The sequence below is a fragment of the Kineococcus halophytocola genome (genome assembly GCF_041276425.1).
GTDB classification, from domain to species: domain Bacteria; phylum Actinomycetota; class Actinomycetes; order Actinomycetales; family Kineococcaceae; genus Kineococcus; species Kineococcus halophytocola.
In genome coordinates this window covers 112,988-153,920 of sequence record NZ_JBGFTU010000011.1, presented here as the reverse complement: position 1 = coordinate 153,920, position 40,933 = coordinate 112,988, and the positions used below count along the sequence as shown (strand labels likewise).

Annotated in this window: 43 protein-coding genes and 1 riboswitch (1 of these 44 only partly in view); of the genes, 28 read left to right on the top strand and 15 right to left on the bottom strand. The window is 76.0% G+C overall.

Features of this window, described 5'->3' with window-relative positions; genetic code table 11:
• Positions 1 to 97: 97 nt before the first annotated feature.
• From AB2L27_RS11605 to larE, 4 genes are all read right to left on the bottom strand, one after another.
• A complete protein-coding gene (locus AB2L27_RS11605) occupies positions 98 to 1,159 on the bottom strand; it encodes a LacI family DNA-binding transcriptional regulator (protein ID WP_370441626.1) in 1,062 nt (353 codons plus the stop codon).
• Between the two features lie 88 nt (positions 1,160 to 1,247).
• On the bottom strand, positions 1,248 to 2,483 hold the full coding sequence (larC, locus tag AB2L27_RS11600) for a nickel pincer cofactor biosynthesis protein LarC (RefSeq protein WP_370441625.1): 1,236 nt from the start codon (positions 2,481 to 2,483) through the stop codon (positions 1,248 to 1,250).
• Positions 2,480 to 3,160 (bottom strand): nickel pincer cofactor biosynthesis protein LarB, encoded by a 681-nt coding sequence (gene larB, locus AB2L27_RS11595; protein WP_370441624.1) that lies wholly within the window; start codon positions 3,158 to 3,160, stop codon positions 2,480 to 2,482. The genes larC and larB overlap by 4 nt, the downstream gene beginning before the upstream one ends.
• Entirely contained in the window at positions 3,153 to 3,989 is an 837-nt protein-coding gene (larE, locus tag AB2L27_RS11590; RefSeq protein ID WP_370441623.1) for an ATP-dependent sacrificial sulfur transferase LarE, read from the bottom strand. The genes larB and larE overlap by 8 nt, the downstream gene beginning before the upstream one ends.
• Before the next feature lie 103 nt (positions 3,990 to 4,092).
• Here larE and AB2L27_RS11585 point away from each other — a divergent pair, with 103 nt between their 5' ends.
• Positions 4,093 to 5,148: a LacI family DNA-binding transcriptional regulator gene (locus tag AB2L27_RS11585; protein WP_370441622.1), complete on the top strand. Its 1,056-nt coding sequence runs from the start codon at positions 4,093 to 4,095 to the stop codon at positions 5,146 to 5,148.
• Here AB2L27_RS11585 and AB2L27_RS11580 read toward each other — a convergent pair.
• Positions 5,108 to 6,487 carry a mannitol dehydrogenase family protein gene (locus AB2L27_RS11580; protein ID WP_370441621.1) on the bottom strand — a complete coding sequence of 460 codons (1,380 nt, stop codon included), beginning with the start codon at positions 6,485 to 6,487 and terminating at the stop codon, positions 5,108 to 5,110. The genes AB2L27_RS11585 and AB2L27_RS11580 overlap by 41 nt on opposite strands.
• A complete protein-coding gene (uxaC, locus tag AB2L27_RS11575) occupies positions 6,484 to 7,893 on the bottom strand; it encodes a glucuronate isomerase (RefSeq protein WP_370441620.1) in 1,410 nt (469 codons plus the stop codon). Before uxaC ends, AB2L27_RS11580 begins: the two co-directional genes overlap by 4 nt.
• 109 nt (positions 7,894 to 8,002) lie before the next feature.
• Between uxaC and AB2L27_RS11570 the strand changes: the two genes are divergently transcribed.
• The 3 genes from AB2L27_RS11570 to AB2L27_RS11560 are packed head-to-tail and all read left to right on the top strand — an operon-like array spanning position 8,003 to position 11,473.
• A complete protein-coding gene (locus AB2L27_RS11570) occupies positions 8,003 to 9,388 on the top strand; it encodes a lactate racemase domain-containing protein (protein WP_370441619.1) in 1,386 nt (461 codons plus the stop codon).
• A gap of 49 nt (positions 9,389 to 9,437) precedes the next feature.
• Entirely contained in the window at positions 9,438 to 10,613 is a 1,176-nt protein-coding gene (locus tag AB2L27_RS11565; protein ID WP_370441618.1) for a Gfo/Idh/MocA family protein, read from the top strand.
• The gene (locus AB2L27_RS11560; RefSeq protein ID WP_370441617.1) at positions 10,613 to 11,473 is read left to right on the top strand and encodes a sugar phosphate isomerase/epimerase family protein; all 861 of its coding nucleotides are present in this window, start codon (positions 10,613 to 10,615) and stop codon (positions 11,471 to 11,473) included. The genes AB2L27_RS11565 and AB2L27_RS11560 overlap by 1 nt, the downstream gene beginning before the upstream one ends.
• A 43-nt stretch (positions 11,474 to 11,516) precedes the next feature.
• Here the strand turns inward: AB2L27_RS11560 and AB2L27_RS11555 are convergent, their stop codons facing one another.
• Complete coding sequence (locus tag AB2L27_RS11555; protein WP_370441616.1) at positions 11,517 to 11,945, bottom strand: organic hydroperoxide resistance protein; 429 nt, start codon at positions 11,943 to 11,945, stop codon at positions 11,517 to 11,519.
• A gap of 51 nt (positions 11,946 to 11,996) precedes the next feature.
• Here AB2L27_RS11555 and AB2L27_RS11550 point away from each other — a divergent pair, with 51 nt between their 5' ends.
• Both AB2L27_RS11550 and AB2L27_RS11545 read left to right on the top strand, forming a co-directional pair.
• Entirely contained in the window at positions 11,997 to 12,629 is a 633-nt protein-coding gene (locus AB2L27_RS11550; RefSeq protein ID WP_370441615.1) for a TetR-like C-terminal domain-containing protein, read from the top strand.
• 82 nt (positions 12,630 to 12,711) lie between these two features.
• Positions 12,712 to 13,428 carry a VIT1/CCC1 transporter family protein gene (locus AB2L27_RS11545; protein WP_370441614.1) on the top strand — a complete coding sequence of 239 codons (717 nt, stop codon included), beginning with the start codon at positions 12,712 to 12,714 and terminating at the stop codon, positions 13,426 to 13,428.
• A gap of 12 nt (positions 13,429 to 13,440) precedes the next feature.
• Here AB2L27_RS11545 and AB2L27_RS11540 read toward each other — a convergent pair whose 3' ends face one another.
• Complete coding sequence (locus AB2L27_RS11540) at positions 13,441 to 13,944, bottom strand: DUF2231 domain-containing protein (protein ID WP_370441613.1); 504 nt, start codon at positions 13,942 to 13,944, stop codon at positions 13,441 to 13,443.
• Between the two features lie 155 nt (positions 13,945 to 14,099).
• On the opposite strand from AB2L27_RS11540, the gene AB2L27_RS11535 reads away from it, so the two are divergent.
• Together AB2L27_RS11535 and AB2L27_RS11530 are read left to right on the top strand one after the other, a co-directional pair.
• Positions 14,100 to 14,489 (top strand): BlaI/MecI/CopY family transcriptional regulator, encoded by a 390-nt coding sequence (locus tag AB2L27_RS11535; RefSeq protein ID WP_370441612.1) that lies wholly within the window; start codon positions 14,100 to 14,102, stop codon positions 14,487 to 14,489.
• Positions 14,490 to 14,494: 5 nt separating this feature from the next.
• A complete protein-coding gene (locus AB2L27_RS11530) occupies positions 14,495 to 15,565 on the top strand; it encodes a M56 family metallopeptidase (RefSeq protein WP_370441611.1) in 1,071 nt (356 codons plus the stop codon).
• 113 nt (positions 15,566 to 15,678) lie between these two features.
• Here AB2L27_RS11530 and AB2L27_RS11525 read toward each other — a convergent pair whose 3' ends face one another.
• Positions 15,679 to 16,032, bottom strand: a complete 354-nt coding sequence (locus tag AB2L27_RS11525; protein WP_370441610.1) for a VOC family protein — start codon at positions 16,030 to 16,032, stop codon at positions 15,679 to 15,681.
• 186 nt (positions 16,033 to 16,218) lie between these two features.
• Between AB2L27_RS11525 and AB2L27_RS11520 the strand changes: the two genes are divergently transcribed.
• The 3 genes from AB2L27_RS11520 to AB2L27_RS11510 all read left to right on the top strand — a co-directional run bounded on the left by AB2L27_RS11520 (position 16,219) and on the right by AB2L27_RS11510 (position 17,348).
• Complete coding sequence (locus AB2L27_RS11520; protein ID WP_370441609.1) at positions 16,219 to 16,428, top strand: hypothetical protein; 210 nt, start codon at positions 16,219 to 16,221, stop codon at positions 16,426 to 16,428.
• A 189-nt stretch (positions 16,429 to 16,617) separates the two neighbouring features.
• Complete coding sequence (locus AB2L27_RS11515; RefSeq protein ID WP_370441608.1) at positions 16,618 to 16,935, top strand: type II toxin-antitoxin system Phd/YefM family antitoxin; 318 nt, start codon at positions 16,618 to 16,620, stop codon at positions 16,933 to 16,935.
• The gene (locus AB2L27_RS11510; RefSeq protein ID WP_370441607.1) at positions 16,932 to 17,348 is read left to right on the top strand and encodes a PIN domain-containing protein; all 417 of its coding nucleotides are present in this window, start codon (positions 16,932 to 16,934) and stop codon (positions 17,346 to 17,348) included. Before AB2L27_RS11515 ends, AB2L27_RS11510 begins: the two co-directional genes overlap by 4 nt.
• A gap of 95 nt (positions 17,349 to 17,443) precedes the next feature.
• Here AB2L27_RS11510 and AB2L27_RS11505 read toward each other — a convergent pair whose 3' ends face one another.
• Together AB2L27_RS11505 and AB2L27_RS11500 are read right to left on the bottom strand one after the other, a co-directional pair.
• Positions 17,444 to 19,117, bottom strand: a complete 1,674-nt coding sequence (locus AB2L27_RS11505) for a thiamine pyrophosphate-dependent enzyme (protein WP_370441606.1) — start codon at positions 19,115 to 19,117, stop codon at positions 17,444 to 17,446.
• A 126-nt stretch (positions 19,118 to 19,243) separates the two neighbouring features.
• Positions 19,244 to 20,146: a LysR family transcriptional regulator gene (locus AB2L27_RS11500; RefSeq protein ID WP_370441605.1), complete on the bottom strand. Its 903-nt coding sequence runs from the start codon at positions 20,144 to 20,146 to the stop codon at positions 19,244 to 19,246.
• 70 nt (positions 20,147 to 20,216) lie between these two features.
• Between AB2L27_RS11500 and AB2L27_RS11495 the strand changes: the two genes are divergently transcribed.
• The 3 genes from AB2L27_RS11495 to AB2L27_RS11485 are packed head-to-tail and all read left to right on the top strand — an operon-like array spanning position 20,217 to position 22,776.
• Positions 20,217 to 21,419 (top strand): thiolase family protein, encoded by a 1,203-nt coding sequence (locus tag AB2L27_RS11495; RefSeq protein ID WP_370441604.1) that lies wholly within the window; start codon positions 20,217 to 20,219, stop codon positions 21,417 to 21,419.
• Positions 21,416 to 22,096, top strand: a complete 681-nt coding sequence (locus AB2L27_RS11490; protein WP_370441603.1) for a 3-oxoacid CoA-transferase subunit A — start codon at positions 21,416 to 21,418, stop codon at positions 22,094 to 22,096. Before AB2L27_RS11495 ends, AB2L27_RS11490 begins: the two co-directional genes overlap by 4 nt.
• The gene (locus AB2L27_RS11485; protein ID WP_370441602.1) at positions 22,093 to 22,776 is read left to right on the top strand and encodes a 3-oxoacid CoA-transferase subunit B; all 684 of its coding nucleotides are present in this window, start codon (positions 22,093 to 22,095) and stop codon (positions 22,774 to 22,776) included. The genes AB2L27_RS11490 and AB2L27_RS11485 overlap by 4 nt, the downstream gene beginning before the upstream one ends.
• A 1-nt stretch (position 22,777) precedes the next feature.
• Here the strand turns inward: AB2L27_RS11485 and AB2L27_RS11480 are convergent, their stop codons facing one another.
• A complete protein-coding gene (locus AB2L27_RS11480) occupies positions 22,778 to 23,449 on the bottom strand; it encodes a TetR/AcrR family transcriptional regulator (protein ID WP_370441601.1) in 672 nt (223 codons plus the stop codon).
• Between the two features lie 95 nt (positions 23,450 to 23,544).
• On the opposite strand from AB2L27_RS11480, the gene AB2L27_RS11475 reads away from it, so the two are divergent.
• The 3 genes from AB2L27_RS11475 to AB2L27_RS11465 are packed head-to-tail and all read left to right on the top strand — an operon-like array spanning position 23,545 to position 27,304.
• Entirely contained in the window at positions 23,545 to 24,906 is a 1,362-nt protein-coding gene (locus tag AB2L27_RS11475; RefSeq protein ID WP_370441600.1) for a flavin monoamine oxidase family protein, read from the top strand.
• A complete protein-coding gene (locus tag AB2L27_RS11470; protein ID WP_370441599.1) occupies positions 24,903 to 25,784 on the top strand; it encodes a universal stress protein in 882 nt (293 codons plus the stop codon). The genes AB2L27_RS11475 and AB2L27_RS11470 overlap by 4 nt, the downstream gene beginning before the upstream one ends.
• A complete protein-coding gene (locus tag AB2L27_RS11465) occupies positions 25,781 to 27,304 on the top strand; it encodes an APC family permease (RefSeq protein ID WP_370441598.1) in 1,524 nt (507 codons plus the stop codon). Before AB2L27_RS11470 ends, AB2L27_RS11465 begins: the two co-directional genes overlap by 4 nt.
• A 74-nt stretch (positions 27,305 to 27,378) precedes the next feature.
• Here the strand turns inward: AB2L27_RS11465 and trxA are convergent, their stop codons facing one another.
• Positions 27,379 to 27,810 carry a thioredoxin gene (gene trxA, locus AB2L27_RS11460; RefSeq protein ID WP_370441597.1) on the bottom strand — a complete coding sequence of 144 codons (432 nt, stop codon included), beginning with the start codon at positions 27,808 to 27,810 and terminating at the stop codon, positions 27,379 to 27,381.
• Between the two features lie 55 nt (positions 27,811 to 27,865).
• On the opposite strand from trxA, the gene AB2L27_RS11455 reads away from it, so the two are divergent.
• Both AB2L27_RS11455 and eda read left to right on the top strand, forming a co-directional pair.
• Positions 27,866 to 28,615: an LmeA family phospholipid-binding protein gene (locus tag AB2L27_RS11455; protein ID WP_370441596.1), complete on the top strand. Its 750-nt coding sequence runs from the start codon at positions 27,866 to 27,868 to the stop codon at positions 28,613 to 28,615.
• A gap of 42 nt (positions 28,616 to 28,657) precedes the next feature.
• The gene (gene eda / locus AB2L27_RS11450) at positions 28,658 to 29,323 is read left to right on the top strand and encodes a bifunctional 4-hydroxy-2-oxoglutarate aldolase/2-dehydro-3-deoxy-phosphogluconate aldolase (RefSeq protein WP_370441595.1); all 666 of its coding nucleotides are present in this window, start codon (positions 28,658 to 28,660) and stop codon (positions 29,321 to 29,323) included.
• Between the two features lie 50 nt (positions 29,324 to 29,373).
• Here eda and AB2L27_RS11445 read toward each other — a convergent pair whose 3' ends face one another.
• Positions 29,374 to 30,453, bottom strand: a complete 1,080-nt coding sequence (locus tag AB2L27_RS11445) for an acyl-CoA dehydrogenase (protein ID WP_370441594.1) — start codon at positions 30,451 to 30,453, stop codon at positions 29,374 to 29,376.
• Between the two features lie 61 nt (positions 30,454 to 30,514).
• On the opposite strand from AB2L27_RS11445, the gene AB2L27_RS11440 reads away from it, so the two are divergent.
• Together AB2L27_RS11440 and AB2L27_RS11435 are read left to right on the top strand one after the other, a co-directional pair.
• Entirely contained in the window at positions 30,515 to 32,512 is a 1,998-nt protein-coding gene (locus AB2L27_RS11440; protein WP_370441593.1) for an ABC transporter substrate-binding protein, read from the top strand.
• On the top strand, positions 32,509 to 33,315 hold the full coding sequence (locus AB2L27_RS11435; RefSeq protein WP_370441592.1) for an ABC transporter permease: 807 nt from the start codon (positions 32,509 to 32,511) through the stop codon (positions 33,313 to 33,315). The genes AB2L27_RS11440 and AB2L27_RS11435 overlap by 4 nt, the downstream gene beginning before the upstream one ends.
• Positions 33,316 to 33,343: 28 nt before the next feature.
• Here the strand turns inward: AB2L27_RS11435 and AB2L27_RS11430 are convergent, their stop codons facing one another.
• The gene (locus AB2L27_RS11430; RefSeq protein WP_370441591.1) at positions 33,344 to 33,799 is read right to left on the bottom strand and encodes a DUF4383 domain-containing protein; all 456 of its coding nucleotides are present in this window, start codon (positions 33,797 to 33,799) and stop codon (positions 33,344 to 33,346) included.
• A 48-nt stretch (positions 33,800 to 33,847) separates the two neighbouring features.
• Positions 33,848 to 33,948: riboswitch (TPP riboswitch) on the top strand.
• Between AB2L27_RS11430 and thiM the strand changes: the two genes are divergently transcribed.
• The 7 genes from thiM to pta form a co-directional block, all read left to right on the top strand.
• Positions 33,941 to 34,780, top strand: coding sequence for a hydroxyethylthiazole kinase (gene thiM, locus AB2L27_RS11425; RefSeq protein ID WP_370441590.1), 840 nt, complete (start codon positions 33,941 to 33,943; stop codon positions 34,778 to 34,780). It overlaps the preceding riboswitch by 8 nt.
• The gene (thiE, locus tag AB2L27_RS11420; protein ID WP_370441589.1) at positions 34,777 to 35,403 is read left to right on the top strand and encodes a thiamine phosphate synthase; all 627 of its coding nucleotides are present in this window, start codon (positions 34,777 to 34,779) and stop codon (positions 35,401 to 35,403) included. Before thiM ends, thiE begins: the two co-directional genes overlap by 4 nt.
• Complete coding sequence (gene thiD, locus AB2L27_RS11415) at positions 35,400 to 36,215, top strand: bifunctional hydroxymethylpyrimidine kinase/phosphomethylpyrimidine kinase (protein WP_370441588.1); 816 nt, start codon at positions 35,400 to 35,402, stop codon at positions 36,213 to 36,215. The genes thiE and thiD overlap by 4 nt, the downstream gene beginning before the upstream one ends.
• Entirely contained in the window at positions 36,212 to 36,910 is a 699-nt protein-coding gene (locus AB2L27_RS11410; protein ID WP_370441587.1) for a TenA family protein, read from the top strand. Before thiD ends, AB2L27_RS11410 begins: the two co-directional genes overlap by 4 nt.
• Positions 36,911 to 36,943: 33 nt before the next feature.
• Complete coding sequence (locus AB2L27_RS11405) at positions 36,944 to 39,184, top strand: serine hydrolase (RefSeq protein ID WP_370441586.1); 2,241 nt, start codon at positions 36,944 to 36,946, stop codon at positions 39,182 to 39,184.
• 40 nt (positions 39,185 to 39,224) lie between these two features.
• The gene (locus tag AB2L27_RS11400) at positions 39,225 to 40,475 is read left to right on the top strand and encodes an acetate/propionate family kinase (RefSeq protein ID WP_370441585.1); all 1,251 of its coding nucleotides are present in this window, start codon (positions 39,225 to 39,227) and stop codon (positions 40,473 to 40,475) included.
• 50 nt (positions 40,476 to 40,525) lie between these two features.
• Positions 40,526 to 40,933, top strand: the 5' portion of a protein-coding gene (gene pta, locus AB2L27_RS11395; RefSeq protein ID WP_370441584.1) for a phosphate acetyltransferase. Its footprint extends 1,704 nt past the window's final position; the window shows 408 of its 2,112 coding nt (coding positions 1–408); its start codon is at positions 40,526 to 40,528; its stop codon lies beyond the right edge, outside the window.

The following is a 40,933-nucleotide window of genomic DNA, read 5'->3' as shown; positions in this document are numbered from 1 at the left end:
GGGGTCGGGGGTCGGGGCGGCGGGTTCGTCGCCCGGTTCCGCGCCCGGCCGGGGCGTCCGGCCGTGCGGTGGGGGTGGTCGGTGGGAGGTGCGGGGGTCAGGTCCGGGGGGCGGCGGTGGAGGAGCGCACGACCAGTTCCGGGTGCCACCCGGTGGCGTCGGCCGCCACCGCCCGGTCCTCGATGCGGGCGACCAGCCGCTCGACCGCGGTGTGGACGTCGGTGTCGAAGTCCTGGCGGATGGTGGTCAACGGCGGGGTGAAGAACGCGGCCGAGGGCACGTCGTCGAAGCCGACGACGCTGAGGTCGCCGGGGACGTCCCGGCCCGCCTCCAGCTGGGCCCGGACCACGCCCAGCGCCATCTCGTCGTTGGCGGCGAAGACCGCGGTGACCTCGGGACGGCCCAGCACCGCGCGTCCGGCGGCGTACCCGGAGGCGGCCGTCCAGTCCCCCTGCAGCGGCGGGGGAACCTCGCGGCCGGTCTCGTGCAGCGCCTGGCGCCACCCGCGTTCGCGGTCGCGGGCGGCCCACCACGTCTGCGGTCCCCGCACGTGGTGCACCGTGCGGTGACCCAGGTCCAGCAGGTGCCGGGTGGCCAGGGCCGCGGCCGCGGCCCAGTCCTGGGTGGCGATCTCCACGTCCGTCCCCGACGCGGTCGTCAGGCGCCCGAGGCTGACCACGGGCACCTGCGACGTCAGCCGGAGCTGGGGCTGGTCGTCCACCGGTTCGGACAGGAGGATCCCGTCCACGCCTTGGGACAGCAGGGAACCGATGGCCGCGTCGACGCTGCCGGTCTCGCCCTGGGTGGTGGCGGCGAGGCTGACGGAGTAGCCCAGGTCGCGGGCGGCCCGTTCCAGGCCCACCAGCATCTGGGCCGGCCCGTACAGGGCCGAACCGAGCCACACCACGCCCAGGCGCCGGGTCCGCCCGCTGGTGAGGGCGCGGGCGGCGCTGTTGGGCCGGTAGCCGAGCTGCTCGGCGGCCCGCAGGACGCGTTCGCGGACCTCGGCGGAGACGTACGGCTCGTCGTTGAAGACCCGCGAGACCGTCTTCTGCGACACCCCGGCCAGCCGGGCCACCGTGCTCCCGGCGGGACGTCCGGAGGGGGGCAGCGTCGGAGGCACGGTGGTCACGGGGACCAGCATGGCGTTGCTCGTCACCTGCCCGCCTCCTTCGGTCTCCGCGGCGACAGCGCCGGGGTCTGACTGCGCTGTCAGAAAGGAGTGTCTACGTAGTCACAGGGGTCTGTCAACGTCCCTGAGCTTCCCCTCGGCGGGGACCGGCGGGCGGTGCCTGGCCCACCACCCAGCCGGCGGCGGCCGCCGCCGCGTGGGCCGCGGCCAGGACGCGGCGCTCGGGCCGGCCGAGCTCGGCCGCCAGCCGCGCCACGTCCTCGAACTCCGGCATCACCTGCTGCACGACCCCGTGCAGCAGACCCACCTTGACCGGTACCGCCGTCCCCTCCACGCGCACGTCGACCCAGTCGCGCTCCAGGGTCAGCCGCGTGCACTCGGTGCGCCGCACCCCCAGCGTCGACGTCGAGGCGACCACGAGCTCCTCCAGCTCCCCGGCCCGCCCGGGCGGGGACAGCACCGTCAGCACGTGGGCCGGGCGGCCCTTCTTGCCGAGCACCGGGACCAGCCACGCGTCGAAGGCCCCCGCGGCCAGGACCCGGGCCAGGACCCCCGGCCACAACCGCGGGTCCAGGTCGTCCACCGTCGCCTCCAGCTGGCAGGCCCGCGAGCGCCCCGCCCCCGCCGGTTCCCCCAGCACGACCCGGGTCACGTTCGGGCGCCCCGGCACGTCCCGCGTCCCGGCCCCCGACCCCCACGCCGCCACCGTCAGCTCGGGCAGGTCCTCGTCGGTCGTCGCGAGCGCCGCGAGGAGCGCCATCCCCGTCGGCGTCGTCAGCTCGCCCTCGCCGCCGGCGCGCACCCGGCGCCCGCGCGAGAGCGCCACCACCGCCGGCACCGGCACGGGGATCGCCCCGTGCGCGGCGCGGACCGTGCCCGACCCCAGCGCGACCGCGCCGGCGCTCGCGGACGTCACGCCGAGGTCGTGCAGCGCCGCGCACACCCCGACGACGTCGGCGACGGAGTCCAGCGCGCCGACCTCGTGGAAGTGGACGTCGTCCGCGGGCACGCCGTGCACGGCCCCCTCGGCGGTGGCCAGGGCCGCGAACACGGCGAGGGCGTCGCGGCGCACCGGGTCCGGCAGGTCGGCCGCGCCGAGCAGCGCCCGCACCGTCGTCCAGGTGCGGTGCGGCGGGTCCTCCTCGTGCAGGTCCACGTGGGCCTTCGTCGCGGCCAGCCCGGCCCGGCGCACGCGTTCGGTGCGCACGGACACCGCGTCGCCGACGACCGCGTGGACGGCCGCGCGGACGGCGTCGAGGTCGGCGCCGGCGTCCAGCAGCGCGCCGAGCAGCATGTCCCCGGCCACCCCGGCCGAGGCGTCGATCCAGGCGTGGGTCCGGGCGCGGGTCACGAGTCCCCCTGCGGTGCGGCGATCTGGGCGGCGAGGTGACCCGCGCCGTAGCCGTTGTCGATGTTCACGACGCTCACCCCCGGCGCGCAGGCGTTGAGCATCGTCAGCAGCGCGGCGATGCCGCCGAACGCCGCGCCGTAGCCCACCGACGTCGGCACCCCCACGACCGGCGCGGACGTCAGGCCCGCCACGACGCTCGGCAGCGCCCCGTCCATCCCGGCCGCCACGACGACGACGCGGGCCCGGCGCAGCAGGTCGACCCGCGCCAGGACCCGGTGCAGCCCGGCCACCCCGACGTCGACGACGAGGTCGCTGGCCCGGCCCAGGTAGCGCGCCGTCAGGTGCGCCTCGCGCGCCACCGGCAGGTCCGAGGTCCCCGCCGCCAGCACGACGACGAGCCCGCCGGTCGGCTCCGGCGGCGTCGGCGGCCAGGCCAGCAGCCCGCTGGCGGGGTCGTGGGCGGCGTCCGGCAGCGCCGCCAGGACCGCCGCGGCGTGCTCGGCGCCGGCGCGGGTGAACAAGGTCGTCACGTCCGGGCGCCCGCGCACGGCCGCGGCGATGCGCCCGACCTGCTCGGGCGTCTTGCCGGCGCAGAACACCGCCTCGGGGTAGCCGCGGCGCGCGGTCCGGTCCAGGTCGAGCTCGGCCACCCCCTGCAACGGGTCGGGATCACCCACGCGCCAGCACCTCCAGGGTGAACGCGCCGGACTGCACCCCGGCCAGGTCCAGCACGGCCCAGCGGAACCCGGCCGCCCGCACGGCGGTCCGCACCTGCTCGCGCAGCGGGTCCGAGGCCACCCGCACGAGGTCGGCCGCGGGCACCTCCAGCCGGGCGATGTCGCCGTGGTGGCGCACCCGCAGGTCGCCCAGGCCCAGGTCGTGCAGCGCCGCCTCGGCGGCCTCGACCTGGGCGAGCTTGGCCGGGGTGACCTCCTCGTGGTGGGGGATGCGCGAGGCCAGGCAGGGCGCGGCGGGCTTGTCCGCGCACGGCAGGTCCCAGGCGCGGGCCAGGGCGCGCACGGCCGCCTTGTCCAGCCCGGCGTCGGCCAGCGGGCGCAGCACCCGGTGCTGCGTGGCGGCCCGCGAGCCGGGGCGGTCCGGGCGGCGGGCGTCGTCGGCGTTCTCCCCGTAGGCGACCGCGTCGAGGCCGTGGGCGGTCACGACGTCCTCACCGATGCGGGTGAACAGCTCGTCCTTGCAGTGGAAGCAGCGGTCCGGGCCGTTGGCGCGGTAGGCGGGGTTGTCGCCCTCGTGGGTCTCGACCTCGACCAGCGCGGCCCCGACGACCGCCGCGACCCGGTGCGCCGCAGCGCGTTCGGCGGCCGGCAGGCTGGGGGAGACGCCGAGCACCGCGACGACGCGGGCGGCGCCCAGGGTGCGCACGGCGGCGGCCAGCACGACCGCGGAGTCGACCCCGCCGGAGAAGGCGACGCCGAGCCGGCCCACCCCCTCGAAGGCCCGCGCCAGCGCGGCGGGGACGGTGCTCTCCGGTGGGGCCGGCCTCACGGTTCCTCCTGGTTCACGCCTCGATCCTGCGGTGCGGCCCCCACCCGAGCACCACCACCCCCCGCGCGGCCAGCCGTTGCCAGCAGTTGGCTAGCGTCCGGGCATGGCGGGCGAGGGGGCGGAGGTGACGATCTACGACGTCGCCGCCGCCGCCGGGGTCTCGGCCTCCACCGTCTCGCGGGCCCTGACCAAACCCGGCCGGGTCAGCTGGCGGACCGCCGAGCACGTGCGCCGGGTCGCCACCGAGCTGGGTTACCGGTCCTCGCGGATGCAGGTCCCGCTCTCGACCCGGGGGTCCGGCGTCCTGGCCCTGGTCGTGGCCGACATCGGCAACCCGGTGTTCGTCGGCGTGGTCCGGGGGGCCGAGCGGGCCGCGGTCGCCCACGACCTGACGCTGGCCGTGGTGGAGACGCAGGAGTCCGAACGCGCCGAGGCGCAGGCCCTGGCCCGGCTGGAGGCCACCGTCGACGGTTTCGTGCTGGCCTCCTCGCGCCTGAGCGACCAGGAGATCCGGGCCGTCGCCAAGCGCAAACCCGTGGTCGTCCTCAACCGGTCGGTCCGGTCGGTGACGTCCGTCGTCAGCGACAACGCCCGCGCCGTGAAGAAGGCCGCCGAGCACCTCGTCGAACGGGGCCACACCTCGATCACCTACCTCGCCGGGCCGGAGGCCTCCCACGCCGACGGGACCCGCTGGCGGGGGTTGCAGGAGGCCGGGGTGGAGCTGGACCTGCGGATCGGGCGGGTGGGCCCGAACCTGCCGACGCTGCGGGGCGGGGCGGCGGCGGCGCAGGCGTGGGCCCGGCGGCCCTCGACGGCCGTGATCGCCTACAACGACCTCATGGCCATCGGTTTCCTGCGCGCGGTCACCGCCGGCGGCCGGCGGGTGCCCGAGGACGTGAGCGTCGTGGGGTTCGACGACATCGTCGACGCCGACCTCGTCCGCCCGGGCCTGACGACGATCGCCGCGCCCCTGGTCGACATGGGGTCGGCGGGGGTGGCCCACCTGGCGGCGGGCCGCCCCCGCGAGGGCGCCGACGCCGGGCCGGTCCGCCTGCCGGCCTGGCTGGTGGTGCGGGGGTCGACGGGCCCGGCGCCCACGGCCCGGACGGGGGTGCGGGTCAGGCGTTCCCGGGGGCCAGGTCCCGCAGCCGGGAGCTGACGAGGTCGACGAGGTCGCCGTCGTCCCCGAGGCCGGGGTCCAGCAGCGACAGCACGTCCCGCACGGGGTCCGCGGACGTCGCGGCGGCCACCGCAGGCTCCGCGGCCGGGTCGTCCACGGGCGTGCCCTCCCCGCGCAGGTGCCCGATCCAGGCCGCCACGGCCGTCGCGCACCCCCGCGGCAGCCGGTCCGCGGCCCGTTCGGCCCGCAGCGCGGGCACGACGCGCAGCGGCAGCTTCAGCGACCCGCCCGCCGCGATCTGGGCCAGCAGGTGCCGCACGCCGGGGTTGGCGTAGCGGTCCAGGAGCGCCTCGCGGTACCCGCGCAGGTCCCCGTCCGGGAACGGCAGGTGCCGGCACGCCTCGTCCCAGAACTCCTCCACCCAGGACCGGCACCGCGGGTCGGCGACGGCGTCGGCGATGGTGCGGTGCCCCAGCAGGCCCCCGGCGTAGGCCAGCAGCGAGTGGGACCCGTTGAGCAGCCACAGCTTGCGCTGCTCGTGCGCGGTGACGTCCTCGACGAACACCGCGCCCGCGCTCTCCCAGTCCGGGCGGCCCGCCGCGAACTCCCCGGCCACGACCCACTCCGAGAACGGTTCGGTGGGCACGGGGGACTCGTCGTGCCGGCCGGTGAGTTCCGCGACCCTCTCGACGACCTCCTCGGTCGTGGCCGGGGTGATCCGGTCGACCATCGAGGAGGCGAACTCGACGTTCTCCTGGACCCACCCGCGCACCCCGGGGTCGAGGAGGTCGGCGAACCGGGTCACGACGGCGGCGGTCACCGCGCCGTTGTGGGCGAGGTTGTCGCAGGACAGGACGGTGATCGGCCCCGCGCCGGCGGCCCGCCGGGCGGCGAGCCCGGCGGCCAGCCGCCCCGGGACGGTCGTCACGGGTGCGGTGGGGTCGGCGCGCAGCGCGTCGGCGTCGGCGCGCACCTCGGGGCGGTCCACGTCGAGCCCGCCGTCGGGGCCCAGCAGGTACGCGGCCTCGGTCACGGTGAGGGTCACGACGGCGACCTCGCTGCGGCGCAGCAGGTCCAGGAACTGCTCGTGGTCGGTGGCGGCGTAGGCCCGCGACAGCGACGTCACGACCTCGGGGTGGTCGCCGTCGGCCCCGCGAACCAGCAGCGTGTACAGCCCGTCCTGCCGGTTCAGCCTCTCGGCGGCGTCGGGCCGGCGGCCGGTGAAGGCCGCGATGCCCCACTGCGCGGCGTCGCCGGCGTGCGCGGTGTACCAGGCCTGGTGGGCCCGGTGGAAGTTCCCCAGCCCGAGGTGGACGATCCGGACGGGGGGTGCCGGGGTCTGCCGGCGCAGCGGCTCGATCGGCGGGGTGCTGCTCACAGCCGGAACGCCTTCCTCGGGTTGACGGTCACGATGTCGACGATGGTCTCGGTCGCCTCGTCCTCGGCCAGCCGGCCGTCGGCGACGAGCGTGGACAGGTACGCCGCGTCCAGGCGGCGGGCCATGTCGTGCCGGGCCGGGATCGAGCAGAACGCGCGGGTGTCGTCGATGAACCCCGACGTCTTGCCGAAACCGGCCGTCTCGGTCACCGCCGACCGGTGCCGGGTGGTGGCCTCGGGGGCGTCGAGGAACCACCAGGGCGCGCCCACCCAGACCGAGGGGTAGAAACCGGCCAGCGGGGCGATCTCGCGCGACAGGGTCGTCTCGTCGAGGGTGAACAGGACGAGCTGGAAACCTGGGTCGGTGCCGAAGTCCTGCAGCAGCGGCTGCAGGGCGCGGGTGAACTCCCCCGGCAGCGGGATGTCGGCCCCCACGTCGGCCCCGAACGCGCGCTGCGTCGGGCCGTGGTGGCTGCGGGCCACCCCCGGGTGCAGCGTCATCACCAGACCGTCCTCGGCGGACATCCGCGCCATCTCCCACACCAGGTGCCGGCGCAGCGCGGTCGCCTCCGCCGGCGGCAGGTCCCCCCGGCGGGCCCGGGCGTAGCACCCCGCGGCCTCGGCGGCCGGCAGGCGCTCGGCGCGGACGTCGGCGTGGCTGTGGTCGGCCGAGACGGCGCCGTGGGCGCGGAAGTGCCCGCGCCGCTGCCGCATCGCGTCGATGAACCCGTCGAGGTCGCCGGTGTCGGTGCCGGAGACCTCGGCGAGCCGGTCGGCGTGCCCCACCCAGCCCTGCGCCCCGACCTCCAGGTAGCGGTCGGGGCGGAACGTCGGCAGGACGCGCCCGGTCCACGTCGGGTCCGCGGCCAGGAACGCGTGCTCGGCGAGGTCGTCGCAGGGGTCGTCGGTCGTGGCCAGGACCTCCACGCCGAACCGCTCGAACAGCGCGCGGGGCCGGAACTGCGGCGTCTGCAGGGTCGCGGCGATCTGGTCGTAGATCTCGTCGGCCGTCTCGGCGCCGGGGCGGACGGTGATGCCGAACAGGTCGGCGAACTGCACCTGCAGCCAGTACCGCACGGGGGTCCCGCGGTAGACCGACCAGTGCTCGCACAACGTGCGGAACGCCGCGCGGGAGGCCTCCGGCGACAGCGGCCCCTGCCCCACGCCGAGGTGGGCCAGGTCGACGCCGTGGGCGTGCAGCAGCCGGGTGGCGTAGTGGTCGGGCGTCAGCAGCAGCGAGGTCGGGTCCTGGAACGGGGTGTCGCGCGCCAGCCAGCCCGCCGGCACGTGCCCGTGGGGGGAGATGACCGGCAGGTCCGCCACCACCGCGTGCAACCGCCGGGCCACGGCGCGCCGGGTCGGGTCGGGGGGCAGGAGCCGGTCGGAATCCAGCGGCAGCGACGTCATGGGCCCCACCGGACCCGAGCCCGGCCGCCGGGGGCCAGCAGTTGCCGTCAGTTGCCGCCGAACCCCGGTCCGCCTCGACTTCCCGTCGCCGGCGCACCACAGTCGGCGCATGGCAGCAGGCGAGGACGGCGCGTTCGGGACGGACCCCGGGGACCCCGGCAGGGCCGCCCGCCTCGGTGGCCCGGGGGAGCGGCTCGACCCCGAGGACGTGCGGCGCTTCGTCGTCGAGCAGGTCCGCGGGGTGGACCTGGACGGCGCCCGCGTGTGCGTCGTCGTGCCCGACGCCACCCGCAGCTGCCCGCTGCCGCTGCTGCTGCGCGCCGTCCACGAGGGGTTCGCCGGCCGGCCGCGCCGCGTCGACGTGGTCATCGCCCTGGGGACGCACCAGGGCATGGACGAGGGGCAGCTCGCCCGCCACCTCGGGTACGGGGCCGGGGAGCTGGCGGCGACCTACCCGGGCTGGACCGTGGTCAACCACGAGTCCGGGGACCCCGGGACCTTCACCTCCCTGGGCACGATCCCGGCCGCCCGGCTGGCCGAGCTCACCGGCGGCCTGCTGCCCGGCCCGGACGTCGACGTGCGGATCAACCGCCTGGTCGCCGAGGCCGACGTCGCCCTCGTCGTCGGGCCGGTGTTCCCGCACGAGGTCGTCGGGTTCTCCGGGGGCAACAAGTACTTCTTCCCCGGGGTCTCCGGGCAGGAGGTCATCGACGTCTCGCACTGGGTGGGGGCCCTCATCACCAGCGCGGCGATGATCGGCGCCCGCGGGGTGACGCCCGTGCGCGCGCTCATCAACGAGGCCGCCTCGATGGTGCCGGCCACGCGCCTGGCCCTGTGCCTGGTCGTCGCCTCGGGCACGGACGTGCTGCACGCCGCGGCCTTCGGGACGCCCGAGGACGCGTGGGCGGCCTGCGCGGAGGTGTCGGCGCAGACCCACGTCACGTACCTGGACCGGCCCTGGCGCCGGGTGCTGTCAGTGATCCCGGAGAAGTACGAGGACATCTGGACCGCGGCCAAGGGGTTCTACAAGCTTGAACCCGTCGTCGCCGACGGCGGGGAACTGGTCCTGTACGCCCCGCACATCACCCAGGTCTCGGTCATGCACCCGCACATCACGCGGATCGGTTACCACAACCGCGACTACTTCACCGGGCAGTGGGAACGGTTCCGCGACCAGCCGTGGGGGGACCTGGCGCACTCCACCCACCTGCGCGGTCAGGGCACGTGGGACCCCGAGCACGGCGAACGCAACCGGGTCACCGTGACGCTGGCCACCGGCATCCCGCGCGAGGTCGTGGAGAGCGTGAACCTGCGCTACCTCGACCCCGCGACGATCGACGTCGCCGCCTGGGCCGCCGACCCGGACACCTTCGTCGAACCGCACGCCGGGGAGGTCCTGTACCGGTTGCGGGACGGGGCCCCCGCCGGCGCGGTCGCCGCCGCGCCCGGTGAGGCCGACGGCCGGGAACCCTCACCCGAGGGCGCCGACGAGTGAACGGCCCCGACCGGGCCCCAGACCACCCGAACACCCAGGAGAGGAAACCATGAGCAGCACTGTGCGGCTCGGTGTCATCGGCCTCGGCACGCAGGGCGGGACCTACGCCCGCTTCGTGTCCGAGGGCCGGGTCCCGGGCATGACGCTGGGCGCCGTCGCGGACACGGACCCGGCCGGGGCCGAGCGCGCCGCGGCGGAGTTCGGTGACGTGCCCTTCTTCACCGACCACCTCGCGATGCTCGACAGCGGCACCGTGGACGCCGTCGTGACGTGCGTCCCGCACTACCAGCACCCGCAGATGGGGGTCGACGCCATCGAGCGCGGGATCCACGTCCTCGTGGAGAAACCGGCCGGGGTGCACTCGGCGCAGGTGAAGCGGCTCAACGCCGTCGCCGCGGCGCACCCCGACGTGACGTTCGGGGTGATGTTCAACCAGCGCAGCAACCCGCTGTACCGGCGCCTGAAGGAGATCGTCGAGGCCGGCGAGATCGGCCGCATCATCCGCTCGAACTGGATCATCACGACGTGGTGGCGGCCGCAGGGGTACTACGAGCAGAGCGCCTGGCGGGCCACGTGGGGCGGTGAGGGCGGTGGCGTCCTGGTCAACCAGGCCCCCCACCAGCTCGACCTGTGGCAGTGGATCTGCGGGGTCCCGCGGACGGTGTTCGCCAAGGTCGCCTACGGCCTGCAGCGCGACATCGCCGTCGAGGACGAGGTGACCGTGCTCGCCGACTTCGGCGGCGGGTCGACGGGGGTGTTCGTCACCGCCGTGCACGACCTCGTCGGCACCGACCGCCTGGAGATCCAGGGCGACGCCGGCAAGATCGTCGTGGAGGGCAGCAAGGTCGCCACCGTCACCCGGTTCTCCAAGCCCGAGCGGGAGATCAGCGCCGGGATGGGGGCCGAGCAGGTCTCCCAGCTGTTCCGCGGTCAGCTGGACACCGCCGAGCTGTACACCACCGAGACGATCGAGTTCCCCTCCGCCTGGGGTGAGCAGCACGTCGCCGTCCTGGCGAACTTCGCGGCGGCGGTCCGGGGCGAGGAGGAACTCATCGCCCCCGGGGCCGAGGGCCTGCTCGGCGTGCGGCTGGCCAACGCCGTGCACCTGTCGAGCTGGACCGGTCAGGAGGTCGGTCTCGACTTCGACGACGAGCAGTACCTCGAACTGCTCAACCAGCGCATCGCCGACGAGGCGCTGTTCCCGCAGCGGCAGGGGGACGAGTGATGGCCCGCATCGGTGTGCAGGCGATGATGCTGCGCGAGAGCGTGGCCGAGCACGGGGCGTTCGAGACGCTCCGCCGGGTGCGCGAGATCGGGTACCGCGCCGTGGAGGTCTCCCAGATCCCCATGACCGGGGAGAACGTCGCGGAACTGGCGCGGGCCCGGGACGAGCTGGGGGTGGAGTTCGCGGCGCTGTCCGCCAACCTCACCGGGGGCCCGGGGGCCCCGAACGACGCGCTGGAGGGCGACTTCGACAAGATCGTCGCCGACTGCGACCGGCTCGGGGCGCAGATGGTCCGGATCGGCATGCTGCCGTTCGAGGCGATGACGCAGCTGGACCGGGTGCTGGACTTCTGCGACCGCACGAACGAGGTGGCGCTGCGGTTGCGCGAGCACGGGATCCGGCTCTACTACCACAACCACCACATCGAGTTCACGAAGTTCGACGGCCGGTTCATGCTCGACGTCATCGCCGAGCGCGCCCCGGACGTGGGCCTCGAACTCGACGTGCACTGGTTGCAGCGCGGGGGCGTGAACCCCGTGGCGGTCATCGGGCAGTACGCCGGCCGGGTGCGGATGGTCCACCTCAAGGACTACCGGATCGGCCGGCTGGACCCCTCGGCGTTCGAGGCGCTGCAGCGCGGGGACCGCGAGGGTTTCCAGCGGGCGTTCTCCGACGTCGTGCAGTTCGCCGAGGTCGGCGAGGGCAACCTCGACTTCGGCGCGATCGTCCCGGCCGCTCTCGAGGCCGGAGCGGAACACCTGCTGGTGGAGCAGGACCAGCTCTACGGGCGCACGGTGTGGGAGGCGTTGCGGACGTCCCACGACAACCTCGTCGCGATGGGGTTCGGCGACCTGTTCTGAGCTCGTCGCGGGACGTCCGGCGCCGCGGGGTCCGTCCTCGTCGTCAGTCCTCGTCGCTGACGAGGCGGACGTCCTGCCGGACGTTGCCGCGGGTGGCGCGGCTGTAGGGGCAGGTCTGGTGCGCGGCGTCGAGCAGGCCGCGCGCCACCTGCTCGTCCACGCCGGGCAGCTGGGCCTCGATCGTGACGGCGAGGTCGATCCCCTGGGACAGGCCGCCGGTGACGCCGACGGTCACGGACACGGCCGAGTCGGTGACGTCGACCTTCTGCGCGCGGGCGATGGCCTTCAGGGCGCTGTGGAAGCAGGCGGCGTACCCGGCGGCGAACAGCTGCTCGGGGTTGGTGCCGGGGCCGTCGTCACCGCCCATGCCCCGGGGGATCGACAGGCTGAGGTCGACGCGGTCGTCGGAGGAGCTGACACGTCCGTCGCGCCCGCCCCAGGCCGTCGCGGTGGCTTCGTACAGGGTCGACATGCTGGTCCCTTCCATTCGTGTACCGGTCTGGTACACGAATAGGATGCACCCGTGACCCACGAGCCAGCCACCCGGCCCGCCCGGGGCCGCCCCCGGGACCGGGGGATCGACACCCGCGTCCTGGCCGCGGCCGTGGCCGAGCTGGCCGAGAAGGGCGTGGCGGGGTTCAGCACCCGGGGGGTCGCCGCACGCGCCGGGGTGGACCGGCGCGGCGTGCACGCCCGCTGGGCCGTGCCCGAGGACCTCGTGGTCGACGCCCTCGCCACCCTCACGGCCAACCTCAACCCCCCGCTGACCGGAACGCTGCGCAGCGACCTCGACGCCCTGGTGCCGGACATCGCCCGGGCGCTGTCGGGGGACCGGCGCCGGGTCCTGCAGCGGTGCCTGGACGAGGTCGCCGACGCGCCCGCCGTCACCGAGCGGTTCCGCCGCGACCACGTCGACCGGTGCGCCGCGGTCCTGGAGGACGCGTTCCACCGCGCCGCGGCGCGCGGGGAACTCGCCCCCGCCACGACGCCCGCGCAGGCCACCGAGGTCCTCATGGGCTCCCTGCTCCTGCGGGCCCTGACCGTCGGTGACGAGGCCGTGCGGGGGCAGGCCCTGCACGAGGTGGTCGAGCACGTCCTCGCCCTCACCTCGGTCCCGGCCGGCCGGCCGGAGGACGACCACCGGCGGCGCCGCTGACGCCGCCGGTGGCCGTCCCCGTGGCGCCCCGGCGGCCGGCGTGCTGGAATCCCCCTGCCCGCGAGTTCCCAGGAGGGGTGTCGTGTCCGGACCGGCCCACACCGGTGAGCCCGCTCTCCACCAGAGCGGGGTCGCCGCGCGCCTGAACTGGTTGCGGGCCGGGGTGCTGGGGGCCAACGACGGGATCGTGTCGGTCGCGGGGCTGGTCGTGGGGGTGGCCGGTGCCACGACGGACCGGACGGTGCTCTGGACGGCCGGGGTCGCCGGGCTGGTCGCGGGGGCGTTGTCGATGGCGGCCGGTGAGTACGTGTCGGTGTCGACCCAGCGCGACACCCAGCAGGCGTTGCTGGCCACCGAGCGCCGGGAGCTGGAGGAGATGCCCGAGGAGGAACTGGCGGAGCTGGCCGGGCTGTACGTCCGCAAGGGGCTCTCGCCCGGCCTCGCGGCCCGGGTCGCCCGGGAACTCACCGAGCACGACGGTCTGCGGGCCCACGCCGACGTGGAACTGGGGATCGACCCCGACGAGGTCGTCAGTCCCTGGCAGGCGGCGTTCGCCTCGGCCGCCGCGTTCACCCTCGGGGCGCTCGTCCCGCTGCTCGCCGTCCTGCTGACGCCCGTGGCGGCCCGCGTCCCGGCGTGCTTCGCCGCGGTCGTGCTGGCCCTGGCGCTGACCGGCGCCTCCAGCGCGCACCTGGGCGGGGCCGCACGCCCCCGGGCGGTCGCCCGCACGATCGCCGGCGGGGCCGTGGCGATGGCGGTCACCTACGGCGTGGGTGCCCTCGTCGGCACGCGGGTCTGACCCCGGCCGGGCTCACCGCGCCCGGGTCGTGGCGGACACCTGGTCCTGCCAGACCGCCCGGGCCCCCGAGTCGCCGACCCGGTAGACCTGCACGCCCGAGGCGACGGCGGCCACGACCGCCAGGACGGCGAGGACCCCCAGGCCCTTCACCGGCCGCCGGGCGTCCGGCCGCCGGGCGTCCGGCCGCCGGGGGCCCGGTTCCGCGCGCCGTCGCGCCCACCACAGGGCGACGGCGAGGAGCGTCATCGGCAGGGAGAACCACAGGAGCTGGTCGCCGAGCTCGGCGTGGACGCCCGGGTCCCCGACGCGGTGCTCCAGCGCCTCGCCGCTGCCGGTCGCCACCGGGCACAAGGCGGTGCCGACGACGGCGACGAGCGCGTTCAGCCCGCCGTAGCGGGCTCCCCACCGCGGGCGGACGGCGACGGCGACGGTGCCCAGCACGGCCAGGGGGAGCAGGACGACGACGGCGTGGACGACGAGGGGGTGCAGGGGCAGGCCGCTGATCGTGTCGAGCATGGGACGTCCTCTCGCGGGGGGCCGTGCCGGAGGTGGGTGGTGGTCCACACTGGTGCCCGGACGCGGCCCGCCGCTGGACCGGCAGCGGGCGACGGTGGGTACCTGGCTACTACTGAGGCGATAGTAGCTGCTGGGTCCGGACGGAGGGGTGGATCGTGGCGAGGCGGTCTCGCGGACTCCTGGAGGAGCAGACCCTGGCGGTCGTGCGCGCCGCTGCGGGGCCGGTGTCGGTGGCCGACGTCGTCGAGCTCCTCGAGGGTGCCCCGGCCTACACCACCGTCATGACGACCCTGGCGCGGTTGTGCACCAAGGGGGTGCTGGTCCGGGAACCGCGCGGGCGGGGTTTCGCCTACGCACCGGCGACGAGCCCGGAGGAGACGCCCGCGGCGCGGACCGCCCGCAGCATGCGCCGGTTGCTCGACGCCGAAGGCCGGCGCACGGACGTCCTGGCCCGCTTCGTCGCCGAGCTCGACCCCGCCGACGAGGAGTACCTCCTGTCCGTCCTGCGCCGGCCCCCGGCCGACCCTCCCCGGCCGGGGAGCTGAGCGCCGTGCTCCACGTCCCCGACGCCCTCGACGTCCTGGTGCCCTCGGCGCTGGCCGGGACCGTGCTGCTGCGCGCGGGGGCGGCGCGGGCGGCGGTCACCGCCTGCCCGGCCCGGGCCGTCCGGCTGCTCGGCACCGCCGCCGCGGCGGCGACCCTCGCGGCGGCCACGGCGGTGGTGGCCGTGGTGGTCGTCCTCCTGGCCCGGCTGCCGGTCGTCTCCGCGTGGGGCCGCTGGTCCACCGCGGCCCTGCCCGAACCGCGGGTGTCGTGGGTGTGGTCGGTCCCGGTGGCGCTGGCGCTGCTCGCGACGTCCGTGGCGCTGGTGCGCCACGTCGTCCTGGCGCTGCGGCAGTTGTGGGCGGCGGACACCCTCGGCCGGGCGTTGGGGGCCTCCCGGACCTCGCCCGGGTGGGTCGTCGTGGAGGACCCGAGACCGGACGCCTTCGCGCTCCCGGCGTTCCCGCTGCCGCGCCGCCTGCGCGCCCGGGGGTCGGCCACGGCCCGGGCCGGGTCCACCGGTCGTGTCGTCGTGTCCCACGGGATGCTGCGGGCCCTGACCCCCGACCAGCAGCGGGTCCTGCTCGAGCACGAACGGTCGCACCTGGAACACCGTCACCACCTATGGGTCCAGCTGGGCGAACTCGTCGCGGTGGTGAACCCCCTCCTGAGCGGGGTGCCCGGGTGGGTCCGGGACGCCGCCGAACGCCAGGCCGACCTCGACGCCGCCGAACGGGTCGGGGACCGGACCCTGACGGCGCAGGCCATCGCCGCGGCGGCGCTCGCCAGGTCCCGGACACCGCCCGCACCGGCCCGGGGACGACCCGGACTGCACGCCACCGGTGGGGACGTCGCCCGGCGGGTGGAGTTCCTGCTCCGGACGGGGACGCGGGGTCCCTCCGGCCGGGGGAGCGTCGTCGTGCTGTGGGCGGTGGTCGGGCTCTCGCTGCTCACCGGAGCCGGGACGCTCTACAGCCTCGGTGATCGCCTGCAGCAGGCCCGGGTGGAGAGCGTGACGCAGGTCTCGGACACCACCGCCGACGGGGGGACCACGGCACCGGGACCCGCCGGTCGGTGACCGCCGCCGTCCGGGGGACCCGACCCCGGCCGCCCGACCGGGACGGGGACGCCACCCGGCTCACCGACCGACGTCGCGCCGCGCCCCGGTCCGGCGGGGTGAGACCGGGGCGGTCAGGCCGGCGGGGCGTAGAACTGCAGGTCGTTGCCCTCGCTGTCCTTGAACGGGGCGATCCGGCCCCACGGGTGCTCGCTGACGCCCCCGGTGAACTCCACGCCCTGACCCTGCAACCGCGAGACCTCCTCGTCGAGGGAGGAGTCGGGGGTGAAGGAGATGACCGCGCCGCCGTCGGCGTGCTTCCCCGTGTCCTCCCGCGCGTTCAGCCCGATGGTCAGGCCGCCGGCCTCGACCTCGCTCCAGTCCTGCGACGTCATCCGCACCTCCAGGCCGAGGGTCGTGCCGTAGAACTGCACCGCCCTGTCCATGTCGTCCACGGGAACCCACACCGTCGCCACACCGTTCGCCACGTCGACCTCCGAGACAGCTCCGGGCCCGGTGCCCGGTCGCACGTCCAGTCTCGGCGCGGTGGCCCGGACCGCACCCCGGAACGCGACGCGGCCCGCCCGGACGACCCGTCCCGGAACCGCCGACGAGGCCGACGCTGCGCGCAGCGTGCCCGTGCGCGGCGGGAGCTGCGCTGAGAAGGTCGGGTGGTGGACGACTACACGGCGTGGAAGGTGTGCGCCCCCGCGGGGCTGCTGCTCGTGGGGGCCGGGGTGTGCGTGGTCACCGACGCCGCCGTCCGGCGGGCGCGACGACGGCCCTGGGTCGTGCCGGGGACGGTCGGGCTGGTGACGCTCAACGCCGGGCTCAGCGTGTTCGGCGAGGCCGTGAAGCGGCGCGCGCTGCACGACGCCCGCTGATCCCGGTCGGGCCGCGGTGTCCGGGGCCTGCGTGATCCTGCCCTCGTCGCACGCCGGGGCGGTCGCGGCGGACGGTCGCGAGGGGCGGGGCACCGTCGTGCGGGTGCACCTGTCGGCGGTTCCGGCGGGGTGACGGGTCGCGCGGAACGACCCTGGGCGAACCGTAGCGAGCTCGCTACAGTGGAGGGTGTGAAGACCGTTCCCGTGCGTGACCTGCGCAACCAGTACGGCCGCATCCTTGAGGAGGTCGCCGGCGGCGAAACGTTCACCATCACCAGTGCGGGTGTCCCCGTCGCCACCATCAGCCCTCACGTCCCGGCCCGCGTCCCGGGTCCCCGCGAGGGTGTCCCCCTGGCCGACCTGCTCACCCTGCCGCCGATCCTCACTCCCGAGCAGGCCGCGGAACTCAAGGCCGACCTCGCCGAGGCCGACGGGGAGGCTGAGGACCCGTGGGAGCGGTACGACCGTCTCGAGGCCGACCGGGACGGTGCGGGCGAGGACCGTTGACGCACCTGCTCGACACCAACGCCGTCATCGACCTGTTCACCCTGCCCACCGGCACGCCCACCAACGTGCCGGACGACGCGGTCACCCACGTCAGCGTCATCACCCACCTGGAGATGGACTTCGGGGTGGCCTCGGCGGCGCACCGGCAGGACCCGGCCCGGCTGCTCCGGATGACCGGCAGCCTGCAACGGCTGCTGACCACCTGGGTGCCGGTCCCCGTCGACGACGTCGTCGCGGGCGCGTTCCTCGAGGTGGCCAGAGCCGCCCTCGCCGCCGGTCAGAACCCGCGCAGACGGACGAACGACCTGGTGATCGCGGCCACCGCCAGGGCCCGCGGCTGGACCCTGGTCACCGGTGACAGGACCCTCCTCCGGGCTGTCGACACCGTGGTGCCGGTCGTCGCGCTGCGGTGAGAGGGCGACGCCGTCGTCACCGCCGGACGATCGCCGGTACCGCCGCTCTGCTGACCGCCGTCGGTGCCGGAGGCGCGGACCCGGTGGAGTCGCGGTCAGTAGGCGCGGGTCCGCTGCTCGACGAGGAGGTGGACGAGGGCGAACACGTGGTCCTCGTCGATCGCGCGCAGCGCGGCGGCCAGGGCCCCGGGGACGTCCTCGTCGCGCTCGGCGCGGACCCCGAAACCCCCGAACGCCTGCGCCACCAGCGCGAAGTCGGGGTTCTTCAGCTGGGTGCCGCTGACCCGGCCGGGGTAGTGCCGTTCCTGGTGGGTGCGGATGGTGCCGTACTCGGCGTTGTCGACGACCACGACGAGCGGGGTCGCGCCGTACTGCGCAGCGGTGGCGAGTTCCTGGCCGTTCATGAGGAACTCCCCGTCACCGGCGACGGTGACGACCCGACGACCGGGGTGCGCCAGGGAGGCGACGACGGCCGAGGGGATCGAGTAGCCCATCGACCCGTTGCGGGCGCTGAGCATCGAGGCGTACTCCATCGTCGGGAAGTACCGGTGGGCCCAGTTCGTGTGCTCACCGGCGCCGAACGTCACCACGGCGTCGCGCGGCAGCGTCGGCACGAGGTTGGCCATGAACGTGTCCATGCGGGCCGGGCCGGGGGAGGGGGTGGCCGACGGCAGCGCGGCGAACCGCTCCTGCTCGGCGCGCATCCGACCGGTCCACTCCACCCACTCCGGCCGCACGTCCAGCTCGATGCCGGCCAGGTCGCGGACGAACACGTCGGGTTTGGCGACCACCTGGTAGGACACCGCGCCGCTGCGACCGCGCAGCGAGGGGTCCATCGTCACCAGGAAGTTCTTCCGCGACCAGTCCTGCCGGACGACGAACCCGTCGGTGATGGTGTCGCCGGGGACGGTGCCGACGAACACGAGCAGGTCGGTCTCCTCGAGGAGGTCGTAGGTGGGTTTCGGCCGGCCGTACCCGATGGGGCCGACGTAGCTGGGGGAGTCGAACGGCACCGTCCCCTCGGTGCGCCACTCGGCCGCGGCCGGGATGCGGTGCCGTTCCAGCCACCGCGTGAGCTGCTGCGCCGCCGCGGGGGTCCAGTCGTTGCCGCCGGTGACGAACAGGGGTTTGACCGACCCGGCCAGGGCCTCGCGCAGGGCCGTCACGTCCCGGGCCGTCATGCCGCCGGTGGCGACGGGGATCGGGGGGTGGGCCGGGCCGTGCACGGGGTGGCGCAGGACGTCCTCGGGCAGCCCGACCACGACCGGACCGGGCCGGCCGCTGCTGGCCGCGAACATCGCCTCGGCGACGATCTCGGAGGCGCGCTCGGCGTTGTCGAGCACCATGACCCGCTTGGCCCCGGTGTCGAACCACGCCTTGACGTCGAACTCCTGGAACGCCTCGCGGTCGCGGTGGTCGAACGGGATGAGCCCGACGAACAGCACCATCGGGGTGGAGTCCTGCCACGCCGTGTGCAGCCCGACGTGCGCGTTCGCGGCGCCCGGTCCGCGCGTCACCATCGCGACGCCGGGGCGGCGGTGCATCTTGCCGTCGGCCTCGGCCATGTAGGCGGCTCCGCCCTCGTGCCGGCACACGATGGTCTCGATGCCGGAGTCGAGGAGGCCGTCGAGGACGTCGAGGTAGCTCTCGCCCGGCACCACGTACGTGCGGTGCACCCCGTGCAGCGCGAGGGCCTCCACGATCGCGTGGCCCGCGCTGCGGACCGGGGTGTCGGTGGTGGGGGCGGGTGCCGGGAGAAGTTCGGTCACGTCGGTGGACGCTAGGTGCCGGCGCGGTGTCTGCACCGGTTCCCGGCCGGGATGTTCCCCGGTTGTTGCGACCAGGTGAAGAACCGGCGGTCTTCACGTCCCCGTGGACGGGTGGCCGGAGGGGGCTCACGACGGGCCGGTGCCGGTACCGGGGGTGGTCCACCGGTCCAGGAACCGGGCCACCGGCGGGTGGTCGCGGTCCTCGCGCCAGGTGGCGACCAGTTCCAGGCCGGGGGCGGTGCCGGTGAACGGGCGGTACCCGACGGCGTCGGGCCGCAGCCCCGTCGTGGAGGCCGGGACGACGGCGCAGCCGAGGCCGGCGGCCACGAGCGCGACCATCGTCTGCACCATCCACAGGTCGTCCTGCACGACCCGGACGTGCACCCCGGCCAGCAGCGCGGCGGTCCGTTCGCGCAGGCCGTCGTCGCCGTGGCGGGCCGGCAGCAGCAGCGGCTCGTGCTCCAGGTCGGCGACGGCGACCGCGGGCCCGGCCGCCAGCCGGTGCCCGCGGGGCAGGGCCAGCACGAGGGGTTCGCGGGCCAGCACCTGCGAGGCCAGGGCCGGCCCGTCCGGGACGGCGTAGAGCAGGACGACGTCGAGGTCGTCGTGGTCCAGGCGCCGCAGCAGCTCGGTGGGCCGCCCCTCGACCAGCGCCACCTCCAGGCCCGGCAGCTCCCCGCGCACCCGGCGCAGCACGTCGGGCAGGCCGCCGGCCACGGCCGAGGGCACCAGCCCCACCCGCAGCCGCCCGACGTCGCCGTCGCGCGCCTGCCGCGCGGTGGCGGGCAGGCGGGCGTACGCCGCGAGCAGGCGACGGACCTCCGGCAGCAGCGCCCGGCCCGCGGCGGTGAGCACCGGGGTGCGGCCGGTGCGGTCGAACAGCTCGGCCCCCACCTCGCGCTCGAGGGCGCGGACCTGGGCCGACAGCGGCGGCTGGGCCATGTGCAGCGCGCGGGCGGCCGCGGTGAACGACCGGTGCTCGGCCACCGCGACGAAGTACTCCAGCCGGCGCAGCGTCACGACGTCCATACTCCCGGAGTACCGATCCGGTTCGCAACGGATGTTGGACGTATGGGTGGTCCGGGGCCAGGCTGGACCCGTGGCCACCCCCCAGGCGTACGTCTACGACGCCGTCCGCACCCCCTTCGGCAAGTTCGGCGGCGCGCTGGCGCAGACCCGACCCGACGACCTGGCCGCCGCCGTCGTGCGCGCCACCCTCGACCGCTCCCCGGGGCTGGCCGCCGGGGACGTCGACGAGGTCGTCCTCGGCCTGGCCAACGGCGCCGGGGAGGACAACCGCAACGTGGCCCGGATGGCCGTCCTGCTCGCCGGGATGCCGACGTCGGTGCCCGGCAGCACCGTCAACCGGCTCTGCGGTTCCGGGCTCGACGCGCTGTTCACCGGGTCCCGCGCCCTGGAGACCGGCGACGCGCAGGTCGTGCTCACCGGCGGGGTGGAGTCGATGTCGCGGGCGCCGTGGGTGCTGCCGAAACCCTCCCGCGCCTTCCCCGCCGGGGACGTCACCGCCGCCTCGACGACGCTGGGCTGGCGGCTGGTGAACCCGCGGATGCCGACGGAGTGGACGGTCAGCCTCGGCGGCGCGAACGAGCTGCTGCAGCAGAGGTTCGGCATCTCCCGCACGCGCCAGGACGAGTTCGCCGCCCGCTCGCACGAACGGGCGGCCGCCGCCTGGGCCGAGGGGTTCTACGACGACCTCGTCGTGCCGGTGGGTGAGGTGACGAAGGACGAGGGGATCCGCCCCGGCACCACGGTCGAACGCCTCGCGGAGCTGCAGCCGGCGTTCGACCCGGCCGGGACCATCACCGCCGGGAACGCCTCGCCGTTGTCCGACGGCGCCTCGGCGGTGCTGCTCGCGACCGCGGAGGCGGCCGCGACCGTCGGCCACGACCCCCTGGCCCGGGTCGCCGGCCGCGGGACGTTCGCCCTGGACCCGCAGGACTTCGGGTTCGCCCCCGTCGAGGCGGCGAACCGGGCGCTGGCCCGCGCCGGGGTCGGCTGGGACGCGGTGGGGGCCGTGGAGCTCAACGAGGCGTTCGCCGTGCAGTCCCTCGCCTGCCTCGACGCCTGGGGGATCGACCCCGGGATCGTCAACACCCGCGGCGGGGCCATCGCCCTGGGGCACCCGCTCGGAGCCTCCGGGGGGCGCGTCGTGGGAACCCTCGTGGCCCGGATGCGCGCCGAGCGCGTGCGCTGGGGCGTGGCCGCGATCTGCATCGGCGTCGGGCAGGGGCTCGCCGTCGTCCTGGAGAACACCGACGCGCAGGAGGCGGGAGTCCGTTGAGCCGCACGCAGTTCCCCGCCGACGCCGACGCGGCGGTCGCCGACGTGGCCGACGGCGCCACCGTCCTCATCGGGGGTTTCGGCGCGGCCGGTCAGCCCGTGGAACTCATCGACGCCCTGCTGCGGCAGGGGGCGAAGGACCTCACCGTCGTCAACAACAACGCCGGCAACGGCGACGTCGGGCTCGCGGCCCTGCTCGCCGCGGGCCGGGTCCGCAAGATCGTCTGCTCGTTCCCGCGGCAGAGCGACTCGTGGGTGTTCGACGGCCTCTACCGGGCGGGCCGGATCGAGCTGGAACTCGTGCCGCAGGGCACGCTGGCCGAACGGCTGCGGGCGGCCGGGGCCGGGATCGGGGCGTTCTACTGCCCGACGGGCGCCGGCACGCCGCTGGCCGAGGGGAAGGAGACCCGCGTGATCGACGGGCGCGAGCACCTGCTGGAGTTCCCGATCCACGGCGACGTGGCCCTGGTCAAGGCGCACCTGGCCGACGAGTTCGGGAACCTGGTGTACCGCAAGACGGCCCGGAACTTCGGCCCGGTCATGGCGGCGGCCGCGCGCACCAGCGTCGTGCAGGTCTGCGACGTCGTGCCGACCGGTGGGCTGGACCCGGAGCACGTGGTGACCCCGGCGATCTACGTCGACCGCGTCGTGCGGATCCCGCAGGAGGTGGCGGCGTGAGGATCGAGCACACCGTCGAGCACCCCGTCGAGCACACCGACCGCGGGCCGCTGTCGAAGGACGAGCTGGCCGCCCGCGTGGCCCGCGACATCCCCGACGGGGCGTACGTCAACCTCGGCATCGGCCGGCCGACCCTGGTGGCCGACCACCTGAGCCCGGAGTCCGGGGTCGTGCTGCACACCGAGAACGGGATGCTCGGCATGGGCCGGGCGGCCGTGGGCGACGAGATCGACCCCGACCTCGTCAACGCCGGGAAGATCCCGGTGGTCGAGACCCCCGGGGCCTCCTACTTCCACCACGCCGACAGCTTCGCCATGATGCGCGGCGGCCACCTCGACGTCTGCGTCCTCGGCGCCTACCAGGTCGCGGTGAACGGCGACCTGGCGAACTGGCACACCGGTGCCCCCGACGCGATCCCCGCCGTCGGCGGGGCGATGGACCTGGCGACGGGGGCCAAGGCCGTGTTCGTCGTCATGCCGCTGGTCGGGCGCGACGGGTCGCCCAAGCTCGTCCCGAGCTGCACCTACCCCCTGACCGGGGTGGGGTGCGTGTCGCGGATCTACAGCGAGGAGGCGGTCCTGTCCCTGGCCGGCGGCGAGGTCGTCGTCGAGGAGACGTGGGGGACGACCGTCGCCGACCTGCGGGCGAAACTCCCGGACGTGGTGCTGCGGGGGCGCTGACTCAGCTCGCGGAGGCGAGCAGGTCCCGCAACCCCGCCAGCAGGGCCGCCAGCCCCAGCTCGAACGCCGCCCGTGCCGTGTCCCCCTCCGGCCGGGCGGCGTTCGCCGTCGTGACCCCCGGTGCGGTGGCGGCGAGGTCGCCGGGGTCGAAGATGTCCGCGGGCGCCTGGGTGTCCAGGGCGGACCCGAGCACGAACGACTCCACGGCCACGACGACGTTCGTCACCAGGTGCGGGGGCCAGCCCGCCGACAGCAGCCCCGAACTGACCCGTTCGTACATCGCGACGGTGTGCGGGGCGCTGCCCACCGGCGTCACCGCCATCACCGGGACGAGCGCGGGGTGGCGTGCGTAGGCGTCGCGGTAGGACCGGGCCCAGGCGGCGAGGGCCTCCTCCCACGGGTCCCGGCCGAACCCCGAGCAGTCGATGCCGCGGTTGACGTCGTCCTGCACCGCGCGCAGCACGTCCTGCTTGGTGGCGACGTGGTTGTACAGGGCGCTGGGGGCCACCCCGAGGCGGCGGGCGAGGGCCGCCATCGTCAGCCCGTCCTGGCCCCGTTCCTCCAGCAGCGCGACGGCTCCGGCGGTGATCCCGTCCGCGGTGAGGACCGGGCTGCTCGGCCGACCCCGGCCCCGGCGTGGAGCGGACGAGGCGGCGGCGGGCACGGGGGTCATCCTGACGCACACCCTTGACACGGGCTCGGGGCACCTTCTTAATGAAGCCTGTTCACTTCGTGACCGTCACCGTCGACCCGGACCCGGGAGGTCCCGTGCACCCCCAGCAACTCACCGCCGACGTGGTGGTCGTCGGCGCCGGACCGGCCGGGCTCAACGCCGCCCGCCACCTCGCCGCGGCCGGCCGCGACGTCGTCGTCCTGGAGGCCCGCGACCGCGTCGGCGGCCGCACCTGGACCGACGAGCGCGACGGCGTGACCCTGGAGATCGGTGGGCAGTGGGTCTCCCCGGACCAGACCGAGCTGCTCGGCCTCCTCGACGAGCTCGGCATGACGACGTACCCGCGCCACCGCGACGGGGAGAACGTCCACATCGGCGCCGACGGCGTCCGCCGCACCTACCGCGGGGACACGTTCCCCGTCCCGGACTCCACCGCCAAGGAGATCGCCCGGCTCACCGAGCTCGTGGACGACCTCGTCGCCGCCGTCGGGGCCACCGAACCGTGGGCGCACCCGCGCGCCCGCGAGCTCGACACGATCTCCTTCGAGGACTGGCTGCGCCGGCAGTCCGACGACGAGGAGGCGTGCACGACGGTCGCCCTGTTCATCGCCGGGGCCATGCTCACCAAACCCGCGCACGCGTTCTCCACGCTGCAGGCCGTCCTCATGGCCGCCTCGGCCGGGTCGTTCACGAACCTCACCGACGAGTGCTTCATCCTCGACCGCCGCGTCGTCGGGGGGATGCAGTCGGTCTCGCAGCGCCTGGCCGCCGACCTCGGCGACCGCGTCCACCTCGCCACCCCCGTCCGCACGATCCGGCACGGGGAGGACGGCGTCGTCGTGGAGTCCGAGCGCGTCACCGTCCGCGCCCGCCGCGTCGTCGTGGCCGTGCCGCCGCCGCTGTTCTCCCGCATCGGTTACGACCCGCCGCTGCCGCGCCGTCAGCACCAGATGCACCAGCACCTGTCGATGGGACTGGTCATCAAGGTGCACGCCACCTACCCCACGCCGTTCTGGCGCCGCGAGGGCCTGTCGGGCACCTGCTTCGGCACGAGCACGCTCGTGCAGGAGGTGTACGACAACACGATCCACGGCGACGACCGCGGGACCCTCGTCGCGTTCGTCGCCGACGAGAAGGCCGACGCGGTGTTCGCCCTGCCCGAGGACGAGCGCCGGGCGCGGATCCTCGCCTCGGTCGCGCAGTTCCTCGGTGAGCAGGCCCTGGACCCCCTCGCCTACTACGAGTCCGACTGGGGCAGCGAGGAGTGGACCCGCGGCGCGTACGCCGCGAGCTTCGACCTCGGGGGCCTGGCCCGCTACGGCGCCGACCAGCGCACGCCCGTCGGGCCGATCCACTGGGCGTGCTCGGACCTGGCCGCCGAGGGCTACCAGCACGTCGACGGGGCCCTGCGCTCGGGCCGGGCCGCCGCCGCCGACGTCGAGGCGGCCCTGACGTGAGCGCCGCCACGACGACCGGCCGGCCCCGCTACGTCGTCGCGTACGACGGCGGGGACCGCGGCCGGGACGCGCTGCGCTGGTCGGCCGTCCTGGCCCGCTCGCTCGACGTCGGCCTCGACGTCGTGGTCGTCGTCCGCAGCGACGACCCGTTCTCCGGCGTGTACCCGCCCGTCGGGGACGTCACCGGCGTCATCGCCGAGCAGGCCCGCGGCTGGGCCGACGAGGCGCTCGCGTCCCTCGGCGCCGGGGTCGACGCGCGCGCCGACGTCCGCACCGCCGGGTCCGTGGCCGAGGGGCTGCTCGACGCGGCCACCGAGACCGGCGCGGCCGCCGTCGTCGTCGGCGCCGACGGGGGGGTCAACCCGCTCGGCGTCGGGACGGTGGCCCGGACGCTGCTGCACGCCTCGCCCGTGCCGGTCGTCCTCGTGCCGCGGCGCGAGACGCCCGAACGGGTGGACCACCTCTACGTCGCGGTGGGCACCCGGCCCGGGGCGGCCGCGGTCCTGGCCGAGGCGTGGCAGGCTGCGGCCAGGACCGGCCTGCCCCTGCACGTGGTGAACCTCGTCGAGGTGGACGAGAACTCCGGGGCGGACCCGGACGCGGTGGGCAGGGTGCGGGCCCTGGTCGAGGAGGTGCGGTCGCGCTCGGCGACCGCCCGGGTGGACGTGGAGATGGGGCGAGGGCGCACCGTGGCGGAAGCAGTGGGTTCGATCGACTGGGCGGCAGGCGGTCTGCTGGTCCTCGGGTCCTCCCGGCTCGCGCCGGGACGGCAGACGTTCCTCGGGCCGACGGCCGCGCGCATCCTGCGCCACGTGCCCGTCCCCGTGGTCGTCGTGCCCCGCGACCCCGCGGGTGAGCCGGCGGGGAGCCGGTCGTGACCGCGGCCCCCGTGGGCGGGACCCGGCACGCCCACGAGGCCAAGGGCCTGGGCGGGGGACGGGTCGGCCTGCTGGGCGCCGTCGTCATCGGCGTCTCGACCATCGCCCCCGCGTACACCCTCACCGGCGCCCTCGGCCCGACGGCCTCGGCCGTCGGGGACCACCTCCCCGCGATCTTCATCGTGGGGTTCGTGCCCATGCTCCTGGTCGCCCTGGGCTACCGGGCGCTGAACAACGCCATGCCCGACGCCGGGACGACCTTCACCTGGGGGTCGCGGGCGTTCGGCCCGTGGATCGGCTGGATGGGCGGGTGGGGTCTGCTGGCCGCGACCATCCTCGTGCTGTCCAACCTCGCCGGCATCGCCGTCGACTTCTTCTACCTCATGCTGTCCCAGGCCACCGGGAACGCCGGCATCGCCGACCTCGCCGCGAACGTCCCCGTCAACGTGGCGATGTGCCTGGTGTTCATGGCGCTGGCCTGCTGGGTGTCCTACCGGGGCCTGGAGGCGACCAAGGCCGTCCAGTACGTCCTCGTGGGGTTCCAGTTCCTCGTCCTCGGGTGGTTCGCGGTCGCCGCGTTCACCCGGGTCGCGGACGGGTCCGCCCCCGCGGGCCTGTCGATCGACCCGGGCTGGTTCAACCCGCTGGGGGTGGGGTCGTTCTCCGCGTTCGCCGCGGGGATCTCCCTGTCGGTGTTCATCTACTGGGGCTGGGACGTCGTCCTGACCATGAACGAGGAGACGCAGGGCGAGCGCACCACCCCGGGCAGGGCGGCGCTGTCCACGATCGCCGTCATCGTCGTCCTCTACCTCACCATCGCCCTGGCCGTCCTGTCCTTCTCCGGCACCGGCGACGGCGAGCTGGGGATGGGCAACGCGGACATCCAGGAGAACATCTTCGCCGCGCTCGCCGGGCCGGTCATGGGCCCCTTCGCGATCCTCATGTCGCTGTGCGTCCTGGCCTCCTCGGCGGCCTCGCTGCAGTCGACGTTCATCTCCCCGGCCCGGACCATGCTGGCCATGGGCCACTACGGGGCCCTGCCCCCGCAGTACGCCCGGGTGAGCCGCCGGTTCCAGTCGCCCGGCTACGCGACCGTCGTCGCCGCGGTCGTCGCCTCGGCCTTCTACGCCGTGATGCGCGTGGTGTCGGTGAACGTCCTGTCCGACACCATCACCGCCCTGGGCATGATGGTCTGCTTCTACTACGGGGTCACCGCCCTGGCCTGCGTCTGGTACTTCCGCGGCAGCTGGGGCGGGAACGCGACGGCGTTCCTCACGACGTGCCTGGCGCCCCTGGTCGGGGGGCTGCTGCTCCTGGTGTTCTTCGTGCAGACGGCCGTGGACTCGATGGACCCCTCCTACGGGTCGGGGTCGGAGATCGGCGGCGTCGGGCTGGTGTTCATCCTGGGCGTCGGGGTGCTGGGTCTGGGCCTGGTCGTCATGGCCGTCCAGTACGCGCGCCGGCCCGGGTTCTTCCGCGGGGAGTCCCTCGTGGTGGGGCGCAGCACGACCGACGCCTGAGGCGCCGGGACCGGACGTGCGAGAGCCCCCGCCCAGCAGGGCGGGGGCTCTCGTGCGTCCCGTGCGACCGGTCCTCAGAAGGAGGCGGGGTCCGTCCCGGCGCGCACGCCCTGACGCTGCGGCTGGGCCTGCTGCTGCTGGGCCTGCGCCTCGACCGCCTGGGCGTACTGCTGCTTCACCTCGTCCATGTCCAGGGCGCGGACCTGCTCGATGAGCTGCTCCAGCGCCGGGCCGGGCAGGGCACCGGGCTGACCGAACACCGGGATGCCGTCGCGGTAGGCGACCAGCGTCGGGATCGACGTGATGCCGTAGAGGGCGGCGAGCTGCTGCTGGTCCTCGGTGTCCACCTTGGTGAAGGTGATGTCGCCGTGCTGCTCGGAGGCCTGCTCGAAGACGGGCGCGAACTGCTTGCACGGACCGCACCAGTCGGCCCAGAAGTCGATGAGGACGATCCCGTCCTTCACGGTCTCGTCGTGCGTCTCCAGGGTCAGTGCCTGAGTGCTCATGCCCCCCACAACCACACGGGCTCGCCAGACCTTCCCGGCCTGGGACAGTGGGTGCGTGCCGCGCCGCTCCGACTCCAGCCGTCCGGTCCGGGTCCTCGTCCCGACGCTGGTCACCCTGCTCGCCCTGGCCCTCATCGCCGTCGCCGCCGACCTGGCCGCCCGCGCCTGGGCCACCGACCGGGTCGCCGCGCAGCTGCGGACCGAGTACGGGCTGGCGCAGGACCCGCAGGTCGACGTCGCGGGCGGGTCGTTCCTGTGGCAGGCCGCGCGGGGCCGCTTCGAGGACGTGACGGTGACGGTGGACGAGCTGACGACCGAGGACGACCTCCTCGTGCGCGACCTGCGCGTCCGGCTGCCCGCGGTGGACGTGCCCAGGAGCGTCCTCACCGGCGGGGCGGGCACCGTGGACGTCGCCGGCGGCACCGTCCGCGCCGAGGTGGCCTACTCCGACCTCGCGCAGCGGGCCTCCGTCGGCGGGCTCGACGTGACCCTGCGCCGCGACGGCGACGCCGTGCGCGCCGGGACCACCGTGCGGGTCTTCGGGCTCGGCGTCGACCTGGGGCTCACGGGCCGGCCGGTGCTGGAGGGCTCGGACGTGCGGCTGGAGCCGGTGCGCGCCGAGGTGGCCGGGGCGTCCGTGCCGCTGCGCCGGGCCGACCAGCTCCTCGCGGCGGCCGGGTTCGACGGGTTCTCCTTCCCCCTGGAGGGGCTGCCGCCGCAGGTGCGGCTCGACGCGATCAGCGTGGCCGACGACGGGCTCGTCGTCACCGGGACCGTCACCCCCAGCGCGGTCCGGGTCGGCTGAGGCTGGGACAGTGGGGTACCTGGTACTCGAGGAGGAGCCCCCGTGTCCGCCACCCGTTCCCCCGCCCACTCCCCGGTCTGCGTCCTCGACGTCTCCCCGGTCGTCCCGGTCGTCGTCGTCGAGGACGTCGCGACCGCCGTCCCGCTGGCCCGCGCGCTGCTCGCCGGCGGCATCGGCGTCGTCGAGCTGACCCTGCGCACCCCCGTCGCGCTGGACGCCGTGCGCGCCGTCGCCCTGGAGGTCCCCGAGATCCTGCTCGGGGTCGGCACCTGCACCTCGGCCGACGACGTCGCCCGCGCCGTCGACGCCGGGGCGCAGTTCCTCGTCAGCCCGGGGACGACGCGGTCCCTCGTGGAGGCCGCGCGCGACCGGGACGTGCCGCTGCTGCCCGGGGTGGCGACGGTCTCCGAGGCCCTGGCGGCGCTGGAGCTCGGGATCCACGAGCTGAAGTTCTTCCCCGCCCAGCAGTCCGGTGGGGTCCCGTTCCTGGCGGCGCTGCGCACGGTCCTGCCGCAGGTGCGGTTCTGCCCCACCGGCGGGATCTCCCCCGCCACCGCGGGGGAGTACCTCGCCCTGTCGAACGTGGGGTGCGTGGGCGGGAGCTGGCTCACCCCGGCCGACGCCCTGGCCGCCGGGGACTTCGCGCGCGTGGAGGAACTGGCCCGCGCCGCGGTCGCGCTGCGCGGGGCGACCGGCGCCCACGGGTGAGGCCCCGCGGGTGAGGTCCCGCGGGTGAGGCCCCGAGGGTGAGGCCCCGGCTACCGGTCGCGGTGCTGCGCCGCGGCGGTCGCGGCGGCCCGCAGCTGCAGCAGGGTCGGCGCCTGCAGCGGCAGGAACGCCGCTTCGCGTCGCCGGCGGGCGCTCGCACCGCCCGCCCGGAAACCCGCCCCGCCGCGGGCCAGCCCCTCCAGCTCGACCGCGCGCGCCACGAGGTGCAGGGCCTCCACGCGCGCGCGGGCGCAGGCCGCCGGCTCGGCGGTGTCGAGGCGGGCGGCCAGCGCCACCAGGTCCCCGGCCACGGCGTCGCGGTGCGCCTGCAGCGCGTGCAGGTCCTCCTCCAGCACCCCGGCGACCGGACCGCCCCCGGCCCCCGCCACGGCCCCGGCGGTGGAGGTGAGCGCGCCGTCGGCGACGCCCAGCGCCATCGCGGCCTGGGTCAGCAGCATCGTGGGCCGGCACAGGCCGAGGAAGGCGGGCAGGTCCCGGGTCAGCACGGCACCGGCGGTGACCGGGGCGCGGTCGAGTTCGACGCTGCTCGTCCCGGTGGCGTTCAACGCCGACAGCGGTGTCGCGGGCGCGACGTGGACCCCGGGAGCGCCGAGCCGGACGACGGCGACCACGCGCCCGCCGTCGCGGGTTCGGGCGGGGACGGCGACGACGGCGCCGGGGAACAGGTTCGAAGCCCACGGGACCGGGCCGGTGAGGGCCCAGCCGTCCGCCGTCCGCTCCGCGACGACGGGGACGGGGGCCCCGCCGCCGACGTCGGTGATCGCGGGGGCCAGCGCGGTGGCCCCCGGCAGCACCCCCGCGCCCAGGTCGGCGAGGACGTCCGCGAGGTCCGGGGCCGGGGGGCAGCAGGTGAGGTACTCCACGACCATCGTCTGCGACCAGGCGACGAAGGCGTCGGCGAGGCTGGCGGCGGCGAGCGTGCGCAGCAGGCGCACGGCGTGACCGGCGCGGGTGGGGCGATCACCCCCCGGGCGCAGCAGCCCCCGGTCGCCGAGCCACCGCAGTCCCGCCCGCACGTCCTGCGTGCCGGCGTCCACGGCGGTCGCCGTCGCGGTGAAGCGCTCGTGCACCTGCGCCAGGTCAGCGGTGGTGGGAGGGGCCGGTGTCACGGGCCCATCCTGCCGGTCCGCGCCGCCGGCGTCGCGGGCCGGTGTGGTACACAGCGTGACCGTGGAGGAGGCAGCGGCCGTCGAGCTGACCGGTGTCGGGGTGCGCTTCGGCGCGCGGCAGGTGCTGCGGGACCTCGACCTGCGGGTCCGCCCGGGGGAGCTCCTCGCGCTCGTCGGCCCGTCGGGAGCGGGGAAGTCGACGCTGCTGCAGGTCCTCGCCGGCCTGCGCCGGCCGGACGCCGGGGTGGTCCACCGCTCCGGGGGTGAGCGCAGCACCACCGGTCTGGTCTCCCAGCACCCGCACCTGCTGCCCTGGCGCACGGTGGCGGGCAACGTCGCCCTCGGACTGGCCTACCGCCGCAACGGCGGCCGCTGGCCCCGCCCCGGCCCCGGCGGCGAGCGGGTCGCGCGGCTGCTGGAGGAGCTGGGCATCGCGGACCTGGCCGACCGGTTCCCCTCCCAGCTGTCCGGCGGCCAGGCCCAGCGGGTCGCGCTGGCCCGGGCGATCGTCATCGAGCCCCACCTGCTGCTCCTGGACGAGCCGTTCGGGGCGCTGGACCCCGTCACCCGGCGCGACCTGCAGGACTGGTTGCTCGCCCTCCACCGGCGGCGCGGCCCGGCGACCGTCCTGGTGACCCACGACCTCGACGAGGCGCTCCTGCTCGGGGACCGCGTCGGTCTCCTGGGCACCCGGCCCGGCCCGATCGAGGTCGTCCCCAGCTCCGTGACCGACCGCGCCGGCCTCGCCGACGGCAGCGCCCACCGCGCCCTGCTCGCCCGGTTCGCGGCTGACCGCGACGTCCGCGACGTCCGCGACCTCGACGCGGACGACGGCGGGCGGGCACCGGGCCGGTCCCCGGGGGCGGGCACCGGCGCGGCGGTGGACCGCCGGCGGGTGCTGCAGGTCGCCGGCTCCGCGGCGCTGCTGGCCGCCCCCTTCGTCGCGGCCGCGGTCACCGCCCCACCCGCCGCACCGCGCCGGCAGGGGCCCGCGGTCGGCGGCGGGCCGCTGCGCGTGGGCTACCTGCCCATCACCGACGCCGCCCCCCTGCTGCTCGCGCACGCCGAGGGCGACTTCTCCGCGGTCGGCCTGGACGTCCCGCGCCCGGTGCTGTTCCGCTCCTGGCCGGACCTGGCCGAGGCCCTGCAGAGCGGCACCGTCGACGTGGTGCACATGCTGATGCCCCTGGCGGTCCAGCTGCGCCACGGCGCGGGACTGCCGGTGCGGGTCCTGCTGTGGAACCACGTCAACGGCTCGGCCCTGACGGTGCGGCCCGACGTCGACTCCCTCGCTCAGCTCGCCGGCACCACGGTGGCGGTGCCGTTCTGGCACTCCATCCACAACATCGTGCTGCAGCAGCTGCTGCGGTCCTCCGGTCTGACCCCGGTCCTGCAGGGGGAGGCCTCCGCCGGCGCGGGGGAGGTCAAGCTCGCGCTGATGGCGCCCTCGGACATGCCGCCGGCCCTGGCCGCGGGCCAGGTGGCCGGCTTCACCGTCGCCGAACCGTTCAACGCCGCCGCCGAGGTCCAGGGCATCGGCAAGGTCCTGCGCTTCACCGGCGACGTGTGGAAGGACCACGCCTGCTGCGTGACGGTCGTGCACCAGCGCCTGCTGGACGAGCGGCCCGCGGCGGCCGCCGCCGCCGTCCAGGCGCTCGTCGCCGCCCAGCGCCGGCTGCGCGACCGGCGGGAGGGCGCGGCCCGGACCCTGTCCGACGGCGGCTACCTGCCCCAGCCGCTGGCCGCGCTGGAGCGGACGCTCGCCACCGGCCCGGACGCCGCCTACGTCCGGGACGGGGCGATCCAGCACCCGGGGTGGCAGCAGCGCCGCATCGGCTTTCAGCCCTACCCCTACCCCTCGTACACCGCGCAGCTCGTGCGCGCGATGAAGGAGACCGCCGTGGTCGGCGACACCGCCTGGCTCGAGGCCGTGGACCCGGACGGCGTCCACGGGCAGCTGGTGCGCGAGGACCTGGTCCTGCGCGCCATCCGGTCCAGCGGCGGTTTCGACGCCTTCGGGTCCGCCGGTCCCGTGCGCACCGAGGTCGTGCTGCCGTGAGCACCCGGCACTCCCGGGACCGGCCGCGCCCCCGCGCGGTGCCGGCCGCCGCCGCGCGCGGGCCCGCACCGCTGGCGCGCCCGGCGGCCGTGCTCGCCGCCGTCCTCGCGTGGTGGCTGGTGTGCGACGTCCTCGCCCGCGACAACGCCGTGCTCGGCCGGATGGGCCCCGGGCCGACCGCCGTGGCGGTGTGGGACCTGCTCCAGGAGCGGTCCACCGCCGTGAACGCCGCGGCCAGCCTGCGGCGCCTGCTGACCGGCCTGGCGCTGGCCGCCGTCGCCGGCGTCCCCCTGGGCCTGCTCCTGGGCTCGCGCCGCCTGCTCGAGCACGCCACCGCCCCGATCGTCGCGGTGCTCCGCACGACCTCACCGCTCGCCTGGGCCCCGCTGGCCATCGTCCTGCTCGGCGTCGGCGACGCCCCGGTCGCCGCCCTCGTCGCCCTCGCCGCGATCTGGCCGATGACCCTCACCACGGCCCACGCGGTCCGCGGCCTGGACCCGGCCGCCCTGCAGGTCGTCCGCTCGCTCGGCGCTAGCCGGGTCGAGGTGCTCGGCACGGTCGTGGTGCCCGCCCTGCGCCCGCACGTGCTCGCCGCCCTGCGCCTGGCGCTGGGGATCGGCTGGGTCGTCCTGGTGCCCGCGGAGATGCTCGGCGTCGACTCCGGCCTCGGGTACGCCGTCCTGAACGCCCGGGACCAGCTCGACTACCCGCGACTGGCCGCCACCATCGTGCTCATCGGCGCGACCGGTTTCCTCCTCGACCGGCTCCTGCAGCCGCCGACCCGCACCGGCGGGGGTCGCTGACCGTCCCGGGAACCGGACCGGAGCGGGGTCAGCCCAGCTCGGCGGTGGTCCGGCGCCGCCCGGCCTTCACCGGCACGAGGGCGATGACGATCCCGGCCACCGCGAGCACGCCGTGCGCCGTGGTGATCGGCCAGGCCAGGTTCAGCGGGGTGTCCCCGGAACCGTTGCTGGAGGCGCCCCAGGTGAACAGCCCGGCGAACGCGAGGAACACGAGGATCCCGTACCCGCGGGCGCGGCGGCGCCCCGTGCGGGCCAGGATCCCCAGCACCCCCAGGAGGAGGTGCACGGCGCTGGAGGCCGGGTTCACCGACATCCCGATCACCTGCTGCTCCTCCGTGCCGCCGGTCCAGTCGGTGAGACCGGAGACGGCGAACCCCGCCACGGCGAAGACCACGAGCACGATCCCGAGGAGGAGGGACAGGTGCTGACCCGCCGTCGTGCGCGGGTGCACCGACAGGTCCGATCCCGACAGGTTCAGGCTCATGTCGAGGCGCTACCCCGCGGGGCCGGCCGCAAACCGCCGTGTAGCGTTCAGCGCGACACGGGGTGCTGCGCGCGGATCGCGCAGCTGAGATCACACCCGTCGCACCTGATTCAGGTAATGCTGACGAAGGGATGTCGCGGCATGCCCGCCGTTTCCACGACCGTTTCCACGACCGGTTCCACGCCGGTGTCCGCCCAGGACGTCGCCCGCGCCCGTGAGGCCGTCGCCCACGGGGCGCCGCTGGTGCAGTGCCTCACCAACTCGGTGGTCCAGACGATCACCGCCAACGCCCTCCTCGCCGTCGGGGCCGCCCCCGCGATGGTCGACAACGTCCACGAGTCGGCCGAGTTCGCCGCCGTCGCCTCCGCGGTCCTCGTCAACGTCGGGACCCTCGACGAGACGAAGGCGCGGGCGATGGCGCTGGCGGCGGCGTCGGCCCGCGAGCACGGGCGGCCCTGGGTCCTGGACCCGGTGGCCGTGGGCGGGCTGGAGTTCCGCACCCGGGTGGCCCGGGACCTGCTCACCCACGCCCCGACCGTGGTGCGCGGCAACGCCTCGGAGGTCCTCGGCCTGGCCGGGGCGGGCGCCGGCGGCCGTGGCGTGGACAGCACCGACGGGGCCGAGGACGCGCTCGAGGCCGCCCGCGGCCTCAGCGCCCGCACCGGCGGGGTCGTCGCCGTCTCCGGGCCCGTCGACGTCCTCGTCCACGGCGAGCGGACGGTCCGCGTCTCCGGCGGGCACGCCCTGCTGACCCGCACGACGGGGGCCGGGTGCTCCCTCGGGGCGCTCGTGGCCGCCTACGCCGCCGCCGAGCCCGACCCGCTGGTGGCCGCCGCCGCCGCGCACCTGCACGTCGCGGTCGCGGCCGAACGCGCCGCGGCGCGGGCCGGCCGGCCGGGGTCGTTCGCCACCGCGTGGATCGACGAGCTCGACGCCGTCGGCCCGCAGGACCTGCGCGACGGCGCCGGGCGCCTGGCGTGAGGGCCCCCTTCCGGCCCACCCTCTACCTCGTCACCGACACCGCCCAGTGCGGTGACCGCGGCGTCCCGGCCGTCGTCCGCGCAGCCGTCGCCGGTGGCGTCGACGCCGTCCAGGTCCGGGCCAAGGAGGGCACCGACCGCGAGCGCCTGGCCCTCGTCGTCGCCGTGCGGGAGGCGTTGCGCGGCACGGGCGTCCCGCTGCTGGTGAACGACGCCGTGGACGTCGCGCTCGTCGCCGGGGCCGACGGCGTGCACCTGGGGCAGGGCGACCTGCCGGCTGAGCAGGTGCGCCGGATCGCCCCGGACCTGCTCCTGGGGCTGTCGGTCTCCACGCCGGAGCAGGCCGCGGCGGTGGACCCGGCGGTCGTGGACCACCTCGGGGTGGGGCCGGTGCGGGAGACCACGACGAAGCCGGACGCGGCCGCGGCCCTCGGCGCGGCCGGGGTGGCGGCGGTCGTCGCGGCGGCCCCGGTGCCGTGCGTGGCGATCGGCGGGATCCACCCGGACAACCTGGACTCCTTGCGCGGCACCGGGATCACCGGGTTCTGCGTCGTGTCGGAGATCTGCGGGGCGGGCGACCCGGAGCGGGCGGCGCGGGACCTGCGGGCGCAGTGGGAGCGGTGAGCGCGCCGGTCGCGCTGACGATCGCGGGCAGCGACTCCGGGGGCGGGGCCGGGATCCAGGCCGACCTCAAGACGTTCGCGGCGCACGGGGTGTTCGGGACGAGCGTGCTGACGGCGCTGACGGCGCAGAACACCCGCGGGGTCCACGGGGTGCACGTGGTCCCCGCCGCGTTCGTCACCGCCCAGCTCGACGCCGTGCTGGCCGACATCGCGGTGCACGCCACGAAGATCGGGATGCTCGCCGGGGCGCCGGTCGTGGCCGCCGTCGCCGCGGCCGTGCGCCGCGGGGGGCTGGGGCCCGTCGTGCTGGACCCGGTGATGGTCGCCACCAGCGGGGACCGGCTGCTGGACGCCGAGGCCGTCGCGGCCGTGCGCGAGGACCTGCTGCCGGCCGCCGACCTCGTCACGCCCAACGTCCCGGAGGCGGCCGTCCTGCTCGGCGCCGCGCCCGCGACCGACCTCGACGGCGCGCGGGCGCAGGCCCGGGAGCTGTTCTCCCGCACGGGAACCGCGGTGCTGCTCAAGGGCGGGCACCTCACCGGTCCGCAGAGCGTGGACGTCCTCGTCGGCCCGGACGGGGAGACGCTGCTGCGCCGCCCGCGCGTCGACACCACGGCCACCCACGGCACGGGCTGCACGCTGTCCGCGGCCCTGGCCGCCCGGGCCGCGCTGCACCCCGGGGCCGGCTGGGCCGAGCTGGCCGGCCCGGCCCGGGACTACCTGCAGTCGGCCCTGCTCGCCGGCCGGTCCCTCGGGATCGGGTCCGGGCACGGACCCCTCGACCACGCCTTCGCCCTGCGGGAGCCCTCGTGACGACCACCCCGTCCTCCACCGCCGCCGCGTCCTTCACCGCCACCGCGTGGGAGCGGACCGCCGCCGTGCGCGGGGCCGTGGAACGCTGCGCGTTCCTGGCCGAGCTGGCCGACGGCACCCTCGCCCCGGCCGTCTTCCGGCACTACCTGGAGCAGGACGCCCTGTACCTGCAGGGCTACGCGCGGGCGCTGGCGCTGCTGGCCGCCCGGGCCCCGGACGCGGGCGCGGCGGGGTTCTGGGCGAGGTCGGCGCACGGCGCGGCCGTGGTGGAGGCCTCGCTGCACGGGGACCTGCTGGACGGCGGGCTGCTGCCGCCCGGTGACGGCGGCGTCCCCGTCGCCTCCCCGACCACGCTGGGGTACGTCTCCCACCTCGTCGCGACGGCGGCGACCGCGCCCTACGCGGTGGGCGCGGCCGCGGTCCTGCCGTGCTTCTGGGTCTACGCCGACGCCGGCCGCCGGCTCGCCGCCCGCGCCGGGCTCGTGGAGGGGCACCCCTTCGCCCGCTGGGTCGCCGCCTACGACGACCCCGCCTTCCACACCGCGACCGCGACGGCCCGCGACCTCGTCGATGCCGCGGCCCGGCCGGAGCTGGCGGAGGCCATGCACGAGGCGTTCGCCGTGGCCACCCGCTACGAGTGGATGTTCTGGGAGAGCGCGCACCGGCGCGAGGGGTGGCCCCCGCTCGGGGGCTGAGGCCACCCGGGGCGGGTGCGAGAATCGGTCCCGATGACCACCGCACTCCCGGGCCTCGCTCCGACCCCCGCCACCACCGCCCGGGACCCGTTGCTCGACGGGTTGCGGACCGTCGCCCTGGCCCGGGTGCTGCTGTGGCACGCCCTGGCCTGGGCGTGGCTGTCCTGGGTCTTCCCCGCCATGCCGGTGATGTTCTTCCTCGCCGGGTCGCTCCTGGCGACGAGCCTGGGACGCGGCGGTCGGGGGGTGTGGTGGCGGACGACCCTGCGCCGGGCCCGCCGGCTGCTCGTGCCCTTCTGGCTCTTCGGGGCCGCGGTGCTGGTCACGACGGTCCTGACGGCGCACCGCACGGGGGAGGACGTCGCGCTCGGCGGCACGTGGCGCTGGGTGCTGCCCCTGCTGCCCCCGCTGGGCGCGGAGGGTCAGCAGGGCTGGCTCACGTCGCACCTGTGGTACGTCAGCGACTACCTGTGGCTCGTCGTGCTCAGCCCCCTCGTCCTGCGGTGCGCCCGCCGGCCGGCCACCACGGCGGTGCTCGCCCTCACCGGGCTCGCCGTCCTGGAGCTGGGGCCGGGGGTGGGCCTGCCCACCCTCACCGGACTGCCGCGCACGGGGGTCGGTGACGCCCTCTGCTACGGCCTGTTCGCCGTCCTGGGGGCGGCGTGGGCGCGCAGCGCGGCCCTGCCGGCCCGCCGGGTCCTGGTGGTCCTCGCGGTGACCGGGGTGGGCGGGGCGCTGGCCCTGTCGACGGTCGTGCCGCTGGACCGGGGGTCGCTGAACTCCTCCTGGCTGCTGCTGGCGCTGGCGGCCCTCGGCTGGCTCGCGGCCCTGGGGCTCGTGCAGGGGCCGCTGCGCCGGTCCTCGGCCCGGGTGGCGCCGTTCCTGCGGGGGGTCACGGCGCGCGCCGTGACGGTCTACCTGTGGCACCCGGCCGCGATCGTCCTGGCCCGCACGGCCGTGGACGAGGTGCTGCCGCAGGCGTCGGCGTGGACGGTCGTCCCGCTCGTGGTGGGCGGCTCGCTCGCGCTGACGGTCGTCGCGGTCCTCGCCGTCGGCTGGGTGGAGGACCTCGCCGGCGGCCGCCCGCCCCGGTGGTGGCCCGTGGGCGCGGCCCGGCCGGCCCGCCTGCCGGTGCTCCTGCCGGTGGCGCTCGTCCCGGTGGGCGCGGGGTGCCTGGCGCTGGCCGTCGCCTTCACCGGCGGCCCGAGCCGGTCCCTGCTCGCCATCCCCGGCCCCTCCGACCGCAGCGCGCTGGCGCAGTCCGCCTTCGACGTCGTGGCCGACCCCGGGGCGGTGCTGCCGACCCGGGCCGCGCCCCTGGCCGAGCTGCCCGCCGAGGACCTGCAGCGCACGCTGGACGACTGGGTGGCCCGCACCGAGGGCATCGACGCGGCCAGCGTCGGCGTGGCCTCGGGGGCGGCGCTGTGGGACGTCGTCTGGGAGGGCACGAGCTCGGTCGAGCTGGGCACCGGGCTGCCCGCCGGTGAGCCGGTCCTCGCGGCGTCGCTGACCAAGGGCGTCACGGCGGCCCTGGTGCTGCAGGAGGCCACGCGCGGCACGCTGGACCTCGACGCCCCCGTCCCCGACCTGGACGGGGTCCCCGCCGGGGCGGCGGTCACCCCGCGCCAGCTGCTGCACCACGCCGGCGGCCTGCCCCAGTACACCGAGGCGCCCGGTTTCGAGCCCGACCGGCTCTGGAGCCCGGCCGAGCTGGTCACCCTGTCCCTCCAGGCCCCGCCGCTGTTCACGCCGGGCACGCAGGTCTCCTACTCCAACAGCGGGTTCCTCTGGCTCGGGCTGCTCCTGGAGCACGTCACCGGCCAGTCCTACGCCGACCTCGTCGACGAGCGCGTCGCCGGGCCGCTGGGCCTGACCACGATGACCGTCGAGCAGCGCGAGGTCCCCGGCTGGGTGGGTTTCTCCTCCGGCGGGATCGTCGCCTCACCGGGCGACCTGGCCCGCTGGCAGGGGGCGCTGTTCTCCTCCGACCTCGTCCTGACCCCGCAGGCCCGCACCGCCCTGGTCGACCTGCAGCCCCTGGGCAACGGCCTGGGGGTGTGGCCCTCGTGCCCATGCGGCACCGACCCCGCCGGGCAGCGCTGGGCCGCGGGGTGGGGGCAGTCCGTCAACGCCGGCGGCGCCTTCGCCTTCCCGGCCGAGCACGTCGCCGTCATGGGCTACCTGCAGCCCGAGGGCGACCGGGCCCTGGAGGTCGCCGCGGACCTGGCGACGACCCTGGCGACGGTGCTGCCCGGCCGGGCCGGGGGTGCGTGAGAGCCTGCCGGGACGAGGCGTCGGAGGAGAGGGGTCGCGCGTGCCCAGCAGTGGTTCGGTCGGCGGGTCGGTCAGCGGGTCGGTCGTGGTGGTGAACTGCGGGAGCTCGTCGGTCAAGCTCGCGCTCGTGGACCCGCGGACGGGGGAGCGGGCCCTGAGCTGCCTGGGGGAGCGGATCGGCAGCCCGGACGCCGTCGTGCACATGACGACGACGTCGGGGGGTGAGTCCACGACGCGCACGATCAACCCGGCCGCGACCACGCACCGGGGGGCCCTGGCCCACGTGCTGCAGCGCCTGCTCGACCTCGACCTGCCCCCGCTGGTCGGTGTCGGCCACCGCGTCGTGCAGGGCGGGTCGGTGTTCCGCGGCTCGGTCCGCGTCGACGACCGCGTCCTGGAGCAGATCCACGAGCTGTCCGCGCTCGCGCCCCTGCACAACCCGGCCAACGCCTCCGGCATCGAGGCCGCCCGCGCGGTCCTGCCCGACCTGGAGCACGTGGCCGTCTTCGACACCGCGTTCCACCAGACGATGCCGGAGGTGAACTACCGCTACGCCGTGCCCGCGCGCTGGTACGAGGAGTTCGGCGTCCGCCGCTACGGCATGCACGGCACCAGCCACCGGTTCGTCAGCCAGCGCGCCGCGCAGATCCTCACCGACGCCGACGGGCGCGATCCCGGAACCCTCAGGACCGTCGTCGCCCACCTGGGGAACGGTTGCAGCGCGACGGCTGTCCTGGGCGGCCGGTCCGTGGACACGACGATGGGCCTGACCCCGCTGGAGGGGCTGGTCATGGGGACCCGCTCCGGCGACCTGGACCCGGCGGTGATCGAGCTCGTCGCCGACCGGACGGGGGAGAGCGTCACCGAGATCGTCCGGCAGCTGAACTCCGCCTCGGGGCTGCTGGCCCTGTCGGGGTTGTCCAACGACGTGCGCACGCTGTCGGGCAAGGCCGCCGAGGGGCACGCCGGCGCCCGCCTGGCCCTCGACGTCTTCGTCCACCGCGCGGCCAAGCACGTCGCGGCCCTGACGGTCTCCCTCGGCGGGCTCGACGCCCTCGTCCTGACCGGCGGCATCGGGGAGAACGCGGTCAACGTGCGCTCGATGCTGCTGGGGCGCCTGGCCCACCTCGGGCTCGTGGAGGACCCCGCGGCCAACGCCGACCACGGCCGCGGGTCGACCCCGGCCGGGCGCATCACCGCGCCGGGCCCGGGGCCGCTGGCGATGGTCGTGCCGACCGACGAGGAGCTGCTCATCGCCCGCGACACCGCCGCGCTCGTGCGCCAGCACTGACCCGCGGGCCCGGCCTGGCCGCGCCCCGGGCCGTGGGAGAGGGTGGGGTCATGGCCCGCGTGCTGCTCGTCGTCCCCACCGGTCACGGCGCCGGTCTGACCTCCACCTGCCTGGGCCTGGTGCGCGCGCTGGACGCGCGCGGGGTGGACGTGGGGTTCCACAAGCCGCTGGCGCAGACCACGCGCTCGGGGGAGGCCGACCGCTCGGTGGCGCTGGTGCGCCTGACCACGACGCTGGACCCGGCCGAGCCGATCGCCGCCGGCCGCGTCGTGGAGCGGCTGTCCCGCGGTGAGGTCGACGACCTCATGGAGGAGGTCGTCGCCGCGGCCGAGGGCGCGCTCGCCGCCCACGACGTCGTCGTCGTGGAGGGCCTGGCCCCCTCGGCGGACCAGGTCTTCTCCGGCCGGGTGAACCAGGCCCTGGCCACCGCGCTGGACGCCGACGTGCTGCTCGTCGGG

Bases quoted from the DNA above. Each gene is read 5' to 3' on its own strand.
- AB2L27_RS11585 (WP_370441622.1), top strand. From the start codon at position 4,093: ATGGCGGGCGAGGGGGCGGAGGTGACGATCTACGACGTCGCCGCCGCC.
- AB2L27_RS11560 (WP_370441617.1), top strand. From the start codon at position 10,613: ATGGCCCGCATCGGTGTGCAGGCGATGATGCTGCGCGAGAGCGTGGCC.
- AB2L27_RS11570 (WP_370441619.1), top strand. From the start codon at position 8,003: ATGGCAGCAGGCGAGGACGGCGCGTTCGGGACGGACCCCGGGGACCCC.
- AB2L27_RS11405 (WP_370441586.1), top strand. From the start codon at position 36,944: ATGACCACCGCACTCCCGGGCCTCGCTCCGACCCCCGCCACCACCGCC.
- AB2L27_RS11500 (WP_370441605.1), bottom strand. From the start codon at position 20,146: ATGGACGTCGTGACGCTGCGCCGGCTGGAGTACTTCGTCGCGGTGGCC.
- AB2L27_RS11565 (WP_370441618.1), top strand. From the start codon at position 9,438: ATGAGCAGCACTGTGCGGCTCGGTGTCATCGGCCTCGGCACGCAGGGC.
- AB2L27_RS11540 (WP_370441613.1), bottom strand. From the start codon at position 13,944: ATGCTCGACACGATCAGCGGCCTGCCCCTGCACCCCCTCGTCGTCCAC.
- AB2L27_RS11480 (WP_370441601.1), bottom strand. From the start codon at position 23,449: ATGACCCCCGTGCCCGCCGCCGCCTCGTCCGCTCCACGCCGGGGCCGG.
- uxaC (WP_370441620.1), bottom strand. From the start codon at position 7,893: ATGACGTCGCTGCCGCTGGATTCCGACCGGCTCCTGCCCCCCGACCCG.
- thiM (WP_370441590.1), top strand. From the start codon at position 33,941: ATGCCCGCCGTTTCCACGACCGTTTCCACGACCGGTTCCACGCCGGTG.
- trxA (WP_370441597.1), bottom strand. From the start codon at position 27,810: ATGAGCACTCAGGCACTGACCCTGGAGACGCACGACGAGACCGTGAAG.
- AB2L27_RS11430 (WP_370441591.1), bottom strand. From the start codon at position 33,799: ATGAGCCTGAACCTGTCGGGATCGGACCTGTCGGTGCACCCGCGCACG.
- AB2L27_RS11555 (WP_370441616.1), bottom strand. From the start codon at position 11,945: ATGTCGACCCTGTACGAAGCCACCGCGACGGCCTGGGGCGGGCGCGAC.